General features: G+C 35.4%; 39 protein-coding genes (1 of these 39 cut by a window edge). 13 read left to right on the top strand and 26 right to left on the bottom strand.

All coding sequences use genetic code 11. The features are described from left to right. The 4 genes from ACGH6P_RS07365 to ACGH6P_RS07350 form a co-directional block, all read left to right on the top strand. A partial coding sequence (locus ACGH6P_RS07365; protein WP_411597128.1) for a hypothetical protein occupies positions 1-969 on the top strand: 969 nt, incomplete at its 5' end. 155 nt (positions 970-1,124) lie between these two features. After that, the gene (locus tag ACGH6P_RS07360; protein WP_411597127.1) at positions 1,125-2,138 is read left to right on the top strand and encodes a hypothetical protein; all 1,014 of its coding nucleotides are present in this window, start codon (positions 1,125-1,127) and stop codon (positions 2,136-2,138) included. A 90-nt stretch (positions 2,139-2,228) separates the two neighbouring features. After that, positions 2,229-3,392: a hypothetical protein gene (locus tag ACGH6P_RS07355; RefSeq protein ID WP_411597126.1), complete on the top strand. Its 1,164-nt coding sequence runs from the start codon at positions 2,229-2,231 to the stop codon at positions 3,390-3,392. A gap of 148 nt (positions 3,393-3,540) precedes the next feature. Further along, complete coding sequence (locus ACGH6P_RS07350) at positions 3,541-4,233, top strand: XRE family transcriptional regulator (RefSeq protein ID WP_411597125.1); 693 nt, start codon at positions 3,541-3,543, stop codon at positions 4,231-4,233. Between the two features lie 267 nt (positions 4,234-4,500). Here ACGH6P_RS07350 and ACGH6P_RS07345 read toward each other — a convergent pair whose 3' ends face one another. The 3 genes from ACGH6P_RS07345 to ACGH6P_RS07335 all read right to left on the bottom strand — a co-directional run bounded on the left by ACGH6P_RS07345 (position 4,501) and on the right by ACGH6P_RS07335 (position 6,248). Beyond that, the gene (locus ACGH6P_RS07345) at positions 4,501-4,620 is read right to left on the bottom strand and encodes a putative holin (RefSeq protein ID WP_411597124.1); all 120 of its coding nucleotides are present in this window, start codon (positions 4,618-4,620) and stop codon (positions 4,501-4,503) included. Positions 4,621-4,828: 208 nt separating this feature from the next. Next, entirely contained in the window at positions 4,829-5,200 is a 372-nt protein-coding gene (locus ACGH6P_RS07340) for an ASCH domain-containing protein (protein WP_411597123.1), read from the bottom strand. Beyond that, positions 5,178-6,248, bottom strand: coding sequence for an N-acetyltransferase (locus ACGH6P_RS07335; RefSeq protein WP_411597122.1), 1,071 nt, complete (start codon positions 6,246-6,248; stop codon positions 5,178-5,180). Before ACGH6P_RS07335 ends, ACGH6P_RS07340 begins: the two co-directional genes overlap by 23 nt. A gap of 911 nt (positions 6,249-7,159) precedes the next feature. On the opposite strand from ACGH6P_RS07335, the gene ACGH6P_RS07330 reads away from it, so the two are divergent. Then, positions 7,160-8,080 carry an L-lactate dehydrogenase gene (locus tag ACGH6P_RS07330; protein WP_220215396.1) on the top strand — a complete coding sequence of 307 codons (921 nt, stop codon included), beginning with the start codon at positions 7,160-7,162 and terminating at the stop codon, positions 8,078-8,080. 128 nt (positions 8,081-8,208) lie between these two features. On the opposite strand, the gene ACGH6P_RS07325 is transcribed toward ACGH6P_RS07330, so the two are convergent. From ACGH6P_RS07325 to ilvG, 6 genes are all read right to left on the bottom strand, one after another. Next, a complete protein-coding gene (locus ACGH6P_RS07325) occupies positions 8,209-9,189 on the bottom strand; it encodes a Gfo/Idh/MocA family protein (protein WP_411597121.1) in 981 nt (326 codons plus the stop codon). Positions 9,190-9,290: 101 nt separating this feature from the next. Further along, the gene (gene ilvA, locus ACGH6P_RS07320) at positions 9,291-10,829 is read right to left on the bottom strand and encodes a threonine ammonia-lyase, biosynthetic (protein ID WP_411597120.1); all 1,539 of its coding nucleotides are present in this window, start codon (positions 10,827-10,829) and stop codon (positions 9,291-9,293) included. 2 nt (positions 10,830-10,831) lie between these two features. Continuing rightward, positions 10,832-12,682, bottom strand: a complete 1,851-nt coding sequence (gene ilvD, locus ACGH6P_RS07315) for a dihydroxy-acid dehydratase (protein ID WP_411597119.1) — start codon at positions 12,680-12,682, stop codon at positions 10,832-10,834. A 137-nt stretch (positions 12,683-12,819) separates the two neighbouring features. After that, positions 12,820-13,749 (bottom strand): branched-chain amino acid transaminase, encoded by a 930-nt coding sequence (locus ACGH6P_RS07310; protein ID WP_411597118.1) that lies wholly within the window; start codon positions 13,747-13,749, stop codon positions 12,820-12,822. A gap of 167 nt (positions 13,750-13,916) precedes the next feature. Then, positions 13,917-14,150 (bottom strand): acetolactate synthase 2 small subunit, encoded by a 234-nt coding sequence (ilvM, locus tag ACGH6P_RS07305; RefSeq protein WP_220215391.1) that lies wholly within the window; start codon positions 14,148-14,150, stop codon positions 13,917-13,919. Between the two features lie 3 nt (positions 14,151-14,153). Further along, positions 14,154-15,830, bottom strand: a complete 1,677-nt coding sequence (gene ilvG / locus ACGH6P_RS07300; protein ID WP_411597117.1) for an acetolactate synthase 2 catalytic subunit — start codon at positions 15,828-15,830, stop codon at positions 14,154-14,156. Between the two features lie 472 nt (positions 15,831-16,302). On the opposite strand from ilvG, the gene ACGH6P_RS07295 reads away from it, so the two are divergent. The 4 genes from ACGH6P_RS07295 (at position 16,303) to ACGH6P_RS07280 (ending at position 19,486) form a co-directional block, all read left to right on the top strand. Next, the gene (locus ACGH6P_RS07295; RefSeq protein WP_411597116.1) at positions 16,303-16,755 is read left to right on the top strand and encodes a hypothetical protein; all 453 of its coding nucleotides are present in this window, start codon (positions 16,303-16,305) and stop codon (positions 16,753-16,755) included. A gap of 401 nt (positions 16,756-17,156) precedes the next feature. Next, positions 17,157-18,044, top strand: coding sequence for an SDR family oxidoreductase (locus ACGH6P_RS07290; RefSeq protein ID WP_267351044.1), 888 nt, complete (start codon positions 17,157-17,159; stop codon positions 18,042-18,044). Between the two features lie 139 nt (positions 18,045-18,183). After that, positions 18,184-18,714 carry a hypothetical protein gene (locus ACGH6P_RS07285; protein WP_411597115.1) on the top strand — a complete coding sequence of 177 codons (531 nt, stop codon included), beginning with the start codon at positions 18,184-18,186 and terminating at the stop codon, positions 18,712-18,714. 373 nt (positions 18,715-19,087) lie between these two features. Then, positions 19,088-19,486, top strand: a complete 399-nt coding sequence (locus ACGH6P_RS07280) for a hypothetical protein (RefSeq protein WP_267351047.1) — start codon at positions 19,088-19,090, stop codon at positions 19,484-19,486. 97 nt (positions 19,487-19,583) lie between these two features. Here the strand turns inward: ACGH6P_RS07280 and ACGH6P_RS07275 are convergent, their stop codons facing one another. The 6 genes from ACGH6P_RS07275 to ACGH6P_RS07250 form a co-directional block, all read right to left on the bottom strand. After that, positions 19,584-20,825, bottom strand: a complete 1,242-nt coding sequence (locus tag ACGH6P_RS07275) for an MFS transporter (protein ID WP_411590703.1) — start codon at positions 20,823-20,825, stop codon at positions 19,584-19,586. A 350-nt stretch (positions 20,826-21,175) separates the two neighbouring features. Next, on the bottom strand, positions 21,176-22,285 hold the full coding sequence (locus tag ACGH6P_RS07270) for a cupin domain-containing protein (RefSeq protein ID WP_267351050.1): 1,110 nt from the start codon (positions 22,283-22,285) through the stop codon (positions 21,176-21,178). Continuing rightward, positions 22,278-23,060, bottom strand: a complete 783-nt coding sequence (locus ACGH6P_RS07265) for a YchF/TatD family DNA exonuclease (RefSeq protein WP_411597114.1) — start codon at positions 23,058-23,060, stop codon at positions 22,278-22,280. Before ACGH6P_RS07265 ends, ACGH6P_RS07270 begins: the two co-directional genes overlap by 8 nt. A gap of 12 nt (positions 23,061-23,072) precedes the next feature. Then, complete coding sequence (gene lapB / locus ACGH6P_RS07260; RefSeq protein ID WP_267351054.1) at positions 23,073-24,251, bottom strand: lipopolysaccharide assembly protein LapB; 1,179 nt, start codon at positions 24,249-24,251, stop codon at positions 23,073-23,075. Positions 24,252-24,263: 12 nt separating this feature from the next. Further along, the gene (locus ACGH6P_RS07255; RefSeq protein WP_267351055.1) at positions 24,264-24,569 is read right to left on the bottom strand and encodes a LapA family protein; all 306 of its coding nucleotides are present in this window, start codon (positions 24,567-24,569) and stop codon (positions 24,264-24,266) included. A gap of 127 nt (positions 24,570-24,696) precedes the next feature. Continuing rightward, positions 24,697-25,422: a phosphatase PAP2 family protein gene (locus ACGH6P_RS07250; protein ID WP_411590700.1), complete on the bottom strand. Its 726-nt coding sequence runs from the start codon at positions 25,420-25,422 to the stop codon at positions 24,697-24,699. Between the two features lie 102 nt (positions 25,423-25,524). Here ACGH6P_RS07250 and ribA point away from each other — a divergent pair, with 102 nt between their 5' ends. After that, entirely contained in the window at positions 25,525-26,130 is a 606-nt protein-coding gene (gene ribA / locus ACGH6P_RS07245; protein WP_267351058.1) for a GTP cyclohydrolase II, read from the top strand. Positions 26,131-26,338: 208 nt separating this feature from the next. On the opposite strand, the gene ACGH6P_RS07240 is transcribed toward ribA, so the two are convergent. The 4 genes from ACGH6P_RS07240 to zipA form a co-directional block, all read right to left on the bottom strand. Beyond that, positions 26,339-26,527 (bottom strand): 2-hydroxymuconate tautomerase, encoded by a 189-nt coding sequence (locus ACGH6P_RS07240; RefSeq protein ID WP_267351059.1) that lies wholly within the window; start codon positions 26,525-26,527, stop codon positions 26,339-26,341. Between the two features lie 9 nt (positions 26,528-26,536). Further along, the gene (gene luxS, locus ACGH6P_RS07235; protein WP_411597113.1) at positions 26,537-27,052 is read right to left on the bottom strand and encodes an S-ribosylhomocysteine lyase; all 516 of its coding nucleotides are present in this window, start codon (positions 27,050-27,052) and stop codon (positions 26,537-26,539) included. A 63-nt stretch (positions 27,053-27,115) separates the two neighbouring features. Continuing rightward, positions 27,116-29,188, bottom strand: a complete 2,073-nt coding sequence (ligA, locus tag ACGH6P_RS07230; protein ID WP_411597112.1) for an NAD-dependent DNA ligase LigA — start codon at positions 29,186-29,188, stop codon at positions 27,116-27,118. A gap of 192 nt (positions 29,189-29,380) precedes the next feature. After that, positions 29,381-30,340 (bottom strand): cell division protein ZipA, encoded by a 960-nt coding sequence (zipA, locus tag ACGH6P_RS07225; RefSeq protein ID WP_411597111.1) that lies wholly within the window; start codon positions 30,338-30,340, stop codon positions 29,381-29,383. A 410-nt stretch (positions 30,341-30,750) separates the two neighbouring features. Between zipA and ACGH6P_RS07220 the strand changes: the two genes are divergently transcribed. Both ACGH6P_RS07220 and ACGH6P_RS07215 read left to right on the top strand, forming a co-directional pair. Then, complete coding sequence (locus ACGH6P_RS07220; RefSeq protein WP_411597110.1) at positions 30,751-32,052, top strand: efflux RND transporter periplasmic adaptor subunit; 1,302 nt, start codon at positions 30,751-30,753, stop codon at positions 32,050-32,052. Positions 32,053-32,072: 20 nt separating this feature from the next. Further along, positions 32,073-35,279 (top strand): efflux RND transporter permease subunit, encoded by a 3,207-nt coding sequence (locus tag ACGH6P_RS07215; protein WP_411597109.1) that lies wholly within the window; start codon positions 32,073-32,075, stop codon positions 35,277-35,279. Between the two features lie 207 nt (positions 35,280-35,486). On the opposite strand, the gene ruvC is transcribed toward ACGH6P_RS07215, so the two are convergent. The 7 genes from ruvC to ACGH6P_RS07180 all read right to left on the bottom strand — a co-directional run bounded on the left by ruvC (position 35,487) and on the right by ACGH6P_RS07180 (position 40,836). Then, positions 35,487-35,975, bottom strand: coding sequence for a crossover junction endodeoxyribonuclease RuvC (ruvC, locus tag ACGH6P_RS07210; protein WP_411597108.1), 489 nt, complete (start codon positions 35,973-35,975; stop codon positions 35,487-35,489). Further along, the gene (locus ACGH6P_RS07205; RefSeq protein WP_065557873.1) at positions 35,975-36,718 is read right to left on the bottom strand and encodes a YebC/PmpR family DNA-binding transcriptional regulator; all 744 of its coding nucleotides are present in this window, start codon (positions 36,716-36,718) and stop codon (positions 35,975-35,977) included. The genes ruvC and ACGH6P_RS07205 overlap by 1 nt, the downstream gene beginning before the upstream one ends. 182 nt (positions 36,719-36,900) lie before the next feature. Then, positions 36,901-37,197, bottom strand: coding sequence for a DNA-binding transcriptional regulator Fis (fis, locus tag ACGH6P_RS07200; protein WP_025315996.1), 297 nt, complete (start codon positions 37,195-37,197; stop codon positions 36,901-36,903). A gap of 7 nt (positions 37,198-37,204) precedes the next feature. Next, positions 37,205-38,212 carry a tRNA dihydrouridine synthase DusB gene (gene dusB, locus ACGH6P_RS07195; RefSeq protein ID WP_411597107.1) on the bottom strand — a complete coding sequence of 336 codons (1,008 nt, stop codon included), beginning with the start codon at positions 38,210-38,212 and terminating at the stop codon, positions 37,205-37,207. Between the two features lie 36 nt (positions 38,213-38,248). Beyond that, on the bottom strand, positions 38,249-39,115 hold the full coding sequence (prmA, locus tag ACGH6P_RS07190) for a 50S ribosomal protein L11 methyltransferase (protein WP_411597106.1): 867 nt from the start codon (positions 39,113-39,115) through the stop codon (positions 38,249-38,251). Then, complete coding sequence (panF, locus tag ACGH6P_RS07185; protein ID WP_411597105.1) at positions 39,090-40,541, bottom strand: sodium/pantothenate symporter; 1,452 nt, start codon at positions 40,539-40,541, stop codon at positions 39,090-39,092. Before panF ends, prmA begins: the two co-directional genes overlap by 26 nt. A gap of 7 nt (positions 40,542-40,548) precedes the next feature. Beyond that, the gene (locus tag ACGH6P_RS07180; RefSeq protein WP_411597104.1) at positions 40,549-40,836 is read right to left on the bottom strand and encodes a YhdT family protein; all 288 of its coding nucleotides are present in this window, start codon (positions 40,834-40,836) and stop codon (positions 40,549-40,551) included. A 126-nt stretch (positions 40,837-40,962) separates the two neighbouring features. Between ACGH6P_RS07180 and ilvC the strand changes: the two genes are divergently transcribed. Further along, positions 40,963-41,837, top strand: the 5' portion of a protein-coding gene (gene ilvC, locus ACGH6P_RS07175; RefSeq protein WP_220215362.1) for a ketol-acid reductoisomerase. 604 nt of this gene lie beyond the right edge of the window; the window shows 875 of its 1,479 coding nt (coding positions 1-875); it begins with the start codon at positions 40,963-40,965; its stop codon lies beyond the right edge, outside the window.

The raw sequence follows: 41,837 nt of genomic DNA, 5'->3' as shown, positions 1-41,837 counted from the left end.
CAAACAACAAAACCTGAAGGTGGAAATATTGCTGTTCAAGAAGTCGTGCTAAAAAATGTGCCAACGCCTCTATTTGTATTATTTTCTTATGGTGGTGGGGGAGCTCCGGACTTTTTAAGAGCTGCAGAATTTAAAGAAAAACGATTAAAGTTTAAACACCCCGATGCTGAAGTTAGAATTATAAAAGGTTTCGAGCATCCACCACAATTTAAAGAGGAATGGACAAAGTTATATAACGAACTTACCAACCCTGAAACAGCAAATAAATACGCATTATGGCAAGTTCATTATTTTGGTCATGGTGGTGAAGAACATTTGGCTTTTAGGGAAGGCAATAAAATTTACTTTGACGAAAATGATAATATGGAGCGTTTACCCTGGCATCCAAATGAGGGCATTTTTGTTTTACACTCCTGTCGGGGTGCTGCATATGAAGATACCTGTGATGAAAAAAAAATAAAAAATCAAACCTGTTTAGCAAAAACCATTTCAGAATTACAAAAAACTCGTTGTTTAGGACAAGTGACTTATGGGAATAATAATGCGCTTAGCGTAATAGATTATCCAATAAATAAGAATAATGTGAGTACACCGTTAAGTTCTCGAATGACGGTGCTATATTCAAGAGCAAAATGGGAAGCTGATATTATAAAAGAAGCAAAATACAGATCTAATTATAGGCTTAATTACACTAGAAATTTTATAAAAAAACCTGTTATTTTATGGGGGTATGCGCTATTAACAAATGATACAGGGAAGAAAACATTAAAGCTCAAAACAAATTATGAGACCAATAAAGAAATACAAAATTCAACTGATTTACCCAAGTTATATCCCATTTATGAGGAAATGAGCAAACTGGCGGATAAAAATCAAATCTTACCCTGCCGTGTATTTAATAAAGGTAAGTTAGAAGAGCGTATTGTTGAAGTAGATTTTTTTAATTTAAATGATTTGGAATATCTTTAATGAATTATTTTACTCAATTAACTCAATTGATATCGAAAAAATTAATCGCATTTGTAGTTATGCTTTGTTTTGTTATCGGTTTAGGTCTCAATTATTTATGTACAGAAAATTCAAACAATCTAAACCACGACTTTAATCAATCGGATAATGTTATTATGGACCTTACAATTTACCCCTCAACCATTCCTGAAAATCAATTATTACGCATCCACGAAGCTGAGGAGCTTTATCGTTCCTCATTTGAGGATGGTACATTTTTTGGTGTAACTAATCCTGAAAAATTAGTCAAGCTGGTTAAACATGCTTGGCAATGGGACAAAAATGCCATGCCGTATTATTATAAGCTTGTCTTTTGGGCGGATTCGTATGATGAAAAAGGAAAGGAATATGATATTGTTATGATGTCTTTTAATGAATTTATGCAAAAATATCGAAATCAACTTGTGGATAATGCAGGTAATCCCTTATCTGAACCTGATATATTTAAAAGCATTAAAATAAGAGACTATTTATGGGATAAGTTTGCCGATTTAAAATACCCGTATTTTGCATATAAAAAGTCTTTTAGTTACGCGCCTCGTTGGTTTGATGAACAAGGAATGACGCGACCAAGTACCGATGAAAAATTAGAAAAAAGTATTGAATATTTAAACTATGCCATTGAAGGTGGTTATCATTGCTACGAAGATTTGACAGCCCGTATGTTATTTCAACAAGGAGAACACTATAAAGATCAGAAATATGAGCAACTGAATAAATTAACCGAATACCGCAGAACATTAAAATCAGACGATTTAAAACAGGCAATAGATTATGCACAGCTAATGGCAGAGCATAGCTCGATTATAGGCATATTGCGCATGACTGAAGCCTATTTATATGGTTTAGGACGGGAGCAAGATTCGGTTAAAGCCTATGCCTGGTCACTGTTAAGTGATTATGCAAAACAAAAAATTATCGAGATAGGCAAGAATTCAGCATGGCATGCTTATCAACTACCACCAGTTTGGGAATATAACAAAGAAATCCAAAATCGTTTAGAGCAACAGCTTACCCCAGCCGGAAAACAAGCGGCATTAGACTATTTGGAAACACTGAAAACCAAAGTGGTTACTTGGAATTATAATAAATGGCGAGATCAGATAGATGATTTTCACCCTAAACCGTAATTTATTTGACGATATTGTAGTCAGTAAAATTTAAGGTTGAATAATAATGATTAATCTGGATAGCGTGAATTTTAGTACAGAGAATAGCGTATGAAGAATAGCAAATTGAAACGTTCAAAGTTCAAAATAGTCATGCTAGCAATGAGTGTGATAATGATTATTAGCCTTTATCAATTATATTTTAATCAATCACTCGATAGCCAAGTCAATGTTGGTTTTGTTGAATCCGAAAACTTACCCATGGACTATACAGTTTACCCTTCAACCATTCCCGAAAATAAATTATTACGCATCCACGAAGCTGAGGAGCTTTATCGTTCCTCATTTGAAGATGGTAAATTTTTTGGTGTAACTAATCCTGAAAAATTAGTCAAGCTGGTTAAACATGCTTGGCAATGGGATAAAAATGCCATGCCGTATTATTATAGGATTGTCTTTATGGCGGATTCGTATGATGAAAAAGGAAAGGAATATGATATTGTTATGATGTCTTTTAATGAATTTATGCAAAAATATCGGGATCAACTTGTGGATAATGCAGGTAATCCCTTATCTGAACCTGACATATTTAAAAGCATTAAAATAAGAGACTATTTATGGGATAAGTTTGCTGATTTAAAATATTCGTATTTTTCATTTCAAAATGGTTGGGTAATAGGTACTTGTGGGTATGATAAACAAGGGATAGCACGCCCCTGTCCAGATGAAAAATTAGAAAAAAGTATTGAATATTTAAACTATGCCATTGAAGGTGGTTATCATTGCTATGAAGCTTTGACAGCTCGAATGTTATTTCAACAAGGGCGTCAATATAAAGATCAAAAATATAAACAACTGAATAAATTAACCGAATACCGCAGATCATTAAAATCAGACGATTTAAAACAGGCAATAGATTATGCCCAGCTAATGGCAGAGCATAGCTCGATTATAGGCATATTGCGCATGACTGAAGCCTATTTATATGGTTTAGGACGGGAGCAAGATCCGGTTAAAGCCTTTGCCTGGTCACGGTTAAGCGGTTATGCAAAACAAAAAATTATCGAGATAGACAACAATTTGGCGTGGGATGCAGAGCAACTACCACCGGTTTGGGAATATAACAAAGAAATTCAAAATCGTTTAGAGCAACAGCTTACCCCAGCCGAAAAACAAGTGGCATTCGATTATTTGGAAACGCTGAAAACCAAAGTGGTCACATGGGATTACAATGAATGGCGAGATCAGATAGATGATTTTCACCCTAAACCTTAGTTTGATTAAATATGTTGTAGTGAATGTGTTCCCTGTATAAAGGGTTAATCGTCTCATTAATGATGAAACCAATACATAATTTATTGCTAATATATTTAGATAAACCGTATATATCTGTGTTAACAATAAACAGCATATCGGAGTAAAAATGCTTGGAGAACGAATAAAAATAGCTAGATGTAAACGGGGATTGAGCCAGGCAGAGATCGGAAAAAAAATGGGTAACATGTCAAGGGCTGCGGTTTCTAAATGGGAAAACGGAACCAACAAGCCAAAAGACCTCGATTTATTGGCACATATCTTACGAGTGGATATCAACTGGCTACGGTATAATAAAGGAGCAATGGAATCTAATGGCGTTTCAAAATACAAACTGAATAATAACAATTCTAAAACGTCCGATATCAGTACTAGCTTAAACGATAGCGAAGTCGAAGTTGTTTTATATAAATCAATCGAGCTAGCTATAAATAATGAAGCACAAACAATCAACTCCAATTATAAAAAGGAACAATTGAGATTTTCCCGATCTTTATTAATAAAACAAAATATAGACGAGAATAATATATTCTGTTTTCTCGTTAACGATAATGGAATGAAGCCAGTTATACCTAAGGGCGCTATTGTTGCAGTTAATAAAGGCAAGCAACAAATAAATGATAGTTCTGTTTACGCAATATGTCAATCTGATTTCTGTAGACTAAGACGTTTATACAGATTGTCGAATAATAGAATTAGGATAGTCTCTTACAATTCGTTGGAATATCCCGATGAAATAGAAGATTCAGAAAAAATAAAAATTATTGGTAAAGTTTTTCATTGCGCATTTGAGTTGAATTAAATAAGTGTTTTCAACATAGAGATAAACTACAGTAGTTGAAAGATGAAGAGGATGATTTTAAATTTTCTTGTATCCAAAGAAATAAATCGACGGCATGGCGATTTATTTAATTTGCTTGAATTTTGCACATAAAAATAAATTGTTTTAATACCGATCAATAATAGGATGTTTTGTATGCGTTACTCTATCCGTTGTATCTCGATTTACATTTTTTATAGATTTAATATATTGGGGATATTATAACTAGGGCAAAACTCTTTTCGATCCTCAAATAGATAATCTTTGTGGGGGCATAAATAAAAATGCATGGTCTAGGTAGTTAACTATTACAGCAGAAAGCAAAACCAAGGCTAATTTATAATAAAAAACAGGTAATTGCTGAGGCAATAAAGCGCAATAATTAAAATAAAATAACGGCGATTAAGTACAATTCATTTAAAGTAATCAGGTATAACTTTTTGAATGAATGTTTCATATAAAAAACCTCATAATTAATTAGATTAATGTATGAGGCTATTATGATCTCGATTCTCAAAAATGTAATTTGAACGTGGCAGATTAATTATTAATACTAACTTATAATTGATATTACCTATTATAAATATCGGTATGATTGAGGAGCCACAATATTATTACCGAAATAATTAAGAGGTTTAGGTTCCTCATATTGAGTCACTTTACCTACAACGATAGCAAAAGCTCGAACTTTTGATTCAAAATATTCATCATAAAATTGTTTACTTACACCAGCATAGTTTTTTGTTTTTTCCCATATTAAATCTGGATTATCGGATATTACATTATCTATATCAAATTCCCCAACAACCTTTCCAATGGGCATTGTTGCATAAATTACTATAGTCTTAACAGATTTATTTTTAAAAATGTTTTTTCTAAATTCAAATCGTTTTTCACCAGATAATATTTTTTCTACAAATTCTGGCTTAATTGATAATAAGACTTTCATTAATTTCACCTAGTTTCAGAATTTTTTTAAATTGGTTATCACTTAATTTTAAACAGCTCCATCTATCTTCAGAATCTAAACCGACATCATGAATAAGTTTAGCTCTATTGATTCGATGAGGTAAAGCTATATTATATGTAAACTTTATCACATAACAAGGAAACTTAGTTTTGTAATGATTCTGCTCATATGATTTATTCAATTCATTTAATGTGAATACACTATATTTACTACAATATTCAATAAATTCCTTTTTATTAGAAAAGGAAGAAACCGTTCTAACTTCTTCAATAACACAGATTGATGTAGCAACGGCAGAATAGTAAGCTTTCTTACCTTGTTCTGCCGTTCTATAAATTACTACAATATCTCCTTTATTGAAATTCCCGATCATTAAAATTTTGGAAATATAAACTTTATGAATACTATTTGTATGTGAAACATCATGAATTATCGAGTTTGATTCTGTTTTTAAAATTGAATCAGGGAAAAGTTGAGTATGATATTCTGGGTATATAGCCAGTAAATATTTATTTGTTTTAGTGCTAATATATGGATAATCTTTTTCCAAATCCCTCCAATAAATTCTTTTTTTTAATAATACATTTTCAATACCATTCTTACTTTTTTTTGTACCAAATTTACAAAAACCATATCTTTTAAAAAGGTTTATTAAATAATCATGTTTGTCAAAAACGGTAACATATATTCCCGAAACATTATTTGCTATTGCACTATCAAAAATTTTTTTTATAAAACGTTCTCCACGTAATGTTCCTGCTGGGTTAAATTTAAATGTACCTATTTTTAGATATAAACCATCTACTAAAGGTGGATTTATATCATCAATTTGATTTTCTAACTTTAAATACATAAAACCATCAATGAACGAAGAATTTTCATTGTATAAAACATATGCAAAGTCTTGTGTTTTAACTTTTTTATTCCACCAATCAATAAAACCATGAGCATAATCATGTTTTAAAGAATCAAAAAAATGATCTGAAAAATTAATTTCTGAAAATTTTTGAAACTTCAAGTTATCCATATGTATTCCTCATATTCAATTTTGACTATAGTTATAGGTGTCTATTACATTTAGCCACTGATATCAATTATTCTATTACTATAAAACTTATTCTTTCCCAAGATTTTTTCTAGTTTTCAACTCCTATTAACAGATTTAACCTGATATTTGTAATTTTCAACGATTCACTTTTTTCAAAATTCAGCCAACCCTAAAATCACATGAGTATGATAAAAAGGAAAACTATCTAATTTTGAGCATTTAAAAATTTTATTACTCATTTGTTTATAACTTTTTAAATGGTTAAGTTGTGCTTATTGCGAAAAAATAATTAAATTAACGTAAAAATTGCGTTAAGAAATATATTTCATTGATTGTAACAGCTTTTTACATTAAGACAAAGTATCAAAACATAGAAAGATCAAAAATTTCGCTATCTATTTCTTGAACTCTTAAAGAATTAAGAATATAAAAGATACATAATAACTAGAATAGCAATATTGCAAATTTGATTGGTAAGTCATCGGATAAAATTAATAGATGACGATGAACATTAATTTAGAAAGGTTTAATAATTAAGTTAAAGGATGACCTATTTATTTATAACTCACAAACATTAAAGGTTGTGCGAACTCAAGTAATACTTATCACTGAAAAACAAGATGAAATAAGCCAAGAAAACATTAATTTACAATCTGAATAATAAGCAGTTAGAAAACGTTATGTGATGTAGCTTAGGGCAATAAAATTCGCTCAATTTAAGTGCTCACTATATGCATATTAATAAACTGTTTTAACACGATTAACATTAACATAAGAAAACTATTCCCCGTTTACACAAGAATATGCAATACTAATGCTGTGATGACAAACCCTTTCGTATCTGTATTTCTATTGATTTTATTTCATTTTTCAAATAATTGGAGTTTATTATGAAACTACGTAAAGTCATGATTATTGGAGTAGGGAATGTGGGATCCACGACGGCTTATACCTTGGTTAATCGTGGTATTTGTGAAGAAATTGTACTGGTTGATGTAAATAAAGATCGGGCTTATGGTCATGCTCAGGATTTATTAGATGCGGCTGCTTATCGGCAAAACATGATTAAAGTCAGTTTACGTGATGCCAACGATTGTGCAGATATTGATATAGCGATTATTACGGTTACTTCGGGATTAGCGCAAAAAAGCCGAGCGGAGGAGCTAGCTGGTACGTCAAAAATTGTTGCAACGATTGTGCCAGATATGATGAAAAATGGTTTTAAAGGGATTTTTTTAGTGGCGACTAACCCTTGTGATGCGATTACTTACCAAGTTTGGCAATTATCAGGTTTACCCCGTCATCGGATTATTGGTACCGGGGTTTGGCTTGATACAGTAAGATTACGTCGTTTATTGGGGGAACAAATGGATATTGGTCCACAAAGTATCGATGCGTTTATTGTTGGCGAGCATGGCGATTCACAATTTCCCGTTTGGTCGCATTCATCGGTTTATGGCATTAACCTTAATCATCTCGAAAAAAATAGAATCGATTTTAATGATATTGGCAGCAAAGCGAAGAATAAAGGTTTTGAAATTGCTAAATTTAAGCATTGCACTGAATATGGTATCGCCAGTACGATTACTGAAATTTGTCAGCATATTTTTACTAACAGCCATCGAGCGTTAGCATTAAGTTGTATTTTACACGGGGAGTATGGTTATCAAGATGTGGCAATAGGTGTACCTGCGATTTTAGATCAACATGGTATCAAAAAAATAATTGAGTTAGATTTTTCAGATAATGAAAAGCAGTTATTTAAAAATAGTGTCGAGATTATTAAAGGTTATATTGCACATATTAAATAAGCGTGTTTGGTCGGATAGTTGTTTTATACTCAGTCAACGGATATATCACCCAGAACGCTAATATTAGTTAGCGTTCTGCTATAAAGGTTTGGCAACTTATTATTTCATTTTGTATATTCTAAAGATCTTTAATGCTGATCGGCAGGAAACACCACACCTGTTTGCTTTCTGATTTCAGTCAAGATTGTTGATGATAGTATCGAATAGGCTAAACCGTTATGATCTACGTTGCGTTGTCGATATAGCTTAGCGAATTCTTCTGCTTCGTAATACATATCATTATTGTGTTGTGTAAGGGTGATTTCTTTTTTTTCACCGATTCTTGGTTGATAAATAATGCGCTCACAAGTGGCAAGATTTTCAATAATAAGTGAGCCATTTTCGCCTTGAATTTCACTAGGAAGGTAAGAGTTACTGGCTTTTGAATGCCAAATGATGACATCAAAATCGCCATAATTAAGTAAGACACTGCCATGCGCATCGACACCAGACGCAAGTTTTGTCGCACTGGCATTTATTTTATTGGGATATCCCCATAATCCTAGTCCAAAATTGAGTGGGTAAACTCCAATATCCATTATAGAACCATTTGAAAAGAAAGGATTAAACGTGTTGGGATTATTGCCATTTAAATAACTTTCGTAACGGCTAGAATATTGACAGTAGTTGAGTAGTGCTTTGCGAATTCTTCCTAACTTTGGAAGATAATCCCGAATTAATTGATAATTGGGCAAATAAACGGTTTTAAGTGCCTCAAAAATGAGTTTTTTGTGTTGTTTGGCAATGTTAATTAATGTTTGGGTTTGCGTCAAATTCGAGGTTAATGGTTTTTCACATATTACATCTTTGTTATTTTCTAACATCAATTTGGCTTGTTCAAAATGCAGTGAGTTTGGACTGGCGATGTAAACAACATCAACATTGGCATATTGAGCAAGCTCGGTGAGCTTATCAAATACCGTATTAATTTGGTATTTTTTTGCCAGTTGATCGGCGTTGTTGATATCACGGGAATAGATAGCGGTTAATTGATATTGTTTAGTTTGTAATGCCGCATCAATGAATTTTTCAGTGATCCAATTGGTTCCAATTGTTGCTAATTTAATCATGGTTAATCTATCTATTTTTTTAAAAGTTTAAACTATTTGGTTAGGATTTAGAGACTATCCACTTTAATTAACGCCCGTAAAAGTGAATAGTCTTCCTTTATTTAATGCGAATTGGTTAAAAAGAGTTTTAACGATGGATTTTCGGTTTCGTTATGGAAACCATAACCTAATTCGGTTAAGTGTTTACCAAAATCATGACTATTGGTTTGATCAATTTCAAATGCAGCAAGAACGCGACCATAATCAGTCCCATGACTTCGGTAATGGAACATTGAGATATTCCAGTTAGTACCAAGTGTTTGTAAGAATTTGAGTAATGCCCCTTGCGATTCTGGGAATTCAAAGCTGTAAACTTGTTCTTGAATTGGCTTACAAGGCTTGCCACCAATCATATAGCGAACATGCAGTTTAGCCATTTCATCATCAGTTAGATCAACCACGGGATAACCCGCTGAAGTGAGTTGTTGCATGATGTCATCTTTTTCACTATTTTTAGTGATTTTAACACCCACAAAAATGCATGCCGATTCTTCATCATGATAGCGGTAATTAAATTCGGTGACTGAACGCCCACCCAAAATCTGACAAAATTTTAGGAAACTGCCTTTTTTCTCTGGAATCGTCACGGCGATTAAGACTTCTCGTTTTTCACCTAATTCACAGCGTTCTGACACATAACGTAAATTATGGAAGTTTAAATTAGCTCCCGATAAGATATGAGCAAGGTTTTCACCTTGAATATTGTGTTTTTCAACGTATTTTTTCAGTCCCGCCAGTGCGACCGCGCCCGATGGTTCAGCAATGGCACGAACATCATCAAATAAATCTTTGACAGCCGCACAAATTTCATCGCTATCAACAGTAATAATATCATCGATATATTGTTGGCAAAGTCTGAATGTTTCATCACCGATTCGTTTAACGGCAACCCCTTCAGCAAATAAACCTACTCGATTTAAATCAACTGGGTGACCAGCATCTAAGGCTGATTTTAAACAGGCAGCATCTTCAGGTTCAACTGCAATGACTTTAATCGATGGCATAATTTGTTTAATTAGGACTGCAACACCAGCTGCAAGCCCACCACCGCCAACGGGGACAAATATGCGATCGAGTTTGGCATTTTGTTGCAACAGTTCCATGGCAATACTGCCTTGTCCGGCAATCACCAGTGGGTGATCAAAAGGGGGAATAAAAATGCGTCGTTGTTCTTTGGCTAATTCTAAGGCTTTGGCTTTGGCTTCGTCAAAATTCGCACCATAAAGTAAAACTTCACCACCGAATCCTTTTACTGCTTCTACTTTGATGTCCGCTGTCGTTAACGGCATAACAATGAGCGATTTTATACCTAATTTGCTCGCTGAAAATGCCACACCTTGTGCGTGGTTTCCAGCTGAAGCAGCAATAACGCCACATTGTCGCTCTTCTGGGGAAAGACTGGCGATCATCGCTTGTGCACCTCGAATTTTAAAACTGTGCACTAGCTGACGATCTTCACGTTTGACAAATATCTGATTGTTTAGTCTGGCAGATAGTTTATCCATTTTTTCAAGCGGTGTGACTTGCGCCACATCATATACGGCACTGCAAAGCGTTGCTTTTAAATAATCAGCACCGGTCAGTATTGTTTGTTGTTTCACTTTTAGCCACCTAGTTTACTTTTATCGCGGACAGCACCTTTATCAGCACTGGTCGCTAAACTTGCGTAAGCTTTTAGGGCAAACGACACATAGCGGTCACGATTATGAGGGGTAAATGCTTTGTCGCCACGAGTGAGCTCTGCCACCCGACGACGTTCTAGTTCATCTTCAGACACATCTAAAACTAATTTTCGATTAGGAATGTCAATATCGATAATATCGCCATTACGTACCAGACCAATTACGCCACCGTTAGCCGCTTCTGGTGAAATATGTCCAATGGATAAGCCTGATGATCCGCCTGAAAATCTACCGTCAGTAATGAGTGCACAAGCTTTACCAAGTCCCATTGATTTTAAATAGCTGGTAGGGTAGAGCATTTCTTGCATTCCAGGTCCACCTTTTGGACCTTCATAGATGATCACAACGACATCACCTTCAACTATTTTTCCACCTAAAATGGCATCAACTGCATCTTCTTGGCTTTCAAATACTTTTGCAGGCCCTCTAAAAACAAGATTTTCAGCGGCAACACTGGCTGTTTTTACGATAGCACCATCTTGAGCAACATTACCATAGAGTGTAGCAAGTCCGCCGTCTTGGCTATAAGCATGCGCTTTGTCACGAATACAACCATTTTCCCGATCGTCATCCAGTGTGTCCCAATAACAAGCTTGTGAAAATGCTTTCGTTGTACGAATGCCAGCCGGTCCACTGCGATACATTTTTTTTACTTCTTCATCTTGGGTTTGTGTAATATCATATTGTGCAAAGGTTTCTTGTAATGACAGTCCAAGCACATTGTGAACATTGCGATTTAGTAGTCCTGCTTTGTCAAGTTCTGACATGATGGATACGACACCGCCTGCTCTGTGTACATCTTCCATGTGGTATTTTGCTGTACTTGGCGCAACTTTACACAGATGCGGTACTTGACGAGATAGTCGATCGATATCTGACATCGTAAAATCAATTTCGCCTTCTTGCGCTGTTGCAAGCAAGTGTAAAACGGTATTGGTCGAGCCTCCCATCGCAATATCGAGTGACATGGCATTTTCATAGGCTGCTTTGGTGGCGATGGCTCTTGGTAGATAAGATTCATCATCATGTTCGTAATAACGTTTGGTAATTTCAACTATGCGTTTGGCCGCTTTTAAAAAGAGTTGTTCACGTTGCTTGTGAGTGGCAATGAGTGATCCATTACCGGGTAACGAAAGCCCTAAAGCTTCGGTTAAGCAGTTCATTGAATTCGCTGTAAACATGCCTGAACATGAGCCACACGTCGGACAAGCTGATTCTTCAATCGCTTTACTGTCTGCGTCACTGACATTGGGATTGGCGCTTTGAATCATGGCATCAACAAGATCAAGTTTGATGATTTGATCTGAAAGCTTGGTTTTCCCAGCTTCCATAGGGCCACCAGACACAAAAACCGTTGGGATATTTAAACGGAGTGATGCCATTAACATACCGGGGGTGATTTTGTCACAGTTGGAGATGCAGATCATCGCATCAGCACAGTGCGCATTGACCATGTATTCTACAGAATCGGCAATAAGTTCACGTGAAGGTAACGAATAAAGCATACCACCATGCCCCATTGCAATACCGTCATCTACTGCAATGGTATTAAACTCTTTAGCAATACCACCTGATGCTTCAATCTGTTTAGCTACTAGTTGTCCTATGTCTTTAAGGTGGACATGTCCCGGTACAAACTGAGTAAATGAGTTTACGACGGCGATAATAGGTTTACCAAAATCTTCATTTTTTACGCCAGTAGCACGCCATAAAGCGCGCGCTCCTGCCATGTTTCTGCCTTCAACGGAGGTAGCTGATCGATATCTAGGCATTTGTTGCTCCCAAGTTATTATTATACTTGCGACCGATTTAATCGGTTTATCATTTTGATGAGTCCATCATGTTTTGATGTGCATCACATTACAAAAAGTATTTATCCGCCGTATTAGTTAGCGGATTTTTTGAGATATTATTTAATAATATCTAACCAACCATATTTATCTTCTGTTTTACCGTTAAATAACCCGAAGAATGTTTGTTGGATCTGTTTAGTGATTGGGCCACAACGTCCAATACCTACTTGAATGCGGTCAACGCTTCGTACAGGTGTAATTTCGGCAGCGGTACCGGTCATAAAGACTTCGTCAGCTAAATAGAGTGATTCGCGCGATAAAATTTGTTCACGGACTTCGATACCCAAATCACGAGCAAGCGTTAATACGGCATCACGAGTGATACCAGGAAGTGCAGAGCAAGATAATACTGGGGTGAATAGTACACCGTCTTTAATGATAAATAGATTTTCACCCGCACCTTCTGAAAGATGACCATGTACATCTAAGGCAATCCCTTCTTGGAAACCATTAGCACGAGCTTCTGAGCCAATTAATAATGATGATAAGTAGTTGCCCCCAGCTTTTGCTGCTGCCGGAATGGTATTGGATGCGACACGATTCCATGAAGAAACCATCGCATCAATTCCTTGATCTAATGCATCTTCACCTAAATAGGCACCCCAAGGGAAAGCGGCAATCATGACATCAGTTTGATAACCAGCAGGGGGATTAACGCCCATACCGACATCACCAATAAATACAAGAGGACGAATATAGGCACTTTCTAAGTTATTTTTCTTGATAGTTTGACGCGTTGCTTCCATGATTTCTTCAATCGTGTAAGGAACAGGAAAACGGTATATTTTGGCTGAATTTAGCAATCGTTGTGCGTGTTCTCTATGACGGAAAATAGCAGGGCCTTGATGAGTTTTATAACAACGAACTCCTTCAAAAACTGAAGTACCATAATGTAAAGCATGAGACATGACATGAATTTTAGCATCTGCCCATGGAACCATTTCACCATTGAACCAAATATAATCCGATTTTGCTGTAGAACTCATTTTTATTTCCTCTTAAATTTTACTTTTGTTTAGCATAGATATAGCTCGGTGCTTTCAACAATAAACGGTCAAGCATTATACTATACTATCGATTTTGTTTAACTGCTAAAGTGTATACTTTTATAAATTTAACTTATTATTTCATCATGATTTATTATTGAAAATAACTATATTTCAATCGATATCACGTCTACCAATTTGTCGATCTGATTAAGTAGTGCTGAAATAGGGCGTTTTGTTGTTAATGCTAAAGATAATGATAGTATCTGATCATCTTTAGTCTGCATTTGCATCTGTTTTATGTGACCACCACGGTGGCGTATAACCCGTAAGATACGCTCAAGTGTTCCTAATTTATCATAAGCGGTGATAGTAAATTGATGCTGATCTTTATTACTCATCCTTTACTCCTTACTGTTGTTATCTAACATATTTTCATTGGCAGCACCAGGTGGAACAAGAGGCCACACGTTTTCAAGCTCATCGATACACACATGTAATAAATAGGCACCTGTTGAATTTAATAGCGTATCGATGGCGCGTTGAATTTCTGATTTTTGGGTAATTCTTTGTCCATCGATATCGAAGGCTTTAGCTAGCATTAAAAAATCAGGATTGTCAGATAAATTAGTTTCGCTGTATCTTTGATTGAAAAAGAGTTCTTGCCATTGTCTAACCATGCCTAAACGTTGATTATCAATTAATACAATCTTAATCGGTAATTTTTTGCGTTTAATTGTGGTTAGTTCTTGAACATTCATCATAAAAGAGCCATCGCCAGAAATGCAAATCACACAATCATTTGGTCTTGCTAGTTGTGCTCCAATGGCTGCTGGTAAACCAAACCCCATTGTGCCAAGTCCACTAGAAGTAATAAAGTTTTGTGGGTGGTTAAATTGCATGTGCTGAGCTGTCCACATTTGATGTTGACCAACATCGGTTGTGACAATTGTATTAGCTGTTTTTTGTTCTGAAAGGCTTTTGAGTAACGCTGGGGCATAGATAGGTTCGCCCGGATGATCATAACGAGTTGGATACGCTTTTCGTAATTTGTCTATTCTTTTGTGCCATTCTTCTATCGATACGGTTTGGTGAATTAAAGGTAAGACTTGTTTGATGTCGCCTTGTAATCCTAAATGCGTTTGCTTTAATTTATTAATTTCAGCCTGATCGATATCAATATGAATGACTTTAGCATGGCGAGCAAATTCATTCAGGTTTCCGGTAACACGGTCATCAAATCGTACCCCTAACGCAATTAATAGATCACACTCTTGCACGGCTAAGTTCGCTGCTTTAGATCCATGCATGCCAATTAATCCTAAATAATAGGGATTATTGATATCAGCAGCCCCTAATCCTTTTAAGGTTGAAACGCTCGGAATTTGAGTCATTTCCATAAATTGTCTTAATTCTGATATCGCGCCAGAAAGCCCAACCCCACCACCGATATAGAGCATGGGTTTTTTAGCATCTTGAATCATCGCTTTAGTTAATTTTATATCATCAGAAGAGATAACAAAGGATTTTGATTTGTTGAGATAACTTTGAGAAGTATGATTGGTTAAATATTGTTGGTAATCTAAGTCGGCAAGCTGGATATCTTTCGGAACGTCAATCAATATTGGTCCCGGTCTGCCTGAGTTGGCTAAGGTAAATGCCTCCTCGAATATATTGGGTAAGTCATGCGCATCATCAATTAAATAACTGTGTTTAGTACACGCCAATGACAAACCTAATACATCAACTTCTTGAAAGGCATCGGTACCGATTAAGTTATTAGGTACTTGCCCCGTTATTGCAACGATTGGAACTGAATCAATCAACGCATCTGCAAGTCCCGTGATAATATTGGTTGCTCCCGGTCCCGATGTGGCAATACATACCCCTGTTTTGCCTGTTGCCCTTGCGTAACCTATAGCAGCCATTGCTGCACCTTGTTCGTGACGACATAACACGTGTTCAATACCGCCATCATAAAGCGCATCATACAGAGGCATAATTTGTCCACCAGGATACCCAAATACGGTGGTAACGCCTTTTTCTTTTAAGGTTTTTACTATCCACTGTGTTCCTAACATTTATTCCTCGCTCTTTTTTTCAGGTATTTGCATTGCTCATAAAAAAACCCCCGCTTTTTGGGGCGGGGGTTTTGGGTTAACTATGAAGCTTTTTTAACTCAAAGAACGCCCCCGCGCTGGAATAATGACCACGCTGACAAGAATGTTGATGAGGACGATAATAAGTGAAAAATTCATACGTTTTATTTAAATTTTTTTGCTTCTTTGAGTAAGTATTCTTAACAAAATACTCGTTTTAGAAAAAAATTCAACTGTTTTTTTGGGTTTTTTTAGAGTCTTGCTTTTGCGATTGTAAGAAGTTTTAAAATAATAAAGATTGATGTCTAAAAAGATTTGATTATGACACGAGTTTTTAATTGGCATTTTTCAAAGATTAGTGTATAAATGTTAATCATTAATCGTTTTTATCTGCTTATTTATCCTGTTTAATATAAAAAATACACGTTTAAAATAAAAAAAAGGCGAAATATGTATGAACATATTAAAGATAATAGTGTTAATAAGTTTTGGTTTTGTGTTACTTAATTGTGATAATGCTAAGACTGCGTCAAATCATTCCTCTGCTGACAGTTTAACAAAACCTAATAATGATTTACTCGCTTCTCAAAATTTAGAAATTAATGCGGTTAAAAACGAGTTACCGATTGAAATTGATGAATTGACAACGCTATTTGATGTTTTTGCTGACAATAATATTATCCATTATAAATACCGCGTAAAAAATACACCAAAACAGGCACTATTATTGACGTCGACGCTTGATACTTTACGCAGTAATTTACTTGATGATTATTGCCAAAATGTGCCACAAATGAAAGAACTGAAAAATGTGTTTCCAAATGGCGCCCACTATCATTACTTCATCAATAATGAAGAGATCATTATTGTTGAACTTAATCCGGATGACTGTCTGACAGATAAATGATCGTTTATTGATAATTTATCCTTTTAATCAAACAATCATAGATCATTAAGTTTTGCAGTATTGGGATTAATTTGTTGTGTGCTGGCTTAATAGAAGTTTATTTGTTAAACTGAGATCGTTTATCAAATTTTATGAATTTTCTTCTTGTTGATTGATAAATTGTATTCTCGCCCCGTTACTTATGGACAGCCACAGTTAAAATTATATTTGATTCAGTTCGTCACAGATTAATGATTTTTAAAAAATATTTAAGTTTTTATCTCTATTCATCTTATTTATCAATATTGTTAATTGATTCGTTTCTACTTTTTTCAAGTTATACGGTTTTGTCATTGTTAATTGATTTTGTTTAAGTTATTTATCTTTTATGAACATGTATGTGTTTAACTTAGGAGAAAATTATGAGTAAACAAACCTGTAATCCAACGACCAAATATTATCATGAAAAATTTCCAAAACAAAAACAGAAAGCACCCGGTTTGCAATGTGAGATGAATCCGATTCCTGACTGTGGTGAAAAAAGCTATAAAGGTCATCAACGTTTAGAAGGTCTTAAAATGTTGGTCACAGGTGGCGATTCGGGTATTGGTCGTGCAGCGGCAATCGCGTATGCCAAAGAAGGGGCAGATGTAGCGATCAATTATCATCCTGATGAGCAAAAAGATGCTGAAGATGTGGCAAAAGTTATTGAAGCTGCCGGACGTAAAGCCGTATTGATACCCGGCGATTTAAGTGATGAAGCGTTTTGTAAAAAAATGGTCGATGAAGCTCATCATAAACTTGGTGGGTTAGATAATCTAACATTGGTTGCAGGTAAACAAACTGCGGTTGCTGATATTATGGATCTGACTACAGAGCAAATTCGCAAAACGTTCGAAATTAATGTCTTTTCGCTATTTTGGGTAACTAAAGCGGCATTAGGTTATTTAAAACCAGGATCGACAATTATTACTACTTCATCTGTTCAAGCCTTCCAACCAGGCCCAACATTATTAGATTATGCTTCAACTAAATCGGCAATTATCGCTTTTACAAAAGCATTAGCTAAGCAATTAGCAAGTAAAGGTATTCGTGCTAATAGTGTTGCACCCGGTCCGGTTTGGACGCCGTTACAAGTTTGTGGCGGACAACTCAGCGATGCAATTCCTGAATTTGGTAAAGAAACACCACTTAAAAGAGCAGGGCAACCGGTTGAACTTGCAGGGGTTTATGTACATTTAGCTTCAGAAGAGTCAAGTTATACCACTGCAGAAACTTATGGTGTAACGGGTGGTGAGCATACCAACTAATCTCATGTTTATATCGTGATAAAAGAGCTGCTCAGGCTCTTTTATTACAAAAAATTTTTAAGCTAGACATCTTAAATCACGTTCTATTATGCATTGTTCATAATAGTGTTAAAACTTAACTTAGAATAAAGGCAAAAAAATGAAATTTTTTAAAGTAATCACGCTTGCATTATTAGGTGTTTTTTTAGTTAACTGTGATAATTCTAAATCGACTGTTGATGATATTAAACAGAAAGTACAGCAAACAGGTGCAGATATCAGCGATAAAACACAAGATTATTTTGAACAAGCAAAAGCAGAAAGTAACGATATATTGAATAAGTTAAAAGAGGGTAACTATAATCTTGCACAAGATGCGGTGATTAAAAATATTAAACAAACATTACCAATGAATATTGATCAGAATACTTCGCTGGTGGATGTATCCAAAGAAAACAACACGATTAATTATAAATATGATGTCAAAGGTGTGACGCCAGATGATTTAAAAGTTGAGAATACTCAAAAGACATTATTAAATAATTTACTCACCGATTATTGTAGTACAGATTTAATGAAGAAAGCATTAAGACTTGCTTTCCCTGAAGGTGCTACACATAATTACTTTATCAATAATAGTAACGCATTAACACTCAATTTAAAACCAAGTGATTGTGATGGTAAATTGTAGAGTATCGATTAAGGTGAAAAGGGCTATTAATAGCCCTTTTTTTATTTTGTTTATTGAGAAAGATGTGAATCTAAATATCATTTTAAAAAATGAAGATTATCAACTCAAAATGATGTATTTATGTTAGTTAATTAAATGATGATTTTCTAATGATAGAAGATAACGATCAGGTTATTACCTAAAGTTTAATTAACACAGTGTATTGATATTGACGCTTACTATTAAAATAAGAATATATTTTATGTTGTAAAATTTTAACCATATAAATTAAAATCCTCATTCAAATTATATAGGGACTTTTTATTTTGTTATGAATCGTTTTATTTAAAATGGAAAAAACAAAATAATATTAATTTTACTTATGGGTAATAGCATGAAATATAAAAAAATATCTGCATTATTGGTATGGAGTTTGGCGCTATTTGGTTGTGATAGTGGGAGCTATAAAGAAAAAAATCAACGTATAGTTATTGATTCAATGAAAAAACAACTTCCTATTGTTTATGATGAGAATTTTACGTTAGTGGATGTTTTAAAGGACAACGATCAGTTTATATATAAATACGAAATAAAAAATATTGAAGAAGTAGAATTAACCTCACCAGAGTTTGAACAATCATCTCGCACAGAGATTCTTGAGCTTTATTGTTCTGATAACAAAGGTATTGCTCATTTTAAAGAAATATTCATGGATGGTATTCGATATGATTATTACTTGAATAATAAAAAAATGTTATCCATTAACGTCAAATCAACAGATTGTACAAAATAATTGTCATTGCATTGAACTATTCACTTTTGTGTACCACATGATATTTTTGCTTTGTTGGGCGGTATTATTACAGGGTTAAGCCCTGTAATAATAGAAATTATTCTAACGTTTTTCCTTTTGTTTCTGGAATTAAAAACATAAATGCAGCAGCGGATAATAGATAAGCCGCAGATAATAGCGCTAGTGCGTAGCTTATTGAATAAACTGTCGCTAAATAAGCAATTAAGACTTGTGATACGCCAGCAATTCCTCGTCCAACATTAAAGATAATGTTTTCAGCACTTGAACGAGCGTCTGTCGGATAATGTTCGGCCAGTAATGCCCCATAACCCCCCATCATGCCGTTGACGAAAAAGCCAATGACTGAACCAAATAAAATCAAAACGATCATATCGGTTTGTTGAAAGTAAAACCAGATAGATAACGCTGAAACTAATAGAAAGACAATATAAGAAGGACGGCGTCCAAATTTGTCACATAGCCAACCAAAAATTAAGATACCTAATGACATACCAATTGTGGTGGATATCGTCCAAAATAGCGTATTTTTGAATGATAAACCACGTTCGGTTGCGATCATGGTTGGCATCCAAGTCATGATGCCATAAAAACCAAAGTTTTGTACGGCACAAGCAATGGTTAAACCAACCGTGGTTGCTGATGTTTTGACATTTTTAAATAGTTTACCTAATGCAATTTTATTTTTGTTTTGATCTTTTAATGATTGCCAAATTTCAGGCTCTTTCAATCCTTTACGTGTCCAGGCAACAAACAAAGCAGGAAGTACTCCGACAGCAAAAGCCCAACGCCAACCGTGTGCTTCTCCTACAAAATTTACCGTTAAGGTTGCCAGTATAATGCCTAACTGAAATCCTAACGCAACAATCGATGTCGCTCTTGAACGTTTATGCTTTGGCCATGTTTCTGACACCAACGTCATGCCAATGCCAAATTCTCCACCTAGTCCAAGACCACTTAAAAAACGGAAAACTAAAAAGCTTTCATAATTTGGTGAAATAGCACACAGCCCGGTAAATACAGAAAATATGATAATTGTCCATGAAAAGACTTTAACACGACCATATTTGTCTGCTAAGGTTCCAAAAAGAATTCCGCCCAGTACAGCACCTAATAATGTTACTGAAGTTAATGTTCCTAAATCGGTTTTGGTTAGATTAAAAGTTGCTTGAATTAGGGTAAAACAGACCCCTAAAATCATCATATCCAAACCATCTAATGCATAGCCGACTGTAGAGGCAAAAAGCGTTCTTTTTTGATAAGCTGTGGTGGATCCAGTTTCACTTTCAGCTTGTTTAATTGGGTCTATCGCAGTTTTCATATTTACCTCTAATGATTGTGAATAGTGAGTTACTTATTTAAACTTTACCTTTTAAAATAGGTTGTAGGCTAATTCAATAAGGTCGTTTAAAAGCGGTGCAAAGTATATACTTAAAAACTTTAAAAATCCAAGCTAAAAGCCTTTACAATTGGTTATTTGCTAGAAAATAATCATTTCTTGTAAGTAACTTTATATATAAAAATATTAAAGGATGCATCAACTAGTGATAATTTTATTTTGTGTAAAGAATCGTGACAGGGTATAGATGATTTATTAAGTGAATCTTAGTTTCTAAATTTAATTGATTGATAGCTAATTTCCGCTGAGTGTTCCCCAGCGGATAATCTTGATTAGTCTTCGATAAAATACCAATAGCCTTTATTGACTAAATCCAAAATGACCTTTAAAGTCGATTCATCTTCTAGCTGTTCATAATAAAGCTCTTCTTCTTGGCATAAAAGATCAATAACCGGCATCGGCAAATGGATTTTTTCACCATGAATATAGCCATAATCACCTACTTTTAGAATGCGTATGCTCGGAACTCGGCACAGATTATTAGTTTTTAAAAGCGATACAAATTCATCAAATTGATATGGTGGCTCGACAGGAACAATATTTAATTCATGCATTGGAATAGTAATGTGTTTACCAAACCAATCGTTAAAGAGTTTAGGCGTTCTAACCAGTTCAATTATCTGGTTTTGTAATTTTTCTAATTCATAGGATTGTATTCGATAGGAATCTTTAGGTAATGTTAAGTTGGGATCTTGATAAAATATGCCATTGGGTAGGTTGTCGATAACATAATCGGCAAAGCCACTTAATAGTTCTTGAGACGTTTGGGTTCTAAAACCGACTGAATAACTAAGCGATTCGCCGATTGAGACACCATTATGTGGAAAGCCTATCGGTATATACAGAATATCGCCTGCTGTAATTTCTTCGTCAATGATGGGTTGATAACTTTCAACATGTAGCAATGCTTTGTGAGCACTAAATTGTTTGTAGTGTTCGTTTCGGTCGCCAACTTGCCAACGTCGGCATCCCTTGCCTTGTATGATAAATACATCATAATTGTCAATGTGAGGCCCCACGCCTGCTTTATCTGTTGCGTAAGAAATCATCAGATCTTCAAATTGCCATTGAGGCAAGCATTTAAAAGGGGCAACTAAGGTGGCTGCTTGTTCATGCCAGTGGTCAACTGCTTGTACCAGCAAACTCCAATGGTTTTCACCTAAATGGCTAAAGTCGATAAAAGGACCAAATTGGGCATCCCATTTCCCATTTTTGTTGGTGACTATTCGGCTATCAATCTCTTCTTCCATCGCTAAACCTGCAAGTTCTTCAGGCGTGATAGGATCAACAAAGTGTTTAAAAGCATCACGTAAAATAACTGGCTTCTTTTGCCAATAATTCGTTAAAAAATCATCCCAATCTATGGTTAACTTATTACTCATGTAACGCCCCTTGTAAATTAAATAATTGACAAAAGTTATTCGTTGTTTGTCGTGCTATTTCGTCTATAGAAACACCTTTCAATACTGCCAAATAGTTAGCAACTTCACGAACATAAGCTGGCTGGTTTTCTTTCCCTCGATAGGGAACAGGTGCTAAATAAGGTGAATCGGTTTCAACTAAAATACGATCCATAGGGACATATCTGGCAACTTCACGTAATGATTCAGCATTTTTGAAGGTGATAATGCCCGAAAAAGAGATATAAAAACCGATATCTAGCAATTGTTTGGCCGTATCGATATCTTCGGTAAAACAGTGTAAGACCCCAGAATAAACGTGCTCTTCTTTTAAGATTCTTAAGGTATCTTGGCGTGCATTGCGTGTATGAACAATGATAGGTTTATTGAGTTTACGACCTAACCGAATATGTTCTTTAAAGTTTGCTTGTTGTTGTTCAAGATTATCTTGTTGATAGTAATAATCAAGCCCAGTTTCGCCCAGCGCAATTACATTATCTTGGCTTGCCAATGTTTCAAAGCGATCGGCATCATAGCTTTCTTCTTCTAAATTAAGAGGATGAATACCGCATGAAAATGAGCACTGTTTAGTATAGGGTTTTAAAAAATCTCTCATCGATTCATAGCCTGAAAGTGTGGTTGCTACACTTAAGCAGTGTTTAACATCGTGACGTATTGCGTCTTGCAATACTTCATCAATCGATTTGTTGCTAAAATCTAAGCTATCTAAATGGCAGTGAGAATCAATTAAATACATATAAAGCTCTTATTAATTATCTGAATGTTGTTCAAAATCACGAACAGGTTTTATGGTTGACCAAGAACGACAAGCAGGACATAGCCAGTAAATGGAATTGACCGTAAACCCGCATTTAATACAGCGATAATTAGGGACGGTTTTGATCTGTTCGCCAACCATTTTACGTAAAAGTGAAAGACTTTCTTTTGCTCGACCTTCTTCGGCATCGGCTACGTGGTAATTCATCAATCGATAAAACCCTTTTAAATTAGGGTGTTTGAGTAATTCCCGATACATGTAGTTTTGGGCAGCATCAAGTCCGCTTTGTTTTTCGACTATATCGGCAAGCATTAATTCAGCAACATTGCCACTATCTTGATCAACGCATAATTGTAGAAATTGTTTAAACTGTTCGGGTTGATTTAATTCTAAATAACATGTTTTTAATAAAGGTAATGCCTCACCGATAAAGGCTTTATCTTGCGTTAAAATTTGTTTGAATGATTCAATGGCTTGTTCTTTCTTGTTTTGTATCATTAATACCCGACCTAGCATGAGCGAGGTACGCGCACATTTAGCATCAGCGGCAGCTGATTTTTGTAACAGGTTATAAGCTTTTTCCATATCATCAGCAGACATAGCAATAGCGGCTAACTCGCAATAAAATTGTGCAATATCTGTCTTGTATTTAATGTTACCTAATCTGACTAATTTGGTGGCAGCATTAATCGCATTGATCCATTCACTGGTTGATTGATAAATGATAATCAATTGTTGTAATGCATATTGTTGAAAATCATCTTCATCAATTAACTGTAAGAACATTTCTTCGGCACGATCATAAAAACCGGCAACCATATAATCTCGCCCTAGTTGCTGTATTGCCAATAGGCGTTGTTCGAACGTCAATGCTGAACTTTCCATTAAAGATTGATGAATGCGTATGGCTCTATCAACTTCACCACGTGAACGGAATAAGTTTCCTAAAGTTAAATGAGCCTCAAGGGTGCTGTCATCTTCTTTTAACATATCTAAAAACAAATCAACAGCTTTATCTTTTTGATTTGATAAAAGAAAGTTTAAGCCATCAACATATTCGCGCGATAGCCGGTTGGATTGGTTTAAGTATTTTTGTTTTGCATTTCTGTCACCCATATACCAACCGTAAGCGGCTGCGATAGGAAGTAACAGAAATAACAGTTCAAACATAATCGTCTATTCTTAATTAATTTTTGTTAATGTTGCTTTTTGATTTATTGCGATATCTTCATCATACTTTTTTTGTAATTTGTTTAGTTTGCGTTTAGTTGATGAGTGTTGTAATTTCGATTTTAAAAAGAAGTAACCCGTGACAAACCAACCTACCAGAAAACCACTGCCAAATAAAATTGCCAGCAGAACAGATAAGCGTAATTCTGATTTAGCAACTAAATAATTAAATGTCACCACTTGATCATTGGCTGCACCTAAAGCAATAGACAATGCAAAAATAGCAATAATCAATATAATCGATAAAATTAATTTCATAATGTTGACCTTTCTTCTTTTTAATACTTTTTATTCTTTATTGTTATCCATTTATCGGTTAAACAACCTGTTACCGATTTATCTAAAGGCATTAAATCGTTTAGTAACGCAAAAACTGGGTAAATGATTACGTTACTATATGCCATTTTTTAGCATAAAAATAGCAGATTAATGCAATACCCCAACCAATGATGACAGATAATATTAAATCTATAGGAGTATGCATACCTAGTAATAATCGACTTATTTCTATTAATACCGTCCATATCACAATCAACGATATAAAGATATAATTACGCCTGAAGTTAAGTAGCACAATGGCTAAAAAAGCAAATGTTGCTGCAAATAGTGTATGACCAGAGGGAAAAGAATACCCTGTTTCATTTTGCCAGTGTTTGGATAACCAATTCGGTATTGTAGATGAATTGATTAATGATTCTTTGATAAAAGCGGCTCTTTCTGGCTTGGTTAATGAATAAAAATATTGGTCAGTTGTATTATGTTCTTTTGTTATCCATAAGACGAAAGGTCTTGATTCTGCTGTTTGTGATTTTATGATAGATTTTATCACTTGTCCGCTGAGGACAGCACTCACGAGAACCAACCATACTAATACAATCTTTTTTAACATTTTATCTGTTTTGCTGACTAGCAAAGCACAAAATAAAATGAAATAAAATATTGATGTTATTATTGCCCATGGGTAACTTGCTGTTTCAGTAACCCAAAAAAAATATTCTGATTTATCGTTCAATGTGTCTGGTAGCCAATGCCAATTTATGACTATAATAAACAATGGTACGACTAAAAAAATAGCCAATGCAGCTATTGTTTTTTTTATAACTAACCCCATTTAAAAACTCAACTAAGCATATTGTGCTGTCTATTTTATCATAAATGTGGTTTATTTTTAATAGATTCTCGTTTATGTAATTCATTTAATACGGAGATAATAATGCAATTAAAACATGTCGCAGAAGCGAAACTACCAACACCATGGGGTTGTTTCACTATGGTAGGTTTTGAAGAAATTGCAACTGGCAAGGATCACGTCGCATTAGTTTTTGGTGACATTTCAAAGGCAACATCTGTTTTAACCAGAGTGCATTCGGAGTGTTTAACGGGTGATGCGTTATTTAGTTTACGGTGTGATTGTGGTTTTCAATTAGAAGCAGCTTTAAAACAAATTGCAAAAGAAGGTCAAGGCATTTTAATCTATCATCGGCAAGAAGGTCGTAATATCGGTTTATTAAATAAAATTAGAGCTTATGCCCTGCAAGACCAAGGGCTTGATACGGTGGAAGCGAATGAGCAGTTAGGATTTGCTGCTGATGAGCGTGATTTTAAACTTTGTGCTGATATGCTGACACTGCTTGGTGTATCACAAATTCGTTTACTAACTAATAATCCTGAAAAGATAAGAGTGTTAGAACAAGCTGGAATTCAAGTTACAGAAAGAGTTCCTTTGGAAGTAGGCGAGAATCCAAATAACGAACACTATTTAGAAACCAAAGCTAATAAAATGGGACATTTGCTTCATCTTCATCACTGCGATCATTAAAAACATTTTTACATTATTGATAATTGGTAGGATGTGGCATGAAAAATGGTCAACACTAGTTAAAGCAAAAATAATTGATATATTTAAACCTCAAAAAATTAGTGATGATTTTTTGAGGTTTTTTTAGATTTGCGTACTATTTTGTTATGCAATAGATGTCGAGTATAGAGCTGGATTAATCACTATTAATAACAGAATTAAAAAAGTATTATTCCTTATCAATTCTTAGTTCACCGCCATTTGCTAGCTGATCTTTGGATAATTCGTGCATAATAATTTGTACTGCTTCAGGCTTACAATTAAGCGTTTGAACAATCGCTTCCGTTACACGTTTCGCCATTTCTCGTTTTTGTTCAATAGTACGACCTTCTAAAAAATCGATGACAACATTTGGCATAAAAAACTCCTAGTGACCCATTGTGGCAAGTTGAGCGTCGGTTAATGCGATATCTTTATTATGACAAATACCGATACCTGAGTGAATTATATTTTCAGCAATAGCCTTGGCTTCATCCAATGAATGCATCTTGTATGTGCCACATTGGTATTCGTTTAATTCGGGTATTTGGTTTTGTGATGTTACACTGAGGACATCATGCATGGATTTGAGCCAAGCATCAACAACGAGCGATTCATCAGGTTGACCGATTAAGCTCATGTAAAATCCTGTGCGACATCCCATTGGCGAAGTATCAATAATTTCAACAGTATCACTGTTTAGATGATCGCGCATAAACCCTGCAAATAGATGTTCTAAAGTATGGATCCCTTTTTCGGGTAGTAGTGCTTTATTTGGAATAGTAAAACGAAGATCAAACACAGTGATATTATCGCCTTTTGGGGTTACCATCGTTTTTGCAACGCGGACAAAAGGGGCTTTCATTTTAGTATGATCTACTTTAAAACTATCTAATAATGGCATAAATTTCTCCTTGGTGTTGAGTTGCCAGTTATAGTCTTTATAACTGGACAAGTCCAAACAATCTTATTCATTTAGCAAACTTAACATCTCTTGTTCATCAATGACTTTAATGCCAAGTTGTTGCGCTTTTTCTAATTTTGAACCGGCAGATTCACCGGCAATCACCAGATCAGTATTTTTTGATACGCTTCCCGTCACTTTGGCACCAAGTTGTTTTAATTTATCTTTGGCTTCATCACGTGTTAAAACAGATAAAGTCCCGGTTAAAACAATCGTTTTACCCGAAAAAGGTGAATCGGTTGCCATTGTTTGTGCTTGGGGATTGGTGTCTTGCCAATGAATACCAATGTCATCACTGGTTAACTGTTCTATTACGTCGCGGTTATGGGGTTCTTGGAAAAAATCAATGATGCTTTCAGCAATAACCACACCAATATCATTAACTAATTGTAGTTGTTCAAGTGATGCATTTTCAATTGCCGTTAAATTACCAAATTGGTTAGCTAAATTTTCAGCCGTCACTTCACCGACATTTGGTATACCAAGCGCAAAAATAAAGCGGCTTAAAGTTGTGTTTTTCGATGTATCAAGTGCTGCTAATAAATTTTTAGCCGATTTATCGCCTACTTTATCTAACGAACATAGTAATGGTACCGTGAGTCTATAAAGATCTGCGGGTGTTTTAACATAATCTTTATCCACTAACTGTTCAATTAGTCTATCACCCATTCCTTCCACATTCATGGCTCGACGGGATACAAAATGTTTAAGCGCTTCTTTTCGTTGTGCTGGACAAATAAGTCCACCTGCACAGCGAGATACCGCTTGCCCTTCATCGCGAACAATTAGCGAACCACAAATCGGGCAGTGGGTTGGAAAGATAATCGCTTTGGTGTCGGCTGGTCTTCGATCTAATATGACCGATACAATTTTAGGAATCACATCACCTGCACGGCGTATAGAAACATAGTCACCTTCACGGACACCTAATCGGGCGATTTCATCACTGTTATGCAAAGTTGCATTACTGACAATCACACCTGCAACAGATACCGGTTCTAGTCTTGCAACAGGTGTAATTGCGCCTGTTCTACCGACTTGAAAGTCAACTTTATTTAATTGGGTGATTTCTTCTTGCGCGGGAAACTTAAACGCCGTTGCCCAACGAGGAGCACGGGCAACAAAGCCGAGTTCTTCTTGTAAAGCGATACTGTTTACTTTGATGACCACACCGTCTATGTCAAAATCCAATGACATGCGCTCTTCACCAATTTGTTTAAAGTAATCTAAAGCAGCTTTCGCACCTTTTCGCACTTGAACTTTATCACTAACAGGTAATCCCCAAGTTTTAAGTTGCATTAAACGGTCATAATGCGTATTGGGCAGATTGGCACCTTCAATAACACCTAAACCATAACAGAAAAACGATAAAGGTCTTTTAGCTGTAATTTTAGGGTCTAATTGTCTCAGAGAGCCAGCGGCTGCATTACGAGGATTTGCAAAGACTTTTTCGTTTCGTTTTTCTGCTTCAGCATTGAGTTTGGCAAAGCCCTTGTGAGACATGAACACTTCTCCTCGAACTTCTAAGCGTCTTGGTATCTGCTCTCCTCTTAAAACCAGTGGAATGGTTTTTATTGTTTTGACGTTGGCGGTAATGTCTTCTCCTGTTGTGCCGTCTCCTCGGGTTGCAGCTTGCACAAATTGACCATCTTCATAAAGTAAACTTACCGCTAATCCATCTAATTTTAATTCACAACAATATTCTACCGGTTCATTTTCTTTTAAGTGTAAGCGATCTTTTACTCTTTTATTGAAGGCAATAAAACTTGTCTCATCAAAAACATTATCTAAAGATAACATTGGTATTTCATGTTTTATCGAGGCAAATTGAGATAGGGGAGCACCGCCAACCCGTTGAGTAGGGGAGTCAGGGGTAATCAATTCGGGATGCTGTTGTTCAATAGTTTGAAGCTGTTTTATCAATTTGTCATATTCCGCATCCGGAATTTCAGGCGCATCTAAGACATAATAACAATATTCATGATGTCTTATCTTATCACGTAAAGATTGAACTTCAGTGATGACTTTTTGTTGTGAATCATTGGTAAGGTTTTCGGGTAAATTAGATAGTGACATGTTAGTATGCTCTTAATTTAAAGTAAGATTTTTAAATGTTATTAGACACCAATCAAGTATGAATGACTTGATTAAATCAATATGTTCATCATGGTGAATATCGTTAACAATCGGATCAGAATCTTTTTATTTCCCGTCCATTTACCACCAACTAATGTTGGTGGTGTTGATAAAATTATTATTATATTTGGGTTATATTTCGTTGCACGCTTTTTTGATGCGTTCTTTGTAGCTATCGATTTTTTGTGGTGTTAGCATGTGTTGGGAATCATCTAAGACAACACCATTAACATCATCGGCTATACGTTGTGCTGTTTGTAACATGAGTTTAAAATTTTGCTGATTGTTTCCTTGTGTCGGTGCAATCATAAAAATTGAAACGCCAGGTGTGGTAAATTCGTGCATGGTCTCAGGATCCAAATAGCCTGGATTAACCATATTTGCTAAACTAAATAAAACAGGACCGTTGCCCGCAGGATCGACATGGCGATGAAAAATTCGCATATCACCGAATTGAAAACCTGATTGCATAATACTGGCAAGTAATACATCACCTTGTAATAATCGACCATTAATGCCAGTTACATTTAACACAATGATTTCTGTTTTATCTTCTTCATGGTCGATGTTTGCTTTTTCAGATTCATGATGGTCAGCTGATGATTCAGTGTTCAAAACTTCGTTTTGCTTAACAGGTTCAACTTCATGAATTTCTTCACTTATTGTGACTGTTTCTGTTTTTTCAAGTTGACTTTCTGTTTCGACTTTTTCTTCTAATGGTTCATTTTCAAAGAGATCCTGATTAAGATTAATCACTGGTTCAGGGATAGTATCTTCTTCTGGTTCGTCTATCGGTTGATGACTAAATAAATCCTCTTGTTGAGGAGGTGCTTCTTTTTCAATGATCTCAACAACTTCAACATGCGGTGTTGTTGTTTTTTTATTTTTGGGGTTAATCAGTATTACATCATCTTCTTCTATTTCATCCATATAAATGTCTGTTTGCTGTTGAGCAATAGGGTTAATATTCCTTTTTTTATCTGAATTAAACAGAGAAGAACGTTCCTTTTTATTAATCCATAATCCATGTATCAATAATGCAATAATGACCAAGGATGCAATAACAATCAGAACAATACGTAAATTATCCATAATAACCATCTCAGAATTAAATTAAATAAAGACTCAAATCACTCAATAAAAGAATCGAATGAAGTGATTACGGAGTACCACAATGTAAAATAATTACTTTTTCTTTGCAAATTAAAAAAATTCAATTGATTGTCAGTACATAAATGCCTTTGATTGTGTCATCTTATCAAGCCTAATTTTTTCGCACTAAAAATCAATAAGCATATATTACTTTATTTCTGCCAATAATCATAATTATCGGTATATATTTTTTTATTAATAATGTTAGATTTTAATTTTTAGAACTCTGTGCTATTAACCTGTAAAGATACTTACAATTTATGCATATTTTTTGTAAAATCATCGGTTACTTTTAAATAAGATTTATAATTATTAAAAATAACAATTTTGTTGATTGAGGTCAATTTTATATGAGATTTAACAAGCTATTACTCACCGTGCCACTCGCGATAACCAGTTTATTTTTATTAACTAGTTGTGATAAAAAACAGTCACAAAGTGGTGATAGTCAATTACCCCAGGTTACTGTATTTAAAGTGGATCCATTAAATTATACGGTTAAAACAATACTGCCTGCACGTGTCATAGCTTCGCAAATAGCTGAAATTAGACCTCAAGTTAGTGGGATTATTCTTAAACGTGAATTCGAAGAAAGTAGTAATGTGGTAGAAGGTCAATCACTTTATCAAATTGATCCTGCTATTTATCAAGCAACATACGATAGTGCATTAGCGAGTATTGCAAGTGCTAAAGCAAATGCGAATATCGCACATTTGACGCTAAAACGTTACGAAGGTTTATTGAAAACGAAATCTATTAGTCAACAAGATTACGATAAAGCGTCTGCTGATTCTCAACAAGCAGACGCGGCAGTGCTTGTAGCAGAAGCTAATTTGCACACAGCTAAAGTAAATTTAGATTATACTAAAGTTTATTCTCCTATTAAGGGTTATATCGGTAAATCTAACGTTACTGAAGGTGCTTTAGTCAATGCTGGTCAGCAAACGGCAATGGCATTAGTACAAAAGCTAGATCCGATTTATGTCGATATGACACAAGCTGCAACGATTTTTGAAAAAAATGAAAAAGATCGTAATACCCTTTATAAAGCCAATCCGAAAATTGAATTATTTTTCAATGATGGTTCAAAATATGAATATACAGGAGCTATTAAATTTTCTGATAAAACAGTTAATGAAACAACAGGGACAGTGACTTTGCGAGCAGAATTTCCTAATCCTGATTCAAAAATTTTACCCGGTATGTTTGTAAAACCTCATTATACGTTGGGAAATATTGAGAATGCGATTCTTGTTCCTCAAAAAGGAATCACAAGTAATGAGGCTGGTAACTATACAGCGATTGTTGCTGTTCCTTTTGAGGAGAAAGAAACAACTCAAGAGTTAATTGATAGTAAAAAAGTTAATGATAAAAGTATTGGGAATGAAAATTCTGATAAAACATCAAAGAGAAAATATTATTTAGAAAAACGTAATAATGTTAAGGTTTATTCAGGTATTCCTGGATATTGGATTGTTACCAGTGGAATCAATGCTGGGGAAGAGGTTGTTGTTTCAGGTTTATTGAATTTATCAGGTAAAAACTTTAATGATCCTAATCAAAAAGTAATGGCTGATGTTCTAAATCAAGAAAAACCTGATTCCTTAAGCCAAGAAAAGTTAAATTCAATCATTGAAAATAATCTCAAGTAAAAATATCGGAGTTTTTAATAATGGCAAAGTTTTTTATTGATCGCCCAGTATTTGCTTGGGTAATTGCAATTATGATGATGTTAGGTGGCGCACTTTGCATCAAATTACTTGCAATTGAGCAATATCCGGATATTGCCCCGCCTGCAGTAACGGTTACAGCAAGTTATCCAGGTGCAGATGCTCAAACCATTGAAAATACAGTAACTCAATTGATTGAACAAAATCTTACAGGTATTGATAATTTAATCTATATGAAATCAACGAGTAGTGCGCAAGGTATTGTTCAAACGACATTAACTTTTGCACCTGGTACTGATCCCGATTTCGCTCAAGTTCAAGTGTTGAATAAAGTTGAAAGTGTAAAATCTCGTTTACCGGATAGTGTTCAAAAAAATGGTGTATCTGTAGCAAAAAATAACACTAACTTTCTAAAAGTAATTGGATTTTATTCAACAAATCCTAATAAAACACAGGCCGATATCGCTGACTTTATTTATTCAACAGTACAAGATCCGTTACGTCGTGTACAAGGTGTAGGGGATACAACATTATTTGGTTCTGAATATGCAATGCGTATATGGCTTGATCCAAATAAAATGAATTATTTTAAATTATCTACTCAAGAAGTCATTGCTGCTGTCCAAGCACAAAATGCACAAGTTACTGCTGGTCAATTAGGTTCTTATCCAATAAAAGAAGGACAAGAATTAAATGCGACAATTACCGCACAATCAAGACTTAAAACAGCTAAGCAATTTCAAAATATTTTAGTTCGTGTTAATACTGATGGTTCTAATTTATTATTAAAAGATGTTGCAAAAGTTGAATTAGGTGCTGCGGATTATAATTTTATATCACGCTATAATGGACAAATTTCTAGTGGTTTAGCGATTTATTTAGCGACTGGTGCGAACCAATTGGATACTTCTGATGCGGTGGATGCTAAATTGGCTGAATTAGCTAAAATCTTTCCGGAAGATATTAAATATGACTTCCCATATGATACAACACCTTTTGTAAAATTATCTATCGATAACGTAGTTGATACACTAATTGAAGCTATCGGATTAGTTGTTATCGTTATGTTCTTGTTCTTGCAAAATCTTCGTTCAACCATTATTCCTACCATTACCGTTCCGGTAGTTTTACTTGGTACTTTTGCAGTTTTATATATTACTGGATTTACTATTAATACCTTATCTATGTTCGCAATGATCTTAGCAATAGGGTTATTGGTAGATGATGCTATCGTTGTTATTGAAAACGTAGAGCGTATTATGCATGATGAAGGTTTATCACCTTATGATGCTACTGTTAAGTCAATGGAGCAGATTACGCCAGCATTAATTGGTATTGCTGTCGTTTTATCAGCTGTATTTGTTCCGATGGCATTTTTTGGTGGAGCCGCAGGGGGAATTTATCGACAATTTTCAATTACGATAGTAACCTCAATGGCATTGTCAGTATTAATGGCAATTATTTTGACACCTGCTTTATGTGTGCAAATTCTAAAAGCACCGTCTAAAAATAACGATCAGAAAAAATCAATTTTCCAAAAACTTGGTCAGGTTCCTCCATTTAATTGGATAGCTTTAATCGTTGATAAAATCTTTTATTACTTTAATAAAGCATTTAATCGCAGCCAGGCTCTTTATGAAAAAGGCGTTATTAGAACCTTAAAAAAACCAAAAATGAGTCTTTTGGGTTATTTAGTGATTGTATTAATTTTTTCAGTGGGTTATATAAGACTTCCTACTTCATTTTTACCGAATGAAGATCAAGGGGTTATTATCATGATGGTTGAATTACCCCCTGGGTCAACACTAGATCAAACTGAATCTGTATTAACAAAAGCAACCAATTATTTTAAAACCCAAGAGGCTAATTCAGTTAAAGAAACTTTTACTGTAGCAGGCTTTAGTTTAATGGGACGAGGGCAAAATGTCGGATTAGGATTCATTAAGCTTAAAGATTGGGAATTAAGAAAAAATAAAGACCAAAAGATCAATGCAATACTTGGACGTTCCAATGGATTTTTGAAAACAATTACCGAAGCACGTAGTTTTGCTGTAAATGTTCCTGCTGTACCATCATTAGGAATGTCTAATGGTTTTTCTTATGTGTTGATGGATAGTTCTGGTCAAGGCCATGATGCTTTAATGGGGGCATTTTATCAAACTTTGATGATGGCGATGAGAAATCCACAATTAACGCAAGTCAGACCTGGCGGTATGCTTGATGTACCACAGTATAAAATCGATGTTGATTTTGAAACAGCACAAGCGTTAGGTGTATCGGTTAGCACTGTAAATAGTGTATTGTCAACCGCATTAGGTTCTGCATATATTGATGATTTTGTTTATAACAATCGAGTTAAGAAAGTTTATGTACAATCAAGTGCAGATTATCGTATGTTACCAGACGACTTCAGTATTTGGCATGTAAAAAACAACAATGGCGATATGGTGCCTTATGATGCTTTTGCAAAGACATCAAAAACATTCGGTTCTCCTTCATTGGTTCGCTATAATGGTGTTTCAGCGATGGAAATAAGTGGAGCGCCTATTCCTGGACAAAGTTCGGGAGCTGCTATGCAAATTATGGAACAAATTTCAGAAAAATTACCGCGTGGATTCACCTATGATTGGACTGGATTATCGTATCAGGAACGTGAAACTGGTTCTCAAAAAACAATGTTAATGATTATTTCTATCATTGTTGTATTCTTAGCATTAGCTGCACTTTATGAAAGTTGGACGATCCCTATTTCTGTTCTTTTGACTATTCCAGTTGGTATCTTCGGAACTGTTGTGGCTACTTCAATGTTTAAATTAGAGAATGATATATACTTCTTTGTTGGTCTATTAACAACTTTGGGGTTAACAGCTAAAAATGCGATACTGATTGTTGAATTTGCTAAAGACGCTATTCAAAAAGAGAACAAAACAATTCTTCAGGCAACTTTGGAAGCCTGTCGCTTACGATTACGCCCAATTTTAATGACTTCGTTTGCCTTTATTCTTGGCGTATTGCCGTTAGCAATAAATAATGGTGCAGGTTCTGCTAGTCAAAATTCAGTTGGTACTGGTGTTATTGGTGGTATGATTACAGCAACTTTCCTGGCCATCTTTTATATACCATTATTTTTCTTGTATTTGACTACATTTGTTGAATGGTTTGGAAAGAAATATGGTAAAAAAACAGTTATTTCTGAAAAGAATAACTAATCATTATCTTTTGTAGCAATATTATTAAAATGCATCAATTTCAGTTGGTGCATTTTTTTTTGGGTTGAATATCTGGTGGTATAATATTGATGGCTAGTAGCATTTTGATGATTGATTTTTCTTTGAATTATTTTTAAGAAAAAATTAAGAAAAAACTTTAAATTAACGCTCTCGCGAGCTTGAAATGATAATTGATATGTAATTGAGTTATTTTTTGGATTTAATCAAATACTGACTCATATGGGCATGAGTAATTGCGATAGCTAATGCGTCAGCGGCATCGGCTTGTGGACTGGCGGGTAATTTTAACAAGAGTTTAACCATGTGTTGAACTTGCTTTTTATCGGCTGCCCCTGTGCCTACTACACTTTGTTTTACTAAACGAGCCGCATATTCAAAAACAGGTAAATCGTTGTTGACCGCAGCAACAATAGCTGAGCCTCTAGCTTGCCCTAACTTTAATGCTGAATCGGCATTACGTGCCATAAAGACTTGTTCGATAGCGAACATATCCGGTTGGAATTGTAAGATGATTTCGCTAACGCCAGCATAAATGCGTTTTAATCGAGTTGGTAAATCATCGACGGCTGTACGAATACAACCACTACCAAGATAGGTTAATTGTCGTCCTGTTTGACGAATTACACCGTAACCCGTCAAACGAGAACCAGGATCTATGCCAAGAATGATAGACATTAAAGAGCGGCAGCAACTTCGTCCGAAACTTCACCATTATGGTATACTTCTTGAACATCATCACAATCTTCAAGCATGTCGATCAAACGTAATAATTTTGGTGCAGAATCAATATCAAGATCAACTTTGGTCGCAGGAATCATTGATACTTCAGCTGATTCAGCAACTAAACCTGCTGCATCAAGTGCATCTTTTACTTCGCCAAATGATTCTGGTGTGGTAAAGACATCAATTGCACCATCATCATAAGTGACAACATCATCAGCTCCAGCTTCTAAAGCTGCATCCATTACTTTGTCTTCATCTGTACCTGTAGGATAAGAAATAACGCCTTTTTTGGTAAACAAATAGGATACAGAACCGTCAGTACCTAAATTACCCCCAGTTTTGGTGAAAGCGTGACGTACTTCTGATACTGTACGATTACGGTTATCACTTAGGCATTCAACCATGACGGCAGTACCTGCAGGGCCATAACCTTCATAGATGATGGTTTCCATATCACTATCATCTTCACCACCTACACCACGCGCAATAGCACGATTCATGGTATCGCGTGTCATATTATTTGATAGTGCTTTATCCATTGCTGCACGTAAACGAGGATTTGACGCTGGATCGCCACCACCTAGTTTGGCTGCCGTTACAAGTTCTCGAATAATTTTAGTAAAAATTTTACCGCGTTTAGCATCTTGCGCCGCTTTACGATGTTTGGTATTGGCCCACTTACTATGACCTGCCATAGAATTCTCCAGATTAGATAATTTAAAAATCAGCGTATTTTAACAAACATTTGTTTAAAATTCATTATCAATATGTGTATTGATTTTTAATCCGTGTGATTTTTTATTGTTATAAAAACAAAAAAGCACCTAATAAACAGGTGCTTTTTTTGTATGAAATAAGCTTATCAATATCAGTTCGATTAGCTCATTCCATATTGTTTTAATTTTTTACGTAGTGTACCACGGTTAATACCGAGCATATTAGCCGCTCGAGTTTGATTACCACGTGTATATTGCATAACCATATCAAGGAATGGGTGTTCAACTTCAGCTAACACTAATTCATATAGATCATTAGGATCTTCACCATTAAGTTGTGATAAATAGTTTTTTAAAGCTTGCTTGACAGAATCTCGCAAAGGTTTTTGTGTTATTTGGTCTTGAGAGTTTACAGTTGTAAATTTTAGTGCTGCAGCTGTAACGCGTTGTTCTGACATAGTATTCTTAACTCTTTTTGTTGTTTCTAATTTGACTAAAAAATGCTTTTAGTGTTCTAGCTTGCTCACTGGTGGTGCTAAGTACACTAAATAAGCGCCTAAAATGATCGCTATCAGCATAATTCTTGGTATACCAATTTACATGCTTTCTGGCAATCCGTAATCCTTTGTATTCTCCGTAAAATTGATAAAGTTCTTCAAGGTGCGTAAAAACGATTTGTTCAACTTCATCAACTGTCTTTTCTTTTTGTAACTTTCCATGTGTTAAATAGAATGCAATTTCTTCAAATATCCAAGGTCGCCCTTGTGCCGCTCGGCCGATCATTATAGCATCAGCTTGCGTATATTGAAAAACATCTTTTGCCTGTTCAGGGGTGCAAATATCACCATTAGCAATGACTGGAATGGATACCTTTTTTTTCACTGCTTTAATTGATTCATATTCAGCTACACCCTTAAATAGACATTCACGGGTGCGCCCGTGAATAGTAATCGCCTTTACGCCACAATCCTGCGCAATTTGTGCGATTTCAATGCAATTTCTATGATTTTTATCCCATCCAGTCCGCATTTTTAATGTTACTGGCACATCAACGGCACCAACAACTTTTTGCAAAATCTGTTCAATTAATTGCGGGTACTGCATTAAAGCAGAACCTGCCAATTTTTTATTAACCTTTTTTGCAGGGCATCCCATGTTAATGTCAATTAACCCAGCCCCATGTTTGGCATTAAATTCTGCCGCTTTAGCCATTTCGTCAGGATCGGCACCCACTATTTGTACTGCGCGAATGCCTAAATCTTGCGTTGAGACCATTCTTAAAGCAGATTTATCTGTTTGCCAAACATCTGAATTAGCTAAAAACATCTCTGAAATAGTCAGACCAGCACCAAACTGGTAGCATAAATTTCGAAATGGTCTGTCACTAATTCCTGCCATTGGTGCGGCGATTAAATTATTTCTTAATGTGACCTTACCAATGCTTAGTAATTTAAGGTCGGCTATATTACGCATTTTTTCTCGAACTTAAAAGGGGGTAATGTCATTTTTTTACTTTTTTTTGCCAGTAATTCGACACCATTCTTCTTGCTCAGCGACGGGATCAAGATCAAAATGGGGTTGGTAAGCGGTACAGACGCTTTGAGATTGAGAAGTCAAAATACCCGATAATCCAAGTAATCCCGCTGGTTTAATCAGACTATTGATATTAGGTTCAAGTTCTTTTAGTGGTCCAGCCAAAATGTTGGCGACTAAAACATCAGCTTGTAAATTATCAGGAATATCTTTAGTTAAATAAAGTTCAATGTCATGACTTACATTGTTACGTTCTGCATTATCTCGACTGGCTTGAATAGCTTGAGGATCAATGTCAATGCCGATGACACGTTTTGCTCCTAGTTTTAGTGCAGCAATGGCGAGAATTCCCGAACCACAACCGTAATCAATCACTAATTTATCTTTTAAGTCTAAGCTATCAAGCCATTTAAGACATAACGCAGTGGTAGGGTGGGTACCTGTTCCAAAAGCTAAACCTGGATCTAACATAACATTGATCGCATTAGGATCAGGGACTGGGCGCCAACTTGGACAAATCCATAAGCGTTGACCAAATTGCATAGGATGAAAATTGTCCATCCACTCGCGTTCCCAATCTTTATCCTCTAATTGTTCGAATTTATAAGAATATTGATCAAGATTTAATATTGCTTTCAATTCATCTAAATCAGTTTGAGCATCGTAAAGCCCAATTACATCTGTATTACCCCAAAGTTTTGTTTCACCAGGTAAGGGTTCATACACAGGCGTATCATAGGTATCTTGAAATGTGACAGATAACGCCCCTGATTCTTCCAAAAGCTCACTTATTGGTTCAGCAAGTTCACTTGTTGTGTTAATTTTGAGTTGAATCCAAGGCATAATTTTTCCTTAAGTTACCAAATATATTGGCGATGATAAAAACAACCAATCCAATAATTAATGAAGGAACAATTGGATGGAAAGAATAAATTTTAATGTCATAAGCGGCTAAAAAGGTATAACTAATGGCACCTGCAAACATTGAACATAATGCGCCGGTTGCATTAGCTTTCTTCCAATATAAGCCAAGTACCAAAGGCCATAAAAATACCGCTTCCAGCCCACCAAAAGCAAGTAAATTTAACCAAATTATCATATCCGGTGGATTCCAAGCTGCTAAAATGAGCAGTGCGCCAAAAATAAAGGTAATGATAACTGATATTCGCGTTAAGGTTTTGTCACTGCATTTTGTTTCAGGTTTTATGCTTAAAAACAGATCTTTTATAATCACTGAAGAGACTTGTAACAGTTGCGCGTTAATGGTTGACATAATCGCAGCCAGAGGCGCAGCCAAAAAGATGCCCGCTGCGAGTGGCGACATCACTTTAATAATTAAAGTTGGAACAATTTGATCGGGAATGGTTAAATCATCAATAATTGCTCGCCCAAGTGCACCAGAAAGGTGCATGGTTAACATAATAACTGTAACAACAATCGTACCGATAATGATGCCCCGATGTACCGCTTTACTGTCTTTATACGCCATACAACGTACTGCTGTATGCGGTAAACCAACCACACCAAAACAGACTAAAATCCAGAATGATGCCATAAATGGAAAGTCCATAAAATTGCCAGGGCCTTGTGGGGTTAATAATGCAGGATCGATTTCTTTTAAACGCTCAACAATAGCCGTTAATCCACCACCAGCATAAATAATGGCGGTTAAAAGTAATATTGAGCCAATGATCATCACTAAACCTTGGAAAGCATCGTTTAAGATACTTGCACGAAATCCACCAAATGCAGTATATATCACCGTACCAATACCGAAAATAAGTAGACCGAGTTTATAAGGTATGCCTACTGAAGATTCTAATAAACGGGCACCACCGACAAACTGAACAGTCATTGCACCGACAAAGGCGACGACTAAAGCAATACTGGCAAACCAGACAATGGTTTTACTTTTATAATGAGCATAAAGCATATCACTTAGCGTGATAGCATTATACTTGCGCGCTAAAATGGCAAATTTTTTACCCAAAATTCCCAGAGATAGCAGAACAGTAGGGACTTGAATCATAGACAACAATACCCAGCCTAGTCCATATTTATAAGCAGCACCAGGCCCCCCTATAAACGAACTGGCACTGATGTAAGTTGCCGCCAGTGTCATGGCGAGCAAAAATCCCCCCATTGTTCGATTACCAATAAAGTAATCAGTAAATTGATTGACTTTTTTGCGTTTAACATAAGCATAGATAGATAAGGCAAACACAAAAATAAGATAGATGACTAGCGGTAATATAATATCTAAATGCATTGTTTGATCACTTAGTTTGTTCTAATGAGATGTTTTTGAAATGAAATTTTACAACGATCCAGCATAATAAAATAAACCCGACAGGTACCATAATGCAGGATAATTCAAACCATAATGGAAGCCCCAAAAAGCCAGTCCTATCGCCAGCGCCGTAAGCACAAACAATCCAGCCAAGAAGATAAATAATTGTTAATAACAGTGAAAGCTTAGCTTCTTTATTTGCTTGCTTATATCGTGTATCCATATTGAATAATTTATCAATAATTAAATAGTGGCTTAGAGTAAAAGAAAGCATTACATTTAGCAAGTATATTGCATTTTATGCAATATAATTTTTTAAATATATCAATTTTCGCAACAATTAAATTCAGCTATAGTGTTGGACAATTCGATTATGACAAATAAATTAATGGAGATCCCAATGTCAAACTATTTTAATACACTGAATTTACGTGAAAAATTACACCAACTTGGTCAATGCCGTTTTATGGCTCGTGATGAATTTGCATCAGAAGCCGATTTTTTAAAAGGCAAAAAAATTGTAATAGTAGGATGTGGTGCGCAAGGTCTGAATCAAGGTTTAAATATGCGGGATTCAGGACTTGATATTGCCTATGCTTTACGTAAAGAAGCGATTGCAGAAAAGCGTCCTTCATGGAAAAAAGCAACTGAAAATGGATTTAAAGTAGGCAGTTATGAAGAGTTAATTCCTACAGCTGATTTAGTGATTAATTTAACACCTGACAAACAACACTCAGCGGTAGTAAAAGCAGTACAACCATTGATGAAACAGGGAGCCGCTTTAGGTTATTCTCATGGTTTTAATATTGTTGAAGTTGGCGAAAAAATTCGTCCTGATATCACGGTTGTCATGGTTGCGCCGAAGTGTCCAGGAACAGAGGTACGTGAAGAGTATAAACGAGGATTTGGTGTTCCGACTCTGATCGCCGTTCACCCTGAAAACGATCCTAAAGGTGAAGGTTTAGCTATCGCCAAAGCATGGGCGGCGGCTACCGGTGGACATCGTGCTGGTGTTTTACAGTCTTCATTTGTTGCTGAAGTTAAATCTGATCTTATGGGAGAACAAACGATCCTTTGCGGTATGTTGCAAACAGGGTCATTACTTTGTTTTGATAAACTTGTGGCAGACGGTGTGGATCCGGCTTATGCATGTAAATTATTACAATTTGGTTGGGAAACCATTACCGAAGCATTGAAACAAGGTGGTATTACCTTAATGATGGATCGCTTGTCGAATCCGGCTAAGTTACGCGCTAATGCATTAGCTAAAGAATT

It is taken from the genome of Gilliamella sp. CG25, assembly GCF_046635705.1.
GTDB lineage: Bacteria > Pseudomonadota > Gammaproteobacteria > Enterobacterales > Orbaceae > Gilliamella > Gilliamella apicola_I.
The sequence above is the reverse complement of the archived record's forward strand: the minus strand, read 5'-3'. Positions and strand labels throughout refer to the sequence as shown.

What these genes read in the sequence shown, in the direction of transcription:
- ACGH6P_RS07240 (WP_267351059.1), bottom strand. Translation starts at nt 26,527, where the DNA reads ATGCCAAATGTTGTCATCGATTTTTTAGAAGGTCGTACTATTGAACAA.
- ilvM (WP_220215391.1), bottom strand. Translation starts at nt 14,150, where the DNA reads ATGAGTAATAAAGATCAGCATCAATTTACTATCACCGCTTATGATAAA.
- ACGH6P_RS07205 (WP_065557873.1), bottom strand. Translation starts at nt 36,718, where the DNA reads ATGGCAGGTCATAGTAAGTGGGCCAATACCAAACATCGTAAAGCGGCG.
- ACGH6P_RS07285 (WP_411597115.1), top strand. Translation starts at nt 18,184, where the DNA reads ATGAAATTTTTTAAAGTAATCACGCTTGCATTATTAGGTGTTTTTTTA.
- ACGH6P_RS07335 (WP_411597122.1), bottom strand. Translation starts at nt 6,248, where the DNA reads ATGGATAACTTGAAGTTTCAAAAATTTTCAGAAATTAATTTTTCAGAT.
- ruvC (WP_411597108.1), bottom strand. Translation starts at nt 35,975, where the DNA reads ATGTCTATCATTCTTGGCATAGATCCTGGTTCTCGTTTGACGGGTTAC.
- luxS (WP_411597113.1), bottom strand. Translation starts at nt 27,052, where the DNA reads ATGCCATTATTAGATAGTTTTAAAGTAGATCATACTAAAATGAAAGCC.
- ACGH6P_RS07330 (WP_220215396.1), top strand. Translation starts at nt 7,160, where the DNA reads ATGAAACTACGTAAAGTCATGATTATTGGAGTAGGGAATGTGGGATCC.
- lapB (WP_267351054.1), bottom strand. Translation starts at nt 24,251, where the DNA reads ATGTTTGAACTGTTATTTCTGTTACTTCCTATCGCAGCCGCTTACGGT.
- ACGH6P_RS07340 (WP_411597123.1), bottom strand. Translation starts at nt 5,200, where the DNA reads ATGAAAGTCTTATTATCAATTAAGCCAGAATTTGTAGAAAAAATATTA.
- ribA (WP_267351058.1), top strand. Translation starts at nt 25,525, where the DNA reads ATGCAATTAAAACATGTCGCAGAAGCGAAACTACCAACACCATGGGGT.
- ACGH6P_RS07250 (WP_411590700.1), bottom strand. Translation starts at nt 25,422, where the DNA reads ATGGGGTTAGTTATAAAAAAAACAATAGCTGCATTGGCTATTTTTTTA.
- ACGH6P_RS07215 (WP_411597109.1), top strand. Translation starts at nt 32,073, where the DNA reads ATGGCAAAGTTTTTTATTGATCGCCCAGTATTTGCTTGGGTAATTGCA.
- ligA (WP_411597112.1), bottom strand. Translation starts at nt 29,188, where the DNA reads ATGTCACTATCTAATTTACCCGAAAACCTTACCAATGATTCACAACAA.
- ACGH6P_RS07290 (WP_267351044.1), top strand. Translation starts at nt 17,157, where the DNA reads ATGAGTAAACAAACCTGTAATCCAACGACCAAATATTATCATGAAAAA.
- ACGH6P_RS07220 (WP_411597110.1), top strand. Translation starts at nt 30,751, where the DNA reads ATGAGATTTAACAAGCTATTACTCACCGTGCCACTCGCGATAACCAGT.
- ACGH6P_RS07350 (WP_411597125.1), top strand. Translation starts at nt 3,541, where the DNA reads ATGCTTGGAGAACGAATAAAAATAGCTAGATGTAAACGGGGATTGAGC.
- ACGH6P_RS07355 (WP_411597126.1), top strand. Translation starts at nt 2,229, where the DNA reads ATGAAGAATAGCAAATTGAAACGTTCAAAGTTCAAAATAGTCATGCTA.
- fis (WP_025315996.1), bottom strand. Translation starts at nt 37,197, where the DNA reads ATGTCAGAACAACGCGTTACAGCTGCAGCACTAAAATTTACAACTGTA.
- ACGH6P_RS07265 (WP_411597114.1), bottom strand. Translation starts at nt 23,060, where the DNA reads ATGTATTTAATTGATTCTCACTGCCATTTAGATAGCTTAGATTTTAGC.
- zipA (WP_411597111.1), bottom strand. Translation starts at nt 30,340, where the DNA reads ATGGATAATTTACGTATTGTTCTGATTGTTATTGCATCCTTGGTCATT.
- ACGH6P_RS07325 (WP_411597121.1), bottom strand. Translation starts at nt 9,189, where the DNA reads ATGATTAAATTAGCAACAATTGGAACCAATTGGATCACTGAAAAATTC.
- ACGH6P_RS07275 (WP_411590703.1), bottom strand. Translation starts at nt 20,825, where the DNA reads ATGAAAACTGCGATAGACCCAATTAAACAAGCTGAAAGTGAAACTGGA.
- ACGH6P_RS07360 (WP_411597127.1), top strand. Translation starts at nt 1,125, where the DNA reads ATGGACCTTACAATTTACCCCTCAACCATTCCTGAAAATCAATTATTA.
- dusB (WP_411597107.1), bottom strand. Translation starts at nt 38,212, where the DNA reads ATGCGTAATATAGCCGACCTTAAATTACTAAGCATTGGTAAGGTCACA.
- ACGH6P_RS07295 (WP_411597116.1), top strand. Translation starts at nt 16,303, where the DNA reads ATGAACATATTAAAGATAATAGTGTTAATAAGTTTTGGTTTTGTGTTA.
- ilvG (WP_411597117.1), bottom strand. Translation starts at nt 15,830, where the DNA reads ATGTTAGGAACACAGTGGATAGTAAAAACCTTAAAAGAAAAAGGCGTT.
- panF (WP_411597105.1), bottom strand. Translation starts at nt 40,541, where the DNA reads ATGCATTTAGATATTATATTACCGCTAGTCATCTATCTTATTTTTGTG.
- prmA (WP_411597106.1), bottom strand. Translation starts at nt 39,115, where the DNA reads ATGCCTTGGATTCAACTCAAAATTAACACAACAAGTGAACTTGCTGAA.
- ACGH6P_RS07270 (WP_267351050.1), bottom strand. Translation starts at nt 22,285, where the DNA reads ATGAGTAATAAGTTAACCATAGATTGGGATGATTTTTTAACGAATTAT.
- ACGH6P_RS07180 (WP_411597104.1), bottom strand. Translation starts at nt 40,836, where the DNA reads ATGCTTTCTTTTACTCTAAGCCACTATTTAATTATTGATAAATTATTC.
- ACGH6P_RS07280 (WP_267351047.1), top strand. Translation starts at nt 19,088, where the DNA reads ATGAAATATAAAAAAATATCTGCATTATTGGTATGGAGTTTGGCGCTA.
- ACGH6P_RS07310 (WP_411597118.1), bottom strand. Translation starts at nt 13,749, where the DNA reads ATGAGTTCTACAGCAAAATCGGATTATATTTGGTTCAATGGTGAAATG.
- ACGH6P_RS07255 (WP_267351055.1), bottom strand. Translation starts at nt 24,569, where the DNA reads ATGAAATTAATTTTATCGATTATATTGATTATTGCTATTTTTGCATTG.
- ilvD (WP_411597119.1), bottom strand. Translation starts at nt 12,682, where the DNA reads ATGCCTAGATATCGATCAGCTACCTCCGTTGAAGGCAGAAACATGGCA.